The sequence below is a fragment of the Bradyrhizobium sp. genome, from assembly GCF_016213215.1.
Lineage (GTDB): Bacteria > Pseudomonadota > Alphaproteobacteria > Rhizobiales > Xanthobacteraceae > Bradyrhizobium.
In genome coordinates this window covers 1-56,119 of sequence record NZ_JACRAW010000135.1, presented here as the reverse complement: position 1 = coordinate 56,119, position 56,119 = coordinate 1, and the positions used below count along the sequence as shown (strand labels likewise).

54 protein-coding genes, 1 tRNA gene and 1 riboswitch (1 of these 56 cut by a window edge) are annotated in these 56,119 nt (G+C 64.2%); of the genes, 18 read left to right on the top strand and 37 right to left on the bottom strand.

What is annotated here, in order from left to right:
- Positions 1-930 carry the 5' portion of an ABC transporter substrate-binding protein gene (locus HY852_RS22410; protein WP_291607076.1) on the bottom strand. The gene continues 300 nt to the left of window position 1, outside the view, so the window shows 930 of its 1,230 coding nt (coding positions 1-930); the start codon lies at positions 928-930; its stop codon lies beyond the left edge, outside the window.
- A gap of 136 nt (positions 931-1,066) precedes the next feature.
- Positions 1,067-1,993 (bottom strand): methyltransferase domain-containing protein, encoded by a 927-nt coding sequence (locus HY852_RS22405; RefSeq protein WP_291607075.1) that lies wholly within the window; start codon positions 1,991-1,993, stop codon positions 1,067-1,069.
- 126 nt (positions 1,994-2,119) lie between these two features.
- On the opposite strand from HY852_RS22405, the gene HY852_RS22400 reads away from it, so the two are divergent.
- The 5 genes from HY852_RS22400 (at position 2,120) to HY852_RS22380 (ending at position 7,489) form a co-directional block, all read left to right on the top strand.
- A complete protein-coding gene (locus tag HY852_RS22400) occupies positions 2,120-3,160 on the top strand; it encodes a ligase-associated DNA damage response exonuclease (RefSeq protein ID WP_291607074.1) in 1,041 nt (346 codons plus the stop codon).
- Positions 3,157-5,007, top strand: coding sequence for a cisplatin damage response ATP-dependent DNA ligase (locus HY852_RS22395; RefSeq protein ID WP_291607073.1), 1,851 nt, complete (start codon positions 3,157-3,159; stop codon positions 5,005-5,007). The genes HY852_RS22400 and HY852_RS22395 overlap by 4 nt, the downstream gene beginning before the upstream one ends.
- Positions 5,008-5,082: 75 nt before the next feature.
- On the top strand, positions 5,083-5,385 hold the full coding sequence (locus HY852_RS22390) for a DUF6460 domain-containing protein (protein ID WP_291607072.1): 303 nt from the start codon (positions 5,083-5,085) through the stop codon (positions 5,383-5,385).
- A gap of 15 nt (positions 5,386-5,400) precedes the next feature.
- Positions 5,401-6,135: an MBL fold metallo-hydrolase gene (locus tag HY852_RS22385; RefSeq protein ID WP_291607071.1), complete on the top strand. Its 735-nt coding sequence runs from the start codon at positions 5,401-5,403 to the stop codon at positions 6,133-6,135.
- A gap of 85 nt (positions 6,136-6,220) precedes the next feature.
- On the top strand, positions 6,221-7,489 hold the full coding sequence (locus tag HY852_RS22380) for an MATE family efflux transporter (protein ID WP_291607100.1): 1,269 nt from the start codon (positions 6,221-6,223) through the stop codon (positions 7,487-7,489).
- A 67-nt stretch (positions 7,490-7,556) separates the two neighbouring features.
- Here HY852_RS22380 and HY852_RS22375 read toward each other — a convergent pair whose 3' ends face one another.
- Together HY852_RS22375 and HY852_RS22370 are read right to left on the bottom strand one after the other, a co-directional pair.
- Positions 7,557-8,651, bottom strand: coding sequence for a quinone-dependent dihydroorotate dehydrogenase (locus HY852_RS22375; protein ID WP_291607069.1), 1,095 nt, complete (start codon positions 8,649-8,651; stop codon positions 7,557-7,559).
- Entirely contained in the window at positions 8,648-8,992 is a 345-nt protein-coding gene (locus HY852_RS22370; protein WP_291607068.1) for a DUF952 domain-containing protein, read from the bottom strand. Before HY852_RS22370 ends, HY852_RS22375 begins: the two co-directional genes overlap by 4 nt.
- Positions 8,993-9,200: 208 nt before the next feature.
- Between HY852_RS22370 and HY852_RS22365 the strand changes: the two genes are divergently transcribed.
- Positions 9,201-9,830, top strand: coding sequence for a helix-turn-helix transcriptional regulator (locus tag HY852_RS22365; RefSeq protein WP_291607067.1), 630 nt, complete (start codon positions 9,201-9,203; stop codon positions 9,828-9,830).
- Between the two features lie 138 nt (positions 9,831-9,968).
- Here the strand turns inward: HY852_RS22365 and HY852_RS22360 are convergent, their stop codons facing one another.
- The 6 genes from HY852_RS22360 to HY852_RS22335 form a co-directional block, all read right to left on the bottom strand.
- Positions 9,969-10,754: a class II aldolase/adducin family protein gene (locus HY852_RS22360; RefSeq protein WP_291607066.1), complete on the bottom strand. Its 786-nt coding sequence runs from the start codon at positions 10,752-10,754 to the stop codon at positions 9,969-9,971.
- 369 nt (positions 10,755-11,123) lie between these two features.
- Positions 11,124-12,767: a lysine--tRNA ligase gene (locus HY852_RS22355; RefSeq protein WP_291607065.1), complete on the bottom strand. Its 1,644-nt coding sequence runs from the start codon at positions 12,765-12,767 to the stop codon at positions 11,124-11,126.
- Between the two features lie 162 nt (positions 12,768-12,929).
- The gene (locus tag HY852_RS22350) at positions 12,930-13,841 is read right to left on the bottom strand and encodes a transporter substrate-binding domain-containing protein (RefSeq protein ID WP_291607064.1); all 912 of its coding nucleotides are present in this window, start codon (positions 13,839-13,841) and stop codon (positions 12,930-12,932) included.
- An 86-nt stretch (positions 13,842-13,927) separates the two neighbouring features.
- Entirely contained in the window at positions 13,928-14,515 is a 588-nt protein-coding gene (locus tag HY852_RS22345; protein WP_291607063.1) for an SCO family protein, read from the bottom strand.
- A gap of 18 nt (positions 14,516-14,533) precedes the next feature.
- Positions 14,534-14,728 (bottom strand): hypothetical protein, encoded by a 195-nt coding sequence (locus HY852_RS22340; protein ID WP_291607102.1) that lies wholly within the window; start codon positions 14,726-14,728, stop codon positions 14,534-14,536.
- A gap of 150 nt (positions 14,729-14,878) precedes the next feature.
- The gene (locus tag HY852_RS22335) at positions 14,879-15,349 is read right to left on the bottom strand and encodes a hypothetical protein (protein ID WP_291607099.1); all 471 of its coding nucleotides are present in this window, start codon (positions 15,347-15,349) and stop codon (positions 14,879-14,881) included.
- 428 nt (positions 15,350-15,777) lie between these two features.
- Between HY852_RS22335 and HY852_RS22330 the strand changes: the two genes are divergently transcribed.
- Positions 15,778-16,305: a DUF1003 domain-containing protein gene (locus HY852_RS22330; protein ID WP_291607062.1), complete on the top strand. Its 528-nt coding sequence runs from the start codon at positions 15,778-15,780 to the stop codon at positions 16,303-16,305.
- 14 nt (positions 16,306-16,319) lie between these two features.
- On the opposite strand, the gene ipdC is transcribed toward HY852_RS22330, so the two are convergent.
- From ipdC to HY852_RS22315, 3 genes are all read right to left on the bottom strand, one after another.
- The gene (gene ipdC, locus HY852_RS22325) at positions 16,320-17,957 is read right to left on the bottom strand and encodes an indolepyruvate/phenylpyruvate decarboxylase (protein WP_291607061.1); all 1,638 of its coding nucleotides are present in this window, start codon (positions 17,955-17,957) and stop codon (positions 16,320-16,322) included.
- Positions 17,958-18,032: 75 nt separating this feature from the next.
- Positions 18,033-18,626: a hypothetical protein gene (locus HY852_RS22320; RefSeq protein ID WP_291607060.1), complete on the bottom strand. Its 594-nt coding sequence runs from the start codon at positions 18,624-18,626 to the stop codon at positions 18,033-18,035.
- Positions 18,627-18,654: 28 nt separating this feature from the next.
- Positions 18,655-18,728: transfer RNA gene (locus HY852_RS22315), tRNA-Gly, on the bottom strand.
- A gap of 150 nt (positions 18,729-18,878) precedes the next feature.
- On the opposite strand from HY852_RS22315, the gene HY852_RS22310 reads away from it, so the two are divergent.
- From HY852_RS22310 to HY852_RS22290, 5 genes are all read left to right on the top strand, one after another.
- Positions 18,879-19,460, top strand: a complete 582-nt coding sequence (locus tag HY852_RS22310) for a methylated-DNA--[protein]-cysteine S-methyltransferase (protein ID WP_291607059.1) — start codon at positions 18,879-18,881, stop codon at positions 19,458-19,460.
- A gap of 9 nt (positions 19,461-19,469) precedes the next feature.
- A complete protein-coding gene (locus HY852_RS22305) occupies positions 19,470-20,309 on the top strand; it encodes a helix-turn-helix transcriptional regulator (protein WP_291607058.1) in 840 nt (279 codons plus the stop codon).
- Between the two features lie 55 nt (positions 20,310-20,364).
- Positions 20,365-20,724, top strand: a complete 360-nt coding sequence (locus HY852_RS22300) for a VOC family protein (protein ID WP_291607057.1) — start codon at positions 20,365-20,367, stop codon at positions 20,722-20,724.
- 149 nt (positions 20,725-20,873) lie between these two features.
- Positions 20,874-21,284, top strand: coding sequence for an SRPBCC family protein (locus HY852_RS22295; RefSeq protein ID WP_291607056.1), 411 nt, complete (start codon positions 20,874-20,876; stop codon positions 21,282-21,284).
- Positions 21,285-21,389: 105 nt separating this feature from the next.
- A complete protein-coding gene (locus tag HY852_RS22290; protein WP_291607054.1) occupies positions 21,390-21,833 on the top strand; it encodes a hypothetical protein in 444 nt (147 codons plus the stop codon).
- Here HY852_RS22290 and HY852_RS22285 read toward each other — a convergent pair.
- From HY852_RS22285 to HY852_RS22275, 3 genes are all read right to left on the bottom strand, one after another.
- Positions 21,830-23,281, bottom strand: coding sequence for an MATE family efflux transporter (locus HY852_RS22285; RefSeq protein ID WP_291607053.1), 1,452 nt, complete (start codon positions 23,279-23,281; stop codon positions 21,830-21,832). The genes HY852_RS22290 and HY852_RS22285 overlap by 4 nt on opposite strands.
- A gap of 196 nt (positions 23,282-23,477) precedes the next feature.
- Positions 23,478-24,530, bottom strand: a complete 1,053-nt coding sequence (locus HY852_RS22280) for a hypothetical protein (protein WP_291607052.1) — start codon at positions 24,528-24,530, stop codon at positions 23,478-23,480.
- Between the two features lie 110 nt (positions 24,531-24,640).
- A complete protein-coding gene (locus tag HY852_RS22275; protein WP_291607051.1) occupies positions 24,641-25,747 on the bottom strand; it encodes a 2'-deoxycytidine 5'-triphosphate deaminase in 1,107 nt (368 codons plus the stop codon).
- 107 nt (positions 25,748-25,854) lie between these two features.
- Positions 25,855-25,934: riboswitch (SAM riboswitch) on the top strand.
- A 71-nt stretch (positions 25,935-26,005) separates the two neighbouring features.
- Between HY852_RS22275 and HY852_RS22270 the strand changes: the two genes are divergently transcribed.
- Positions 26,006-27,211, top strand: coding sequence for an O-succinylhomoserine sulfhydrylase (locus tag HY852_RS22270; RefSeq protein ID WP_291607050.1), 1,206 nt, complete (start codon positions 26,006-26,008; stop codon positions 27,209-27,211).
- A gap of 33 nt (positions 27,212-27,244) precedes the next feature.
- On the opposite strand, the gene HY852_RS22265 is transcribed toward HY852_RS22270, so the two are convergent.
- From HY852_RS22265 to HY852_RS22255, 3 genes are read right to left on the bottom strand one after another with little or no spacing between them, the layout of a single operon-like run.
- Positions 27,245-28,246 carry an SGNH/GDSL hydrolase family protein gene (locus tag HY852_RS22265; RefSeq protein ID WP_291607049.1) on the bottom strand — a complete coding sequence of 334 codons (1,002 nt, stop codon included), beginning with the start codon at positions 28,244-28,246 and terminating at the stop codon, positions 27,245-27,247.
- Positions 28,247-28,258: 12 nt separating this feature from the next.
- Positions 28,259-29,011, bottom strand: a complete 753-nt coding sequence (locus HY852_RS22260; protein WP_291607048.1) for an SGNH/GDSL hydrolase family protein — start codon at positions 29,009-29,011, stop codon at positions 28,259-28,261.
- On the bottom strand, positions 29,011-30,249 hold the full coding sequence (locus tag HY852_RS22255) for an OpgC domain-containing protein (RefSeq protein WP_291607047.1): 1,239 nt from the start codon (positions 30,247-30,249) through the stop codon (positions 29,011-29,013). The genes HY852_RS22260 and HY852_RS22255 overlap by 1 nt, the downstream gene beginning before the upstream one ends.
- A 176-nt stretch (positions 30,250-30,425) precedes the next feature.
- Here HY852_RS22255 and apaG point away from each other — a divergent pair, with 176 nt between their 5' ends.
- Positions 30,426-30,818, top strand: a complete 393-nt coding sequence (gene apaG / locus HY852_RS22250) for a Co2+/Mg2+ efflux protein ApaG (RefSeq protein WP_291607046.1) — start codon at positions 30,426-30,428, stop codon at positions 30,816-30,818.
- Positions 30,819-30,934: 116 nt separating this feature from the next.
- Here the strand turns inward: apaG and HY852_RS22245 are convergent, their stop codons facing one another.
- From HY852_RS22245 to HY852_RS22235, 3 genes are all read right to left on the bottom strand, one after another.
- Entirely contained in the window at positions 30,935-31,936 is a 1,002-nt protein-coding gene (locus HY852_RS22245) for an Hsp33 family molecular chaperone (RefSeq protein ID WP_291607044.1), read from the bottom strand.
- 157 nt (positions 31,937-32,093) lie between these two features.
- Positions 32,094-33,020, bottom strand: a complete 927-nt coding sequence (gene argF / locus HY852_RS22240) for an ornithine carbamoyltransferase (protein ID WP_291607043.1) — start codon at positions 33,018-33,020, stop codon at positions 32,094-32,096.
- Positions 33,020-34,228, bottom strand: a complete 1,209-nt coding sequence (locus tag HY852_RS22235) for an aspartate aminotransferase family protein (protein ID WP_291607042.1) — start codon at positions 34,226-34,228, stop codon at positions 33,020-33,022. The genes argF and HY852_RS22235 overlap by 1 nt, the downstream gene beginning before the upstream one ends.
- Positions 34,229-34,703: 475 nt before the next feature.
- Between HY852_RS22235 and HY852_RS22230 the strand changes: the two genes are divergently transcribed.
- Positions 34,704-35,216: a GcrA family cell cycle regulator gene (locus HY852_RS22230; RefSeq protein ID WP_291607041.1), complete on the top strand. Its 513-nt coding sequence runs from the start codon at positions 34,704-34,706 to the stop codon at positions 35,214-35,216.
- A 156-nt stretch (positions 35,217-35,372) separates the two neighbouring features.
- On the opposite strand, the gene phoB is transcribed toward HY852_RS22230, so the two are convergent.
- The 10 genes from phoB to HY852_RS22180 all read right to left on the bottom strand — a co-directional run bounded on the left by phoB (position 35,373) and on the right by HY852_RS22180 (position 45,155).
- Complete coding sequence (gene phoB, locus HY852_RS22225; protein ID WP_291607040.1) at positions 35,373-36,077, bottom strand: phosphate regulon transcriptional regulator PhoB; 705 nt, start codon at positions 36,075-36,077, stop codon at positions 35,373-35,375.
- Between the two features lie 13 nt (positions 36,078-36,090).
- Entirely contained in the window at positions 36,091-36,807 is a 717-nt protein-coding gene (phoU, locus tag HY852_RS22220; RefSeq protein WP_291607039.1) for a phosphate signaling complex protein PhoU, read from the bottom strand.
- A gap of 10 nt (positions 36,808-36,817) precedes the next feature.
- On the bottom strand, positions 36,818-37,585 hold the full coding sequence (gene pstB / locus HY852_RS22215) for a phosphate ABC transporter ATP-binding protein PstB (protein WP_291607098.1): 768 nt from the start codon (positions 37,583-37,585) through the stop codon (positions 36,818-36,820).
- 106 nt (positions 37,586-37,691) lie between these two features.
- Positions 37,692-38,651 carry a phosphate ABC transporter permease PstA gene (gene pstA / locus HY852_RS22210; RefSeq protein WP_291607038.1) on the bottom strand — a complete coding sequence of 320 codons (960 nt, stop codon included), beginning with the start codon at positions 38,649-38,651 and terminating at the stop codon, positions 37,692-37,694.
- Entirely contained in the window at positions 38,651-39,559 is a 909-nt protein-coding gene (gene pstC, locus HY852_RS22205; protein WP_291607037.1) for a phosphate ABC transporter permease subunit PstC, read from the bottom strand. Before pstC ends, pstA begins: the two co-directional genes overlap by 1 nt.
- Before the next feature lie 76 nt (positions 39,560-39,635).
- Positions 39,636-40,661 (bottom strand): PstS family phosphate ABC transporter substrate-binding protein, encoded by a 1,026-nt coding sequence (locus HY852_RS22200; protein WP_291607036.1) that lies wholly within the window; start codon positions 40,659-40,661, stop codon positions 39,636-39,638.
- Positions 40,662-40,802: 141 nt separating this feature from the next.
- The gene (locus HY852_RS22195) at positions 40,803-42,101 is read right to left on the bottom strand and encodes an ATP-binding protein (RefSeq protein ID WP_291607035.1); all 1,299 of its coding nucleotides are present in this window, start codon (positions 42,099-42,101) and stop codon (positions 40,803-40,805) included.
- Between the two features lie 29 nt (positions 42,102-42,130).
- Positions 42,131-43,186, bottom strand: a complete 1,056-nt coding sequence (locus tag HY852_RS22190) for a lysylphosphatidylglycerol synthase domain-containing protein (RefSeq protein ID WP_291607034.1) — start codon at positions 43,184-43,186, stop codon at positions 42,131-42,133.
- Between the two features lie 266 nt (positions 43,187-43,452).
- Positions 43,453-43,758 (bottom strand): hypothetical protein, encoded by a 306-nt coding sequence (locus HY852_RS22185; RefSeq protein WP_291607033.1) that lies wholly within the window; start codon positions 43,756-43,758, stop codon positions 43,453-43,455.
- Between the two features lie 5 nt (positions 43,759-43,763).
- Entirely contained in the window at positions 43,764-45,155 is a 1,392-nt protein-coding gene (locus tag HY852_RS22180; RefSeq protein ID WP_291607032.1) for an OmpA family protein, read from the bottom strand.
- Between the two features lie 164 nt (positions 45,156-45,319).
- On the opposite strand from HY852_RS22180, the gene HY852_RS22175 reads away from it, so the two are divergent.
- Entirely contained in the window at positions 45,320-46,378 is a 1,059-nt protein-coding gene (locus HY852_RS22175) for a polysaccharide deacetylase family protein (RefSeq protein ID WP_291607031.1), read from the top strand.
- Positions 46,379-46,466: 88 nt separating this feature from the next.
- Positions 46,467-47,276 (top strand): SDR family oxidoreductase, encoded by an 810-nt coding sequence (locus HY852_RS22170; RefSeq protein WP_291607030.1) that lies wholly within the window; start codon positions 46,467-46,469, stop codon positions 47,274-47,276.
- 67 nt (positions 47,277-47,343) lie between these two features.
- On the opposite strand, the gene boxA is transcribed toward HY852_RS22170, so the two are convergent.
- The 5 genes from boxA to HY852_RS22145 all read right to left on the bottom strand — a co-directional run bounded on the left by boxA (position 47,344) and on the right by HY852_RS22145 (position 54,553).
- Complete coding sequence (boxA, locus tag HY852_RS22165) at positions 47,344-48,543, bottom strand: benzoyl-CoA 2,3-epoxidase subunit BoxA (protein WP_291607029.1); 1,200 nt, start codon at positions 48,541-48,543, stop codon at positions 47,344-47,346.
- Between the two features lie 11 nt (positions 48,544-48,554).
- Positions 48,555-50,006, bottom strand: a complete 1,452-nt coding sequence (gene boxB, locus HY852_RS22160; protein ID WP_291607028.1) for a benzoyl-CoA 2,3-epoxidase subunit BoxB — start codon at positions 50,004-50,006, stop codon at positions 48,555-48,557.
- 36 nt (positions 50,007-50,042) lie between these two features.
- Positions 50,043-51,743, bottom strand: a complete 1,701-nt coding sequence (gene boxC / locus HY852_RS22155) for a 2,3-epoxybenzoyl-CoA dihydrolase (protein WP_291607027.1) — start codon at positions 51,741-51,743, stop codon at positions 50,043-50,045.
- A gap of 215 nt (positions 51,744-51,958) precedes the next feature.
- A complete protein-coding gene (locus HY852_RS22150) occupies positions 51,959-52,774 on the bottom strand; it encodes an alpha/beta hydrolase (protein WP_291607026.1) in 816 nt (271 codons plus the stop codon).
- Positions 52,775-53,005: 231 nt separating this feature from the next.
- The gene (locus HY852_RS22145; protein ID WP_291607025.1) at positions 53,006-54,553 is read right to left on the bottom strand and encodes a benzoate-CoA ligase family protein; all 1,548 of its coding nucleotides are present in this window, start codon (positions 54,551-54,553) and stop codon (positions 53,006-53,008) included.
- 18 nt (positions 54,554-54,571) lie between these two features.
- Here HY852_RS22145 and HY852_RS22140 point away from each other — a divergent pair, with 18 nt between their 5' ends.
- Positions 54,572-55,645 carry a helix-turn-helix transcriptional regulator gene (locus tag HY852_RS22140; protein ID WP_367116399.1) on the top strand — a complete coding sequence of 358 codons (1,074 nt, stop codon included), beginning with the start codon at positions 54,572-54,574 and terminating at the stop codon, positions 55,643-55,645.
- Positions 55,646-56,119 lie beyond the last annotated feature (474 nt).

The following is a 56,119-nucleotide window of genomic DNA, read 5'->3' as shown; positions in this document are numbered from 1 at the left end:
CATCACGTCGGCATCCTTCTCCCAGCGCGGGACGCCAACCTCCTTGGCGTAGCGGATGGCGACGATGCCGGCCGCATTCTCAAATCCCGCCGCATTGAGGATCGAGCGGCCGGTTGAGCCGGCCGACAACAGCTGCAGCGGCTTCCAGCCGAGTTCGGCCACCTTGCGGATCGACTGCGACGAGGCCTTGCCGGTCGAGATGTTATAGAACACGTCGGCGCCCGACTTGGAGAGATTGATCAGCTGGGAGTCGATGGTCGGATCGGTCAGATCATAGGTCTGCTCCATGATGACTTTCGCCGTGCCGCCGGCCTGCTCCAGCACCTTCTTGAAGGGCCCGAGGAAGTCACGACCGAAATCGTCGTTCTGGTAGAGGATACCGACCTTGGCGTTCGGCTTCACGGCGACGACGTGCTTGGCGAGGATCCGCGCTTCGGTGGGATAGAGCGGCAGGCCCGCCATGGTCCATTTGTTGTTCTTCGGATCGTTCCACTTGGAGGCGCCGGTGTTGAGCAGAAGCTGCGGCACGCCCTTTGAGTTGAGATATTTGTGCACGGCAGTCTGCGGCGCGGTCCCAAGCGAGCCGTACAGCGCCAGCACTTCTTCCTGCTCCACCAGGCGCCGCGTCGCTTCCACGCATTTCGGCGCGCTGTAGGCGTCATCCATGGTGAAGAACTTGACCTTGCGCCCGTTGATGCCGCCCTTTTCGTTCAGCATCTGGAAATAGGCTTCGCCCACCCGCCCCAGCACGCCATAGAGCGAGCCGGGACCGCTATGGGGCACGGTCTGCCCGATTCTGATTTCGGTGTCGCTCGCGCCCGGATCGTACTTCTTCTCGGCCGCCCAGACGTACGGCGCGGGGATGGTGGTAGCTGCGACGGTGGCAAGCGCGGTGGCGCAGAAGTCGCGCCTCGTCTGTTTCTTGTTCATTGTCTTGGTTTCTCCTTGGGTGGCGCAATGATCTACATTCCCAAGGGCTCGGCAATAGCGAACCGCGAGATGCGCGGCGCAATGCCGCTAATGAAGCGGCCACATTTCCGTGAGACGGAAATCGCAGCGTGTAAACTCAAGTCTTTGTCGCGACCGCGACCAGACCGGGCGCCGGGACGTTTTCCTCATTCCGCGCGGAGCGGTCCTCGAGCTGGGACAAGTTCAGTCCAGCCGCCTCAACCGACGCGCGCACATAGTCCGCGCTGTGCGCGTAGCGCAGCCCCTCGCCGATGATGACACCTTCCCCATCATGGGTTTCGGTCGTGAACGCGAGAACGCCGCCGGAGACCAGCACACGTTTGGCCTCCGCCAGCACAGGCATGAGATCCGCGACGTAGACCATCGCGTCGGCCGCGAGGATGAGTTCGGCGCTTGCATCTGGCTTGCTGCGCAGCCCCTTCAACATGTCGCCGACCTCGAGCTCGGCATACAGTCCCGTTGAGCGCGCCTTCTCGATCATGCGCGGCGACAGGTCGATGCCAAGGAACCGGTCGACATTCCTGGCGAAGGCTGCGGCAGCGAGCCCCGTGCCACATCCGAGATCGATGGCGCGCTTGAAGAGAGCGGGCTTCCTGGCAACGGCGCGAACCCACAGCACCGCCTTCAACAGAAGTGCCGGGCCTCGATAGCCGAGATCGCCGACCAGAGCGGACTCGAACCGCGGCGCGTATTGATCGAACAGCACCTGCACATAGGCCTCCGGCATGGCCGACACCTGTTCGGCGCCAAGCCGCATCAAATGCAGGCTGGCGCCATGACGATCCTCGGGGTCGTCGGCCCGCGCCGAACGAAAGGCTGCAATCGCCGCCTCGCGCTGGCCGAGCTTTTCGCGGATTTCGCCGAGCGTAAACCAGGCCGAAACGAAATTCGGCGCCAGCTCGATCGCCTGCTCCAGCAGCTCGGCTGCGGCGGCAAGATCGCCCTTGAGCTGCAAATCGCGCGCAAATTCAAAACGGCGGTCGGCAACCAGATCGCCGGAGGACAGGAACAGGCGGGGGGGCATCGCGGAACCAATACTCGTCATCGCCGGGCCTGACCCGGCAATCCAGATTTTCCTGGAAGATGCGCGCGTGGGTCAAGCCCGCGTATGAGAGGTAAACATCGGCGCAAGGGCACCTATATAGCGAGAATGCGTCCGCAAGACATCCTGCTGCCAACTGCCGCCGGCCTGTGCTGCAAGACGGGCGGCTTTCACATCGACCCGGTACGGCCGGTCGAGCGCGCGGTCATCACGCATGGCCACTCCGACCACGCCCGGGCCGGCCATGGCGCCGTGCTGGCCACCCAGGAAACACTCGATATCATGCGGCTGCGCTATGGGGATGATTTCGCGGGCTCTACGCAGGCGGTGCGCTATGGCGAAGAGATTCGCCTCGGCGACGTCACGATCAAGCTCCATCCCGCCGGCCACGTGCTGGGCTCGGCCCAGATCGCGGTCTCCTGCAAGGACATGTGCATCGTCGCGTCCGGCGACTACAAGGACGCGGTCGATCCGACCTGCACGCCGTTCGAACTCGTGCCCTGCAACGTCTTCATCACCGAGGCGACCTTCGGCCTGCCGGTGTTTTGCCACGGCCGCGCGGCCGACGAGGTGAGAAAGCTTCTCTCTTCGATCGCGCTGTTTCCGGAGCGCGCGCACCTGGTCGGCGCCTATTCGCTTGGCAAGGCGCAGCGCGTGATCGCGCTTCTGCGCGAGGCCGGTTACGACGCTCCGATCTACCTGCATGGCGCGATGGAGACGATCACCCGCTACTACGAGAGCCGCGGCGTCAAGCTCGGCGACGTCAGGCCCGTGCGCGGCATGAAGAAGGCCGAACTTGCCGGCACCATCACGCTGGCGCCGCCTTCCGCGACCGCGGATCTGTGGACGCGCCGCTTTCCCGATCCGGTCACGGCCTTTGCGTCGGGCTGGATGCGGGTGCGCGCCCGCGCCCGACAACGCGGCGTCGAACTGCCGCTGGTCATTTCCGACCATGCCGACTGGGACGGACTCACGGCGACCATCGCGGCCACCGGCGCCGGCGAGGTCTGGGTCACCCACGGCCAGGAAGATGCGCTGGTGCATTGGTGCAAGACCAAAGGCCTCAAGGCGCGGCCGCTCGATCTCGTCGGCTATGGCGATGAGGAGGAAAGCGAGACGCCACTGCCAGTTGGGGAGGCGGAGGCATGAACCGCTTTGCCGAGCTGCTCGATCGCCTCGCCTATGAGCCGGGACGCAACAACAAGCTCAGGCTGATCACCGGCTATTTCCGCGAGGTCGCGGATCCCGATCGCGGCTATGCGCTCGCTGCGCTTACCGGCGCGCTGTCGTTCAAGCACGCCAAGCCGTCGCTGATCCGCGAACTGATCGCGGCGCGCACCGATCCGGTGCTGTTCGGATTGTCGTACGACTATGTCGGCGACCTCTCCGAAACGGTGGCGCTGATGTGGCCGAGATCTTCTCCCTCCCCCGCTTACGGGGGAGGGTTGGGGTGGGGGCAAGCCGCAGGCGAGACCGCCGAGAGAAAGCCCCCACCCGGATCGCCCGTCAGCGCCAATGCGCTGCCGCGCGATCCGACCTCCCCCGCAAGCGGGAGAGGTGCAGCGGAGCATGCTGCTGCAGCGCAAATCGGTCGTGACGATCCGCCGCCGCCAACTCTTAGCGAGGTCGTCACCACGCTGCGTACGCTCGGAAAGACCGAACTGCCCAGACAGCTCGAGCGCTGGCTCGACGAACTCGACGAGACCGGCCGCTGGGCACTGCTCAAGCTCGTCACCGGCGCCATGCGCATCGGCGTTTCGGCCCGCCTTGCCAAGACGGCCGCCGCCGCCCTCGGAGACAAGGACCCGCACGAGATTGAACTGTTGTGGCCGGGGGTCGCGCCGCCGTATCTCGATCTGTTCGCCTGGCTGGAGGGTCGCGCCGACAAGCCGGTCAACCGAGATCCCGCGCCGTTCCGCCCGGTGATGCTGGCGCACGCCATTGAGCACACCGATTTCTCCGGCCTTGATCCTACCGACTACATCGCCGAATGGAAATGGGACGGCATCCGCGTGCAGGCGGTCGCCGGCCGCGATGCGCGCGGGCACCTCGTGGCGCGACTCTATTCGCGTAGCGGCGAGGACATCACGAGGAGCTTTCCGGATCTGTTGCCGTCGCTGCGGCTGCCGGGCGCCATCGACGGCGAACTGCTGGTTGTGCGCGGCGGCCGCGTCCAGAGCTTCAACGTGCTGCAGCAGCGGCTCAACCGCAAAGTTGTCTCGCCGAAATTGATCCATGACTATCCCATCCATCTGCGCGCCTATGACCTGCTCGGCGACGACGAAAACGATTTGCGCGAACTGCCCTTTGCCGAACGCCGCACGCATCTCGAGGCTTTCATCCGAAAGCTCGACGATCCCCGCATCGATATGTCGCCGACCATCCCGTTCGAGAGCTGGGAGGCGCTGCAGGCGGCTCGCGCGCACCCCGCGAGTGCCGGCGCGGGCGAGGATGCGGAGGCGGTCGAAGGCGTGATGCTCAAGCGGCGCGACGCGGCCTATCTGCCCGGCCGGCCGAAGGGCCAATGGTGGAAGTGGAAGCGCGACCCGCACGTCATCGATGCCGTCCTGATGTATGCGCAGCGCGGCCATGGCAAGCGCTCGTCCTACTATTCCGATTACACGTTCGGAGTGTGGACGTCAGGCGAAGGCGGCGAACAACTGGTGCCGGTCGGCAAGGCTTATTTCGGCTTCACCGACGAGGAGCTGTTGCAGATCGATCGTTTCGTTCGCCGCAACACGGTCGAGAAGTTCGGCCCGGTCCGCGAGGTCGTGCACGAAGCCGACCGGGGACTGGTACTGGAAGTCGCCTTTGAGGGATTGCAGCGTTCCTCGCGGCACAAATCCGGGGTGGCGATGCGCTTTCCCCGCATCAACCGGCTGCGCTGGGACAAGCCGCCGCGCGAGGCCGACCGGCTTGATACGCTGGAAAAAATGCTCAAGAACGAGACGACCCCGCCAACTATTGAGGTTGCCGCCGCGACCGGCAGCCATTGACGGGGCCTGCCGGGTTCCCCATGTGCCCTGCGCTGACTTATAATGGGCGGGACGATTCCCGCGAGGAGACGAGTTATGGCCAACGACGTCAGAGACTTGCCGGCAGGCCATGACGGCCTTTACCGCTTCCTCGGCGGCTCCCCGCTGTCGGTGGCGTTTCGGCTGATTCTGCTGTCGATACTGCTCGGCGTGGTGCTGGCGGCCATCGGCTTCGATCCGTGGAATATCCTCCGGAGCATCCAGCTCCTGTTCCAGCGGCTTTGGGATCTCGGTTTCGACGCCATCAACTGGCTGTGGCGCTATTTCCTGCTGGGCGCGGTGATCGTAATCCCGGTCTGGTTCCTGACGCGCCTGTTCAACACGCCGCGCGGCCGCTAACCGGAGCAGCAGCCGATGCAATTGCGATTTATCGGCTGCGGGGACGCGTTCGGCTCGGGCGGCAGGTGCAACACCTGCTTTCACGTCACGGGCGCGGCCGTCAACTTCCTGATCGACTGCGGCGCCTCGTCGCTGCCGGCGATGAAGCGGCTCGGCATCGATCGCCACGGGATCGATCTCGTCCTGATCACCCATTTTCACGGCGATCATTTCGCCGGCCTGCCTTTCCTCCTGCTCGATGCGCAATTCACCCGGCGCACCCGCCCGCTCGTCATCGCCGGCCCGCAAGGCATCGAGGCAAGGCTGACGCAGCTGATGGAAGCCTTGTTCGAGAATTCCTCCCAAACGAAGCAAAGCTTCGATATCTCCGTGGTTGCGCTCGAACCGCAACGGACGCGAAGCCTCAGTGGCGTCGACGTCACGCCCTACCCGGTCGTGCACGGCGAATCCGGAGGTCCCTTTCTGGGCTACCGCGTCGAGGCGGAAGAACGCGTGATCGCCTACACCGGCGATACGGAGTGGACGGAGACGCTGATCCCGCTGGCGCGCGATGCCGACCTGTTCGTCGCCGAGGCCTATACCTATGACAGGGCGGTGAAGAACCACCTCAGTCTTTCCGCGCTCGAAAAGCACCTCGGCGAGATCAAGCCCAAACGCCTGATCCTGACCCATATGGGCGAAGAGATGCTTTCCCGACTCGACACGCTGAACCACAGTGCCGCACAAGACGGCATGGTGGTCGAAGTCTGAGAGGGCGCCGGGGCACGTGGAATTGCGTCCGCTACATCTTGCGAAGATCACGAGCGCGCAGGTGTTCGCCATCGCCGGTCCCGCGATGGTCGCAAACCTGACCACGCCGCTGATCGGCGTCGTCTCGACCACCGCAATCGGCCGACTCGGCGACGCTGCACTGCTCGGCGGGGTGGCGATGGCCTCGCTGATCTTCGACTGCATGTTCTGGCTGTTCGCGTTCCTGCGCGGGAGCACGCTCGCCTTTACCGCGCAATCACTCGGGGCGGGAGAGACGCGGGAAATAGGCGCGAACCTGGTACGCGGCTTCATCCTTGCGGCCGTCATCGGCGCCGGGCTGATCGCGCTGCAGATGCCGCTTGCCGCGGCCATCCTCGGCGCGATGGGCGGCAGCGAGGACGTCACACAGGCCGCCCGGACCTATTTTGTCATCAGGATCTGGTCGGCCCCCGTGGTGCTGGCGAATTATGTCGTGCTCGGCTGGCTGATCGGGCAGGCGCGCGCAACCTCGGCGCTGATCCTGCAGATCGCCGTCAACCTGATCAACATCGCGGGCACCATGCTGCTGGTGCTGGTGTTCGAGGCCGGAATCGCCGGCACGGCGATTGCGGCCGTGGTTGCCGAAGCGGCCGGTTTCGCGCTCGGCGTTGCCATCGCGCGCCGTCTGTCGCCGGACGGGCTCGCGGTTCCCCGCGCCGTCCTGTTCGACCGCGCCAAGCTCACGCGCATGTTCGCGGTCAACCGCGACATCATGATCCGCACCGCGGCGATGATCACCGTGTTCATGATCTTCACGGCGCAAGGCGCCCGCGCCGGCGACGTGACGTTAGCTGCCAACGCCGTGCTCAACAACTTCCTTCTGGTCAGCGCCTTCATCCTCGACGGTTTTGCCAACGCCGCCCAACAACTCTGCGGTCGAACTTTCGGCGCGCGCGACCGGCGTGGCTTTGCCGACGCGGTGCGGCTGATCGTGCTCTGGGGCATCGCCTTTGCGATTGCGGTCGCCCTCGTCTTCGCCCTGTCCGGCTCGGCGCTGATCGACGTCATGACGACGAGCGAAGCCGTCCGCCTCAGCGCCCGCGACTATCTCCTGTTCGTCATCCTGGCGCCGCTGCCCGGCGTGTTCGCCTTCGGCTTCGACGGCATCTATATCGGCGCGACCTGGGCGCGCGACATGCGCAACCTGATGCTGCTCTCGCTGCTGATATTCCTTGCCGTGTGGCTCGCGCTGCGCACGCTCGACAATGCCGGACTGTGGGCGGCGATGCTCGCCTTCTATGTCGCCCGCGGCGGCCTGCAGGGACTGCGCTATCCGGCGCTGTTCGAGGCTTCCTTCGCCCCCAAAGCGCGATGATTTTTGGTCAAATCAGTCTATTGGCGAAATTCGTTCACCTCGCCCCGCAAGCGGGGCGAGGGAGAACCTAAACCGGCCAGTCCTCGGCCGTGATCGTCGCGGCGTCGGCGCCGACGATTTCGGACAGCGAGTCGCGCCCTGTGCGCAGCAGCGTGGACGTGAGGTCGCGCTTGATATCGTCGACCAGACCGAGCCCCTTGTAGACCAGCGAGGAATAGAGCTGGATCAGGCTGGCGCCGGCGCGGATCTTGGTCAGCGCCGCGCCGCCGGTATCGATGCCGCCGACCCCGATCAGCGGAAATGCGCCTTCGACGCGGACATAGGTCTCGGCGACCATGCGCGTGGACAGTCGGAACAGCGGCCGGCCCGACAGACCGCCCTGCTCTTTCGCCTTTGCCTGCTCGCGCAGGCTGGAAGGCCGCGCCAGCGTCGTATTGGCCACGATCATGCCGTCCACCCGGCGCGAGCGGGCGACGTGCACGACCTCGTCGAGCTCGGCGAGGCTGAGGTCGGGCGCGATCTTCAGCAATACCGGCGAGTCGCCGGCCTTGGCGCGCACGCGCTCGCGCGCGTCGATCACCTTGGCGAGCAGATCGTCGAGCAGCTCCGCCTGCTGCAGATTGCGCAGGCCGGGCGTGTTCGGCGAGGAGATGTTCACGGTGAAATAGCTCGCGACCGGCGCGAAGGTTTCGATCAGCTTCACGTAGTCGGCGACGCGGTCGGGCGAATCCTTGTTGGCTCCGACATTGACGCCGACGATGCCGCCGTGATGGGCCCGTGCGGCAAGCCGCTTCAGCACGACGTCCGCGCCGTCATTGTTGAAGCCCATGCGGTTGATGATGCCTTGATCGCGCTCGAGGCGAAACAATCGCGGCCGCGGATTGCCGCCTTGCGGCCGCGGCGTCACCGAGCCGATCTCGACGTAGCCGAAGCCGAGCCGCAACAGCGCGTCTGGAACCTCTCCATTCTTGTCGAACCCGGCGGCCATGCCGATCGGATTGGGGAAGTTCAGCCCGAACGCCCGGACCGCGAGCTTCGGATCATCGGGCCGCAGTCGCAGCGGCGGCAGCAGACGCAGACCCTGAACAGCGAGGCGGTGCGCATCTTCCGGATCGAGCCAGCGCAGAACAGGCAGCGAGAGAACGTCGAAGGCGCGGATCACGGAGCAAGCTCCGGTATGTCGTGGCAGCTATCCGAGCGCATATTGAGGCTCTGGACCGAGATGACGGCGCCGAGATCGAGCTCGCCATAGAGATGCGGAAACAACTGCTCGTTGCGCGAACGCTCCCAGCGCAGCGCATCTCCCAGCGCGTCGCCGTCGATTTCGATCAGGAACAGGGCGCGCTGGGCAAAAAAGTGCTTCCGCGCCGTTTCGGCGACCTGGGAGGCGGCCGAGAGGTGGATGAAGCCGTCGCGGGCGTCCTCGGCGCTGCCGCGGTATACGCCCTCCCGCTCGGCCTCCCGCCAGGCCGGGGCCGGACAGATTTTGTAGACTTTCACCACCTGTTCCGGGGTCCTGATTGCCGCTTGAGTCTGCTGGTATTCTTGCCGAAGGGCCGGCTGCCCGGGCGACCGTATCGGCCACATCCGCCGAACTCAAGACTTGCCTGACGGCTCTTGCACCGGATTGGGAAAAACGATTGATTGAGGCGGATATTCCGAAGCTGCGATAGGCCGGATCGCGATGATCAGGCATGCCAGGGCGCCGGGAATGCTCACCAACGACCAGGTCTGGGGTGCGCTGGATCGGCTTGCCGCGCGCGCCGGATTGTCGCCCTCCGGCCTCGCCCGGCGCGCCGGGCTGGATCCCACCACCTTCAACAAGTCCAAGCGCATCACGCCGGACGGCCGCGCGCGCTGGCCCTCCACGGAGTCGATCGCCAAGGCGCTCACCGCTACCGGCAGCTCGCTCGACCTGTTCGTGGAGCTGATCGGCGACGGCGCAACACAAGGTGAGGCTTCGGTACCGCTGATCGGCTTCGGGCTGGCGGCCAACGGCGGCTATTTCGACGAGCTCGGATTTCCCTCAGGCAAGGGCTGGAATGAAGTCGTCCTGCCGTGGGCCGAGGACGGACGTGTGTACGCACTCGAGATTTCCGGCGATTCGATGCATCCGGCCTATCGCGACGGCGACATCATTGTCGTCTCGCCCGGCACGGCGATCCGGCGCGGCGACCGCGTCGTGGTCAAGACCAGGACGGGCGAAGTGATGGTCAAGCAATTCAAGCGCCGCACGGCGAGGACGATCGAGCTGCAGCCGCTCAATCCGGTGCGTGCCGAACGGACGCTCGCTGCCGCCGAGGTTGCCTGGATCGCGCGGATCATCTGGGCGAGCCAGTGACGCCCTGCCGATTGAAGTCAGCACCAGCCGTCCGGCCGCATGCGCAAAACCTCATTCGGTGAATGCACGGCCGGTGCAGAAAGGCAATCGCCGCTACGTGCTGCGTTCGAGCTGACGCGAAAGACCTCCTCATGCCGGCTATGTCGCGTAGTCCGGCTCGTCGCGATCGAGAATACGCTTCAAGGCATCGAAGTGGCGCTGTGCCGGGCTGGGGCCCTTGTAGAGATGATCGTCCATGTAGTCGCGCCGGGTCTTCTCCACGACCGGCGCCGGCAGCTGCTTCAGCTTCTGCCCGGTCCACATGGCATAGATCTGCACCTGCGCGGCGCGCTCGACGTAATAGAGCTTGTCATAGGCCTCGGCCACGGTCGCGCCGACGGTGGAGATGCCGTGATTGGCCATGAACAGCACGGTCTTGTCGCCGATCACGCGCGCCAGCCGCGCGCCTTCGGCGGGATCGACCGCCGGACCGGTGTACTCGTCGTCATACGCGATGGCGCCGGAAAGACCGACCTCAGTCTGGCCGATCTCCTTGATGCGGGGATCTTCTAGTCGCGTCAGTGCGCTCGCAAAGGGCATGTGGGTGTGGAACACGGCCTTGGCCTGCGGCAGCGCCTTGTGGATCGGCGCATGGATGCAATAGCACGAGCGCTCGACGTCGCCCTCGCCGCTCTTGACCTCACCGTCATCGATGCCGACCTCCATGAAGGACGACGCCGTCACCTCCGACCAGTGCATGCCGAATGGAATTTGGTAGTACCGGTCGCTGCGGCCCGGCACCACCAAGGTCAAATGATTGAAAATGCCCTCGCTGAAGCCGTGCAGGTAAGCCAAACGATGGGCGGCGGCGAGATCGACACGGGCCTGCCATTGCCCGGCGCTCAAGCTGTCGCGGAGGGTCTTCGGCGAAACGCTGAACTGCATGGCATCCTCCCTGTTGTTCCGGCTCGGCTGACGCCTTCTCGGCGAAAGGTCCGCCTTTTTGTCCAGGCAGTTTAGCGCACTTTCCGTCGCGCTGGTTGTAGTTGCCGCAGATCTCCCATTTCCATTTGCGTGTCGACCGGCGGTTCCGGAACAAGAACCCGGGGGCACGGTGAGGGTTTGCCGGTCCACCGAATCATTCCGACAACTTCGGTGTCCTCCCCGCGAACGGGCCTTCGTGGCTGGAGAAGGATGGCGGCTCCAGCGCTTCAACCACAGTCTCCTGTGGCCATGGTTCCCGGGTCGCGCTCGAGCTGGACAACGCTTCGCGTTGCCAGGAGCTCGCTTGCCCGGGACGACAGCTTGGATGAGCTACGCCGAGCGCGCCAGCGCGCCGTCGATCATGTTCAACGCGTTGGCAAGGCCGTAGACCGCGACGAAGGAGCCGAAGCGCGGGCCCTTCTCCTGGCCGAGGAGCACCTGGTAGAGCATGTTGAACCAGTCGAGCGTAACGCCGGGCCGGCCGTCCTTGCCCTTCTTCACCGGATCCAGGAACGGCTCGCGCCGGCCGATCTCGTAGACCACGTTCTGGATCTCTTCGGCCGAGGCTTCCTGCGGCAATTGCGACAGCGCATCGCGCAGGTCCTGCAGCGCCGCGCGCTCGCTCTCGGTCGGCTCGCGGAATTTCTTCGTCGGCGCCACGAAGTCGCGATAGTAGTTGATGGCATAGCCGACCATTGCGTCGAGCTTCGGATGCGTCTTCGGCGACACGCCGGGCCGATAGCGGGCGATGAAGCCCCACAGCGTCTCGGCATTCTCCGCATTCGAGGACGACACCAGCGTCAGGAGCAACTGGAAGGTGACCGGCATGTCGGCCTTGGGCGGGCGGCCGCCGTGAATATGCCAGACCGGGTTGCCGAGCTGCTGCTTGCCGTCCTGCCTCGGAAACGCTTCCAGGAACTGCTGGTACTCGTCGACATGGCGCGGGATGACGTCGAAATAGAGCCGCTTGGCCGCCTTGGGCTCGCGATACATGAACAGCGACAGCGACTCCGGCGGAGCGTAGCGCAGCCATTCGTCGATGGTGAGACCGTTGCCTTTCGACTTCGAGATCTTCTGGCCCTTCTCGTCCAGGAAGAGCTCGTAGTTGAAGCCTTCCGGCGGCGTGCCGCCGAGCGCGGCGCAGATCTTGCCCGACAGCTTGACCGAGTCGATGAGGTCCTTGCCGGCCATCTCGTAATCGACGCCGAGCGCAACCCAGCGCATCGCCCAGTCCGGCTTCCACTGCAGCTTGCAATGCCCGCCGGTCACGGGAACGGTGACGCGCTCCCCGGTCTCGGGATCGTCATAGGAGACCGTGCCGGCCTTGACGTCATGGCTGGCGATCGTCACCTGCAGCACCACGCCGGTGCGCGGGCAGATCGGCAGGAACGGCGAATAGGTCGCCGCCCGCTCCTCGCGCAGGCTCGGCAGCATGATCGCCATTACCGCCTCTAAGCGCTCCAGCACGCGCAGCAGCGCGGCGTCAAACCTTCCCGAGGTGTAGTAGTCGGTCGAGCTGGCGAATTCGTAGTCGAAGCCGAACGTGTCGAGGAACGCCCGCAGCCGCGCATTGTTGTGCGCGCCGAACGACGGAAACTCGTTCGAGAACGGATCCGGAATGCGGCTCAGCGGCTTGCCGAGATGCGACGCCAACATCTCCTTGTTGGGCACGTTGTCCGGCACCTTGCGGAGGCCATCCATGTCGTCGGAGAAGGCCAGCAGCCGCGTCTTGATCTTGTCTTCGGTCAGGACACGGAAGGCGTGGCGCACCATGGTGGTGCGCGCGACCTCGCCGAACGTGCCGATATGCGGCAGGCCGGACGGGCCGTAGCCGGTCTCGAACAGCACCTCGTCCTTCGGTTTCTTCTTCAGCCGCGCGACAATCTGTTTCGCCTGCTCGAACGGCCAGGCGTTGGATTGTTCGGCGAGCGCGCGCATTTCGCTCGGGCTAGCGGCAAGATCGATCGTGGACATCAGGGCCTCCGGGGCGCGGAAATTAGCCATTTCCGGCCAAAATGCAAAAAATGAGTTCCTCGTCATTCCGGGGCGATGCGAACGCATCGAGCCCGGAATCTCGCGCCATAATCTCGAGATTCCGGGTCCGCGCTGCGCGCGGCCCGGAATGACGCTTACTGGTTAGAACGGGCTCACCGAGAAGTAGCGCAGCCACAGGTCGGTATAGGCGCCCTTTTCCCAGACTCGGAATAGGGCCCAGTTCAACGCCTGCCGCAACAGGTCATTGCCCTTGCGCACGGCAATGCCGATACCCTCGCCGAAATAGCGGCTCTCCACGAACGGGCCGCCCGAGAAGGCACAGCAATCGGCGGAATCGGTGCCGTTGATCCAGAACGCCAGCGAGATGGCATCGCCGAAAATGAGATCGACCTCGCCCCGCCGCAGCGCCAGGCGCGAGGCATCGTCATTGGGATAGGAATGCAGTTCGGCGTCGGTGAACATCGCCTTCAGGTAGGCCTCATGCGCGGTGCCCGCGATGACGCCGATCTTCTTGCCCTCGAGATACTCGGGGCGGATCTCTGTCATGACCGCATCGCGCCGCGAGACGAACCGCGCCGGCGCGCGGTAATAGGGATCGCTGAAATCGACGCGGGAGCGAAGCGGAGGCGTCACCGCCATCGAGGCGATGATGGCGTCGCCGCGATTGGAAGAAAGCGCATCGAGCAGCGTTTCGAACCGGCGCATCTGGATCGTGCAGGTCACCTTGATCTCCTCGCACAGCGCGCGCGCGAGATCGATGTTGAAGCCGGCCGGATTGCCATCGGGTCCGGTGAAATTGAAGGGCGGGTAGTCGGTCTCGGTCAGAAAGCGGATCACCGCGATGCGCGACAGATCGGGCCGATCGGGCCGCCGCCGCGGATCCCAGAAACCGGGGACCGCCTGGGGCGCGGCAAGTACAGGCTTGCTGCCCTGTTTGGCGGAAGTCTGCGCCGTGGCGCCGGACGCAGCCGTCACAAGCCAGGCACCGGCCGCCAACGCCGCGAGGAAGCGGCGCTTGTACGAGACCGGTCTTCTCTGTTGCGACAGGGTCATGTGCGGGGGAGGCTGAGTTTCGTCAGATCGGACTGCGTTATAGACCATCCGGTCGACAAGGCGAGTGCCGTCTGGCCGCCGAGGCGTCAGAGATACCGTTTCAGATCGGCCGCTGCTTCCTCCGCCGAGCGTTTCAGGCTGAAGGGCGCGACGAACCTGCCGTCGCGGTCCATCAGATAGATCAGCGCGGTGTGGTCCATGGTGTAGTCGCCGTCCTTCCCCGGCACCTTCCTGGCATAGACCCGGTAGCTGCTGAGTACCTTTGCCACCGCCGCCTGATCGCCGCTCAGTCCTTTCAGATGCGGGTCGAAGCTCGACAGATAGTCCTTCATCACCGCCGGCGTGTCGCGGTCGGGGTCGACGGACACGAAATAGGCGTTGACGCGGTCGGCATCGCCGCCCATGGCCCGCATCACTTCGGAGATCTCGAATAACGCGGTCGGGCAGACGTCCGGGCAATGAGTGTAGCCGAAGAAAATCAGGGTCGGCCTGCCCTTCAGGTTCTTTTCGGTGACGACCTGGCCGTTCTGGTCGGTGAGCTGGAACGGCCCACCGATCGCGACTGGTGGGGCGACGTTCTGCATGCCCATGGCCCACAGCATCAACAGCAATCCCGCGACCAGGCTTGCGCCGAAGGACGCGGCAATCACCAGGAAGCGGGTGTTACGATTCATCTTTGAGGAAATCCCGGCTTAGAAGCAGGCGGAAATGCCGGCAGCGATAGTTTCGAAGAACACCGTTGCCCCGTAGTGAAACCACAGCAACAGCGCCCCGAGCAGCGCCAGGGCAGCAACAGCGCCGGCGACCAGGGCTGCCAGCGGGAAGGACTTGCGCCCCCGTTCCGTTCTGGCGGGCATCTGATGCGGTGTCGACAGCGGTTGGGCCATGGCGGTAATCGGGATGCGATGAGCGGGCGGAGTGCAGAAGCCGTGCTCCGGCCGCAACTGGTTCCGTGCCCCTCAAATAGGCCTTAGCCGGCCGGCCGGCAAGCGCCGCAGGCAGGCTAACGATCACGTCGTGCTGACGAATTTCGCCCCTTAGCGCCCGGCCGGCCTGTTGGCCGAGGCTTGCGCGTCAAGGTAGCAGGGCCTGTACAGGGCCTGCAGTGCCTTGCCGCGCAAGAAGATCATTTGGTGGGTGAGCCCGCCGCGTTGGGAGATCCAGCGCCGCACCGGTTTCGGATACATCAGGTACAGCATCTGCGTCGCTTCGGGATTGGTGACCGCCCGGCCGTTGGCGCCAAAATCCCAGGCGGCATGGAAGCCCAGCATGGCATGCGAGGTCACGCAAATCCTGTCATGCGGGATGGCGCCGAGGACGATGGTACAGGCCGAGGCGCACAGGCCGTCGATGATGACCGTTTCACCGGAATTGCGCAGATCCTGATACTTGTCGACGTAGGTTCCGATGCGGCCGCCGCGGTCGTCCGCGATACGGACGACCGCCTGGCTGGCCCCCACCCCCGCAAGCAATAGAACGGCCGCGAGGAACCCCGTCAGTAATTTCATGTCCCAGCCCCAGTCCAAACCGAATCTGATTGTCTCAAGGTGATGCAAGGCACGGGGCTAGGGTCTGTCGAGTTCAAGGTTTTGTCTAGGCGGCGTGCGCCGTTCAAAACAAATTCAAATCAACTGTTGCAAGCACGCTGCACCCAGGCACCCGGGTCCCGAAGTGGAACAAGTTAACGCCCTGTAAACAGGCAGCGGCGCCCTTGGCCGCGGAGCTGTACGTACCGACGGCTCGAACCCTGCGCGCTGGATGCCCGATTGCGGCGATCAGCCGATGAGCGGCGATGGACACGCGGCATCGGAGCGCGGATCGCCGGACGTGCAGGAGCGCCTTCCCGATTTCACGCTTCAGGCTGATCGGTGAGCCAAACGGCTACGCCCGTGACCCTTACGCTGGAACCAGCAGAGAGATTGACCGTTGCCGATGCATGCCGAAGAGCCTGACCTATGAGTCCCGCGAAGGGTTAAGCCCGATCCTCGAACGCAACATCCGCGCATTGGTTGAGCGGCGGCGGCGCGAGGAACTCGCCGCAACCGCGCAGCAGAAGCTCGCCGACGCCATCACCACGTTTGCCGGCAGCATGCCGTTTGTCTACCTGCACCTCGCGCTCTTCGGCTTCTGGATCCTCGCCAATCTCCACTGGGTGCCCGGTGTACCGGCGTGGGACGAGAGCTTCGTCGTACTCGCCATGGTGGCTTCGGTGGAGGCGATCTTCCTCTCCACCTTCGTCTTGATCTCGCAGAACCGCATGGTCGCTGAAGCCGACAAGCGTGCCGATCTCGACCTGCAGATCAGCCTGCTCACCGAGCACGAGCTCACCAAGGTCGCCGCCGTCCTCGACCAGATCGCTGCCAGGCTCGGTATCGAGCCGGAATCCGAAACAGAGCTGCGTGAAGCAGCGCGCGATATCGCCCCCGAGCGCGTACTGGACGAGATCGAGGCCACGGAGCGCTAGTAGCGGTTGAAAAGCTAGACCGTCGCAGCGCGCTCGCGCGCGGATTTGAAGCCGGACACGAACCGGGCCAGCGTGTCGGAGGTGCTGCCGCGCGGCAGCATCACCTCGATCAGCGAGAACTGGCCGCGACGCGCCACCGCGCGGTCGAGTGCGGCTGCGAGCTCGCGCCGGGTGGTCACGCGCTCGCCGACGCCGCCGATCGATTTGGCGATATCGGCAAAGTGCCAGTCATCGAGATTGTTGAAGCGCGATTCCGGCTGGAACACGCGCAGCATCTCCCAGCTGCAATTGTTGAACAGGACGACGATCGGATCGAGGCCGTAGCGGCGGCAATTGCCGATCTCCCAGCCCGTCATCTGGAAGGCGCCGTCGCCGACCAGGATCAACGGCCGCAGGCCCGTCGCCGCAACCCCGACGCCGGCGGGAACGCCGAAGCCCATGCCGGCGTAATAGCCGGGCGCCGCCAGCGCGGTGTTGTCGATCTCCATCGCCGTGAACAGGCAGTCGCCGATATCGGCCGTCATCGGCATCTTGCCATGACGGTCGAACATATCGTTGATCGCGCTCGCAACATCGGACGGCGCAATCGGGCGATCGTCGGCCAGCATGCCGCGCGGATAGTTAGGCCTGTGCCTCGCCTGGGCCTGCCGAGAGGCATGAGGGCTTGCCCTCTTCTCCAGCGCACCGATCAGGTCGGCCAGTGGCATGTCGCGATAGACGTGATGGCCGATCTGCACTTCGCGGCTCGACGCCATGATGGTGCGCCGATGATCCGGCGCGCGGTTGGACAGGGCGAAGTTGGTGTCGGACAGGATTACCCCGAACATCAGCACGAGATCGGATTCCTCGACCAGGTGCGTGATCCCGGGGTCGCCGGCGGCGCCCAGATACGTGCCGGCGACGACGTCGCCAGCACTCTCCAACAGACCTCGTCCCATGAAGGTGGTCACGACCGGAAGGTTCAGCTTGCGCGCCAGCGCCGCAATCTGCGCCTCGACGCCGTAGCGGCGGATTTCCACGTCGACAACCAGGACGGGCGAGGCGGACGCCGCAAGGCGCGCCAGGATCTCCCCCGCGCATTCGGCGAGCGCGTCGGGATCCGCCTCGCGGCGAGGCAGCGGCACCACTTCCTCGACCTGCGCGGCCACCATGTCGCGTGGAAACTCGATATAGACCGGCAGCGACATCTCCTTCGCACTGCGCAGCACGCGCGCGATCTGCGCGGGCGCCGTGGCGGGGTCGCTCAGCACGGCCTGATCGCAGGTGATCTCCTTGAAGACGGCAAGCTGCGTATCGACGGTGCGCGCCTGGTGATGCAGCAGAAAGCCGCTCGTGCGCTCACGCGCCCCAGGCGCGCCCGCGATGACCACCACGGGCGAGCGCTCGGCATAGGCCCCGGCGATCGCGTTCACGACGTTGAACGCGCCGGCGCCATAGGTGACGACGGCAACGCCGAGACCGCCGTGATACCGGGCGGCGGCATCGGCCGCAAAGCCGACGGCAGGCTCGTGGCTCAAGGTGAAGTTCGGCAGGATGTTGCTTTCCTCGATGACCTTGAAGAAGGGCAGCACGAAATCGCCGGGAATGCCGAAGATCTCGCGCGCGCCGTGATCTTTGAGGGCCTCGAGCAGGGCTGTCGCAAGCGTGGGCATTTGCAATCCTAGAGATCTGGTCCGCCGGCCGTTCAAAGCGCCTTCATAGCACCGTTTGTTGGACGCCTCGTTGGACTAGGCTGCGTCGATGGCCGATTTTGACGCCCCGGGACGGCTAAGCAGCGCCCCGACCAGTGCGACGGCAACGCCCGCCTGCCAGACTGGAAACAGAATCGAGGTCTTATCGAGGTTGAGCGCGTTGTCGACCGCGAACAACGCGCCGGCAATGGTGCCGGTGATCACCATCGGAACCCACGCCGACGGGTCGCGCGGACCGGCCGACAGCAGGCGAAAGCCCAGGGCCATGACGGTCGTGCCCGCAAAGCCGCCGGCGAGCCCCGACAGAACGTTACGCACGAATTTGGGGACGCTGCCGGCCAGTCCGTCCACCCAGACCGCGGCATTCACTGCGCAGACGAACGCGAACATGGTGATAAGGCCTGCGGCGAGCGCCACCCAGAGCCGGTTTGCACCGAACCGTCGCACCAGAAAGAACACGAAGATCGCGAAAGGCACCGCCAGCAGCGCGAGCCTGATATCGCGGGGAAAGCCGTTGATGCTGTCGATCAGCGGCACCATCAGCGGCGTCGCAATGCCGCTCACCAGCCCGCCCGCCGTGACCTTCAGCAGGCGGTTGCGAGTTTCGGCGGAAGCGATCGACTCAGCCAAGGTTCGCTTCTCCTGCCGGCGCGGGTTTTGGAGCGGGCGAAGGGAATCGAACCCTCGTATGCAGCTTGGGAAGCTGCCGTTCTGCCATTGAACTACGCCCGCAAGAGCGATTTCGCCTTTATTGATTAGCCGAGACCGCGCCTGCCGCCAAGCGGCTTTGCACAGGTCCCGCACCTCTTTAACCGAACGCAAAGAATCCAGGTGCGGCCGATTGTGACAATGTTATGATACCGGCCGGGCGGGGTCGGCGTCATGGGTGGGCGTGGGTACACGGTATTCGATACGGCAGTCGGCCGTTGCGGCATCGTCTGGAGCGACGCCGGCATCGTCGGCGTGCAACTGCCGGAGGCGCGCGAGATCGATACCAGGCGCCGCATCTTCCAGCTTCACCCCGAGGCGCGCGAACAGCGGCCGACGCTGAATGCGGAAATGGCCATCGACGGCATCGTGGCGCTGCTCCAGGGCGGCAACAGCGACCTTTGCGGCGTCGTGCTCGATGTGGACGGCATCCCACGTTTCAGCCAGCGGGTCTATGAAGTCGCACGAGCAATCCCGCGCGGCGAAACCCGTAGCTATGACGAGCTCGCCGCGCAGATGCGTCCCACCGGGGCCATGCATTCGGTGGCACAGGCGATCGCCAAGAATCCCTTCATGATCGTCGTGCCCTGCCACCGCGTGCTCGATACCGGTAAATATGCCGACGGGATCTCGCCCTATGGCGGCGTCATCTCAAAGCGCCGCCTGCTGTCGATCGAGGGCGCCCATCCCAGTGCGAGCAGCAGGACCCTGTTCGACGCCCTGTTGCCCGTTGCCCCGCCGCGCCCGCATAACTAGATTTGCTGGATGCAGTCAAAGACCCTGTTGCAGAACAAACACGTCGCCGTCGCCGAGTTCCGCTGCAGCGCGGGTCCCGGCGATACGCCGTTCGTGGAGCAGCACCAAAGCCACTCGATGTCCTATGTGCGCAAGGGCAGCTTCGGATGCCATTGCCGCGGCCGTTTCTTCGAGCTGGTCACGGGATCGGTTCTAATCGGCCATCCCGGCGACGACTATGTCTGCACCCACGAGCACGTCTGCGGCGACGAGTGCCTGTCGTTCTCACTCAGCCCCGAGCTGGTGGAGCAGATCGGCGATGAGGCTGCAATCTGGCGGGTGGGCGCCACGCCGCCACTGCCGGAACTGATGGTGCTGGGTGAACTCGGTCAGGCGGCAGCAGATGGCAACAGCGACATCGGCCTCGACGAAATCGGCCAGATCTTCGCCAGCCGCTTGGTCGAGGTGGTCTCCGGCAACTCGCGCAAGACGGTTGCCGCCAGCGCGAGGGACCGCCGCCGGGCGGTGGAAACCGCGCTGTGGATCGATGCCAATTCCCACGACGATATCGATCTTGAAGCCGCCGCGATGCAGGCCGGCCTGAGCCCGTTCCATTTCCTGCGGCTGTTTTCGACCGTGCTCGGGGTCACGCCGCACCAATATGTGGTGCGCTCGCGACTGCGACACGCCGCGCGGCTGCTTGCCGACGACCACATTGCAGTGACCGAAATTGCCTATGAGGTCGGTTTCGGCGACCTGTCCAATTTCGTCCGTACCTTCCATCGCGCCGCCGGCGTATCGCCCAACAAATTCCGCCAGGCTTCGCGCGGCATGCGCAAGATTTTCCAAGAACGGCTGGCCCTCAACTGACTAGCTTCGCCTCCGGACGGCGCCTCGAACAAGCGCGCCTTCACGGGAGACGAACATGTACGACCACGTCGGAATCCGGGTTTCTGATCTTGACGCCAGCGTGCGTTTCTATTCCGCGGCACTGGCCCCGCTCGGTTATGGACTGTGCTCGCGCGATGGGGGCGGCGCCGGCTTCGGACCCAAGGGCGAGCCCGCGCTGTGGCTGCACCTGCACAAGGGCGTGAAGGGCGACGGCGCCCACATCGCCTTCCGCGCCCCCGATCACGCCGCCATCGGGAAATTCCACAGCGAAGGCCTGAAAGCCGGCGGGCGCGACAACGGCGGGCCCGGCCCGCGCAAGGACTACAGCCCGACCTATTACGCCGCCTTCCTCATCGATCCCGACGGCAACAACGTCGAGGCGGTGTGCACCTGATACTGTCATTGCGAGGCGCGAAGCGACGAAGCAATCCAGTCTGTTTCCGTGGATGCATTCCTGGATTGCTTCGCGGAGCCTGTCAACGGGCGGCGCTGCGCGCCGACCCGTTGGCTCGCAATGACCGTCTTGAAAAAGGACTCGGAGCCATGGCGTCCATCCATAAAGAAATCCCCCTCAGCGCCCCCGCGAGCGAGGTATGGGACGCGGTGCGAGATTTCGGCGCCGTACACCGGCGCCTCGTGCCGGGTTTTGTGCTCGACTGCAGGCTGGAGGGCGAGGCACGCATCGTCACTTTCGCCAACGGTACGGTCGCGCGCGAACTGCTCGTGGCGTGCGACGAGGCGCGCAGGCGCCTGGTCTATGCCGTCGTCAGCGAGCGGCTGAAGCAGCACAGCGCCTCCGTTGAGGTCGTTCCCGACGGCGATGACAACAGCCGCCTGCTGTGGACCGTCGACGTGCTGCCGAACGAGATCGCGCCCTATATGGAAGGCCAGATGGAGCTGGCAGCGGTTGCGATGCGCAGAGTCTTCGCGACCGTCCCCTCTCAGGCAGGTTGAATGTGATCTTTCTCACGGAGCCCTTTGCCACGCGGGCGTAGCTCTGATCCCGTGCGTCCGGTCTGCCCCGCACCCCGCGGAGCTGCGCACGCGAGGAGCGATGCCATGAGAGGTGCAGATAAGGTGATCTGCCAGGCCGCGGCCGTGCTGCTGCTGTTGGCGCTGTCCAGCGCACCGGCCAGGGCTCAATTCGCCGGCTTCGGCGCCGGAGGCGGCGGCGAGGACATGATGACCCAGATGGCGCCGATGCTGGAGATGATGAAGGCGAAGATGGGCAAGCGCCGCTTCGCCAGGCTGATGCAGACCATGGGACCGATGATGAGCCGCATGATGGAGAACGGCGGCGGCCTCAACGGCATGATGGGCGGCGGCTTTGGCGGCGGTTACATGCCGACCGGCATGGACATGGCAGGCTATGGCGGCGGCGACATCATGGGCATGATGGGCGGTTCCGGCGGCGCCGACCTTATGGCGATGATTCCGCAGCTCATGAGTGTTGCCGAGATCGGAGGCGGCAACGTCCACCACCGCCGCCGCAAGCATCGCTAATCCCCGACCCCGGACAGCACGGGCCTGACCTTCGCCCCGCGCTCGCGCGGTCCCCATCGGGTCAGCACGACGCTCGAACAGGACAGGACGCCGAGCACAACCATCGAGGCTGCGGCGAGCAGGAAGAAATTCTCGGCCGTGGCGGCATGCGTCGACAGCCACCAGCCGCCGACGGCGATGAACAACAGCCGCGCGGTTTGCGCCAGCACCGGGCCGAGCACCTTGGCGGCGCCCTGCGAGGAAAAATACATCGAGATCGCCAGGCCGATGAAGGCGTACATCGGCGCGACGGTTGCCAGATATTGCCGGCTCGCGGCGCGCACGCTTGCATCGTCGGTGAAGATGTTCACCCACAGATCGGGGAAGATCGCGATGAAGGTCGCGATCGCGCCGACCAGGACGAATGAGACAATGCCCGCTGTCCAGGCAATGCGCCTTGCCCGGGCGATCCGTTCCGCGCCCACCGCCATGCCGACCATCGGGACCGAAGCCATGCCGACTGCAAATGCGATCGAGGTCAGCATGAATTCAAGCCGCGCGCCGATTCCGTAGCCGGCAAGGATCGCGGTGCCGAAATATGCGAGCATGTGGGTAAAGATGCTGATGGTCAGCACCGATTGCAGCGGCGAGAAGCAGGCGATCGCGCCCACCTTCAGGATGTCGAGGAACAACGCCCATCGGATGCGGAGGCCGCGGATCTTGGGCACGACGCGTCCGCGCCCGGAGAACAGGTACCAGCCCATCACGATGATGCTGATTGAATAGGCGATCAACGAGCCGGCCGCGACGCCGCGCATGCCGAATTGCGGAACGGGTCCCAGGCCCAGCCCAAGCGTCCCGCCCAGGATGATCTGCCAGACGGCGGAGCTGAGGATCATCAGCGACGGCAGTTTCATGTTGCCGGTGCCGCGCAGCACGCCGGCCATGGTGTTCATCAGCCATGGCAGCACGGCGCCGCTGAAGAACACCTCCGTGTAGGCAATCGCCTGTGTCAGCACGTTGCCGCGGCCGCCGAGCAGTCGCAGAACGTCGGGCCCGAAGATCAGCATGCCCAGCATGAAGACGAGGCCGAAGGTGATGCCGATCAGCAGCGCGTGCGTGGCCAGCGTCGAAGCACGATCACGGTCGCCCGCGCCGAGCGCCCGGGCAATGGCCGAGGCGACGCCGCCGCCCATCGCGCCGCTTGACATGGTCATGGTCAGGATCACGCAGGGAAACACCAGCGCCATTGCCGCCAGCGCCTCCACCCCGAGTCGGCCGATATAGGAGGTCTCCGCGATTACGACGCAGGTGCCGGCGGTAAGCGCGACCACGTTGGGCAAGGCGAGCCAGCTCAGCGTGCGCAGGATCGGTCCATCGAGCAGGGCGTTCTTGGCCGGTGGCGCGGGCGGCGGTAACGGGCGCTCCTTGTCATCGACGGGGATCTCGGCGACGCCGATATCGGACATTTCCTCTCCTGGACGCCTGTGACCGCGAGTCGGCCAGACCGAAAAATTCGTGAGCCGACGGGCTCGTCTGTGGCCGCGCGCAGGCACGCGGAAGCGCGCTTGTTAGCACGGCAGCGGCCGATTCCACCTGCGCCGGGCGCAAGGGGGCCCTGCGCGAATGCGGCCGGGCCCGGGACAGGCCCCTTCAGCGCGTGAGTTATCCGACCGTCCAGACGAAGAGCGGCTTGCCGCCGGCACCCGGCCTCATGCCGATGCCGATATGCCGACCGCAGCCAGCGGCGAGGCCCTCGACCATTCCGGTCAGCACCGCAGAGCAGGCCGGGTGATCGTCGCCAACGCCGGCCATCAGCCTCCAGCTCAGCTGCCGGATTTCACAAGCGCCGCCGGATTCTCTCGCCTCCGCAACGTCATCCTGGGCCGACAGCAGCTCGCGCAGGAAAACCGAGAACTCCTTCGCGCCGCCGCGGCCCAATGAGAACGCCTGCGCCACCTCGTCGAAATACTGCATGCCGATCAGCTTGCCGGTGAGATGCAGGAGATAAGCGGCATCCTCCGGCCCGAACAGCTGCACCATCACCGGGGCGGCGGTGCGCACATATTCCATGGCATAGTTCCGATACGCCTTCTCGAGGCGAGGCCTGGGCCAGGTGTCGACCGGCAAGGCCGGCGCCGCCTGGGGTTCGAAGCGTGGCGCCTCCAGATGTCGCGCGAAGACCAGGCGCTGATCGACTTCGAGCGGATGGTCGTATTCGCAGTAGTAGCCTTCAAGGCCGTCCTGGCCGTCGACGCTCAGCTTGGTGCACACGAACCCGAGCTTGAGATTGTTGAGCGCTACGCCGTTGTTGGCGTGCCAGCCGCGCAACATCGCGCGCGAGACTTCGCCGGGCACCCCGCAGATCGCCGTTCCTCTCCAGATCCAGCGCGGCGGCGGATAGCGGATCCAGGCCTTGCGATCGTTCTCATACATGTATTCGACGTGCACGCCGCCGATCCAGTTGGAGAGATAGTGGTACTGCGCCGCCGCGACGGCAGGAGGCAGATGGCTCAAGCCGAGCTTCTCGAGGCCAGGCAGAAAGCGTTCCTGCTGCTGCCGGCGGAACACGCGAAAGACGAACTCCGCCGCATCCTCCCTGCCGCGCCGCGTGACCACGGTGAGAACGAGCCCGGTGAAATAGGCATGATAGAGATCGGCCACGCCGCGCCAGCGCCGCCATTGCGCCGCCTGGACGGGGTCTGTTGCTGCGCTCACACTCGCCTCCCGATCAATCTTGTCGGTTTGAGTTTGTCATTGCGAGCGAAGCGAGGCAATCCAGAGCGGCACGCGAAGGCTGGATGCCCCGCAGTGACGCGCGCGGGCAGCTACACCTTAAAATGCTTGCTAAGCTTGAGGCCCTGCGCCTGGTAGTTCGAGCCGATGCGGTGGCCATACATCGCATCCGGCCGCGACAGCATCTTTTCATAGACCAGCCGTCCCACGATCTGGCCGTGCTCGAGGATGAAGGGCACCTCGCGCGAGCGCACTTCCAGCACCGCACGCGCGCCGGCGCCGCCCGCCCCCGCGTAGCCGAAGCCGGGATCGAAGAAGCCGGCATAGTGCACGCGGAATTCGCCGACCAGGGGATCGAACGGCACCATCTCGGCGGCAAAATCGGGCGGCACCTGCACCGCTTCCTTCGATGCGAGAATGTAGAACTCGCCGGGATCGAGGATCAGACTCCCGTCGGAGCGCGCCGGCATCGGCTCCCAGAAGTCGAGGGCCGCATAGCCGGCCCTGCGGTCGACATCGACAACGCCGGTGTGCCGCTTGGCGCGGTAGCCGACAAAGCCGCCGCCCTTCTCGCCGGAGAGATCGACCGACAGCGCGACGCCGCCGGAAAGATCGGCGCTTTCGGCATCGACCAGCCGCTCCTTCAAATGCAGCGCGTCGAGCGCGTGGTCGCTGAGGACCGCATCGCCGATGCGGAAGCGCACCTGCGACAGCCGCGAACCTTCGCGCACCAGCACCGGAAAGGTCTTCGGGCTGATCTCGGCATAGAGCGGGCCGTGATAGCCGGCGCCGATCATGTCGAAGCGGCGGGTTCCGTCCGCGATCACCCGGGTGAAGACATCGAGCCGGCCGGTCGAGCTTTTCGGATTGGCGGCAGCGACGATCTCGGGCGGCAGCGCCAGGCTTTCGAGCAGCGGCACGATATAGACGCAGTTGGTCTCGAGCACCGCGCCGTCGGCAAGGCTGAACTCGTGCAGCTTCAGTTCATCGATGCGCTCGGCGACCGTCGCCTCCGGGCCGGGCAGGAAGCTGGCGCGCACGCGATAGGCGATATCGCCAAGGCGCAGGTCCAGGCTCGCCGGCTGAATCTGGCTCTCGACGAAGGGGTAGGCCGGCAGGATGAGGCCGGCATCCGCCATCGTCGCGATCATGCGATCGGGCAAGATACCCTCGGCGCCGGCAGGAACCGTGAACGACAATCGGTGGTCCTCAAAAAGGGGCAATCGCCGCCCCTGATGCAGAAATCTGCCCCTTCCGGTTATCCGATGGATGCCTTGACGGAAAGGGCGCGGCGGAATAAGAGCATGACTTATCCCGTGGTGATTTGAGCCGGCCGGCTTGCAGCCACGTTAAATAAATCGCTAAACAGGCCGGGGACACGTGTGATCCCGGCCAGTGGAAATTTCCAGGCCGGTTTTTTTGTGACCATTTTCCGGAGTGGTCACCATGGAGGTCACATGTCTCAGTCCGCGGCGCCCACCTCGCCAACAGCCCGCTACCGTCCCGAAACCCGGCTGGTCCATTCCGGCACGATCCGCTCGCAGTTTGCCGAGACCTCGGAGTCGCTGTTCCTGACCCAGGGCTTCGTCTACGAGACCGCCGAGCAATGCGAAGCGCGCTTCAAGGGCGACGATCCCGGTTTCATCTATTCGCGCTTTTCCAATCCGACGGTGGCGATGTTCGAGCGCCGCATGATCGAGCTCGAAGGCGCGGAAGCGGCGCGCGCGGCCGCAACCGGCATGGCCGCGGTGACGACCGCCATCCTGGCGCCGCTGAAAGCCGGCGACCACGTCGTGGCCTCGAAGGCGATGTTCGGCTCATGCCGCTACGTCGTGGAGGATCTGTTGCCGCGCTACGGAATCGCCTCGACGCTGGTCGACGGGCTGAACCTCGAACAGTGGAAACGCGCGATGCGACCGAACACGCGGACGTGCTTTCTCGAAAGCCCGACCAACCCGACGCTCGACGTGCTGGATATTCCGGCCATTGCCGAGATCGCGCACCAGGGCGGCGCGCGCCTGATCGTCGACAATGTGTTCGCCACGCCGATCTGGCAGAGCCCGCTTTCGCTCGGCGCCGACGTGGTGGTCTATTCGGCCACCAAGCATATCGACGGCCAGGGCCGTTGCCTTGGCGGCATCATCCTGTCATCGGAAGCCTTCATCGCCGAGTACATCCATAACTTCATGCGCCAGACCGGGCCGTCGATGTCGCCGTTCAACGCCTGGGTCCTTTTGAAGGGGCTGGAGACCCTGGCGGTGCGCGTGCGCGCGCAAACCGATACGGCAAGCCGGATCGCGGAAGCGCTGGCGAACCATCCGAAGATCTCGCGGCTGATCTATCCTGGGCGACCCGACCATCCGCAGGCGGCGCTGGTGAAGAAGCAGATGCGCGCCGGCTCGACGCTCGTCGGCTTCGAGGTCAAGGGCGGCAAGGCCGGTGCATTCCGCTTCCTCAACGGACTCAAGCTGGCGAAAATCTCCAACAACCTCGGCGACGCCAAGTCACTGGTCACCCATCCCGCGACGACGACGCACCAGCGGCTGACGCCGGAGGCCCGCTCCGAGCTCGGCATCAGTGAAGGCTTCATCCGCTTCTCGGCCGGCCTCGAACACGCCGATGACCTGATCGAGGATCTCTGTGGGGCGCTGGAAAAGGCGTGATGATCTCACCCTCTCCCGGAGGGCGAGGGTCGACTACATCGGCCGGTACGTATGCACGTTGGCCGGCACATTGACGCCGAGCTTGATCTGACCGACCGACGTGATGATGTGGTCGCCTAGCAACTGGGCGAAGCAGGCATAGCCCCAATCGTTCATGTGCAGCCCGTCGGCGATGACGAAATTATCCATCGGAATCGCCTGCCGCTCGTGCCAGTCGCGCATGACCTCGAAACGCGGGAAGATGCCGACATGGCGAAGCTCGGCCACCCGGTTGAGCAGCTTCATCATCTTGCCCGCACTTTCGGCCCGCTCGTTGACGCGCGGCGAATATTGCGGGTCGACCAGCACGATATCGGCGCCCGCGGCCTGGATCCGAGACACGCCCTGTTCGACCAGGCTGGCGGTTTCCGCCGGGTCGAGATTGCGCAGCACCGCGTTGGTGCCGACCTGCCAGATCACCAGATCCGGATGCATGTCGATGACCGACGTCTGCAGACGCTTCATCATTTCGGGCGCATCTTCGCCCCCGCGTCCTGCGTTGATGACGGTGATCTCGGCCGTCGGATATTGCCGGCGCAGGCGCCCCGCGAGGCGGTTGGGGTAGGTGTATTCGGGAGAGCTCGAGCCGTAGCCGGAGGTCGAGGAGGATCCAAAGGCAACGATGACGACCGGTTCGCCGTTTGCGAGCTTAGTCGCGACGTGGGGCAGCGAACCCACCGACTTGTTATCGCCCTTCGGCGGCAGGCAGGGCACGCGGCTGAAGATGTCGGTGGCGGATTTCGCGACCTGCTTGACCTTGTCGATCGTCTTGGCGGCGAGACTCTTCTGTTCGGAGGAGGTGGTCTGGCTGCTGGCGGGACTGCCGGCGCCGCCAGTCTGCGTCGCGGACGTGTTGGCCTCAGTCTTGGCCGGCGCGGCTGCCTCGGCCGCCTGCGCGGCTCCAGGATGGAGGTGAACCGACGACAGCAGCAGCAGCCCGGCCAGCGCGGGCATCGACAGCGCTGGCATTCGGCAAAAAGGGCGAAGAGAACTCATTTACGCTAGACCTCAATTTTGCTGGGCCGGGTCGAGATGCGCGGCATCGACGAGGAATTTCGCCAGCGCGCGAGCGAGGCAATCATGAACGCGCTTCGCGAGGCCGGTGCCGTGCGTTGGGCTGAACAGGTCGAAATCGCCCTGGTCCTGCCATTGGCGCATGATCCCGAAACGGTCGAACAGCGGAATTTCATGCTCCTGCGCCACCACCCTCATATTATCCAGATAAGGTGGGACCGAAATCATGGTCTCGGTGCGTGGGCTGTACTGCGGATTCATCAAGATCACATCGGCCCCGCCATTTTGCAGCGCAGCAACCCCCTCCGTGACGGCACTGCGAAATTCGTCGGGATCTATGGCTCGCATAGCATCGACCGTACCTGTCTGCCAGATCACCAGAACAGGCTTTTTTGTTTCCATAAGCTTAATGAAGCTGGCAGAAGCCTCTTCTGCCGACCTTTTGTTCTGTAGTTCTACGGAAACGTGCACGGGCGTCGACGGGAAGCGCTCCTTCAGCATCGCCTGCAACCGCGCCGGATAGGCGCTGTCTTCTGACGCAGCAATGGTCGACGAACGGCTGCCGATCACCAGGATCTCCAGAGCACGACGCTCGCTGATCGCGTCGGCGACCTTGGGGAGCTGGCTCTCGGTGGTCAGCAGATAGGCAGGAACATCGCAGGTGGCCGGGGCATCCTCCGCGCGCACGCCCGCGCCGGCCAAAAAGCCGGCCCGCAGCACCAGGCTCGGAAGAACCATCGCCTTCATCAACCCCCTCCCGCCAGATCAGCATTGACCATGGCGCCTTTTTTCGAGCCGCTCTTGTCGGCCTCCCGCTTGTACCACGAGATGATCCAGGCCATGGCGCACATGATCAGAATCCCGCAGAGACTTATCATCGCATGCATTGCCGCGCCGCCGGAGATTTCGGCCAAAACGAAATGGCCGGCAAAGGCCAGGAACACGCCAAGGCAAAAGATTTCGAGCGAATGTTGCCCGCAGAGGATAAGCGGTTTGAGCCAGGGCGACTTCAGACCAGACCAGTCCATGGGCAGGAAGCGAACGGTAATGAGCGCCAGCGCCAGAAAATGCGTGAAGCGCAACACGTCGAGATCGGTCTTGTTAATCGGATACATCCACTGCTCGATCAGGCGCGGCATGTAATGGCCGAGCTGCGGAACGTACCAGCTTAGCGTGACGTAGAAGGCCGCCAGCAGATAGGCGACGGCGATCCATAGCGTGACCTGAGAGGATATGATCCGCGACATTCGCCGCGCGCCCCCGAGCGCGCACCATGCGCCGAACACGAACAGCAACTGCCACGCGAAAGGATTGAACGCCCAGAACCCGTTCGGGTAGGCCGAGAGATACAGATCGTACTCCCAGGTGACGGCGTAGAGCAGGACCGAAAGCGCCAGCGTCAGGTCCGGCTTCCATTTCATCAGCCACAGGATCAAGGGGAGGAACAGCATCAGCACGATGTAGAGCGGCAGCACGTCCATGTTGACGGGGCGGAATCGCAGCAGCAGCGCCTGGACGATGGTGACGTCCGGCTGCTTGAGGAAATCCATGATCCCCATTTCTTCCGAGTAGAGGGGGTTCTCGAACCTTGTCGCGACATAGGAGATTTCCGCAAGGAAGATCGTGAACAGGAAGACGTGGGCGACATAGATCTGCCAAACCCGGCGCAGGATGCGGGCGGTCGCGACCACGACACCTGCCTCCAGCATGGCGCGGCCATAGACGAAGGCCGCGGTGTAGCCGGAGATGAAGATGAAGATCTCCGTGGCGTCGCTGAATCCGTAGTTGCGGATCGTGAACCAGGTCAGAAGGTTGGGCGGCAGGTGATCGATGAAGATCAGCCAGAGCGCCAGCCCGCGAAACAGATCGAGCCTCAGTTCACGGCCCCGAAGCGAGATGGCAGCGGCGGCGACGGCAGGACGCGCACTCGCTTCGGCCGTTCCGGCGATCGGTCGTCCGGCAACCTGGTCGGCGATGGAGGTCATCTCGCTCCGATCTTGGCCTTTGTCGCAAGGACCGGCATTGTACCGGCCCGCAACTTGCCAGCAAAGCTGTTGGTTGATGATCGAGCCTTAAACTGGCGTTGAAATTCCGGCGGCACGATGTCGCCACGATCCGATCGGCAATTGGTTCCTGCCGTGCTTTTGGATATGATGGAGCCATGTATCGCGCCGTAACACGCCAGATCGAGGTCACCGTCGAGCCGAACTTTGTCCCGGAGCAGTCGTCGGCCGACCGATCCCGCTATTTCTGGGCCTATACCGTCGTCATCACCAATACCGGCGATGAAACCGTGCAGCTTCGCACGCGGCACTGGATCATCACGGACGCGACGGGACGCCAGCAGGAGGTTCGCGGCGAAGGCGTCGTCGGCGAGCAGCCCATCCTCGCACCGGGCGAGCGCTTCGAATACACCAGCGGCGTGCCGCTCTCGACCGCATCGGGCTTCATGACCGGCCGCTACCAGATGGTCAACGAAAGCGGCGAGCGATTCGAGATCGAGGTGCCGACCTTCTCGCTCGACAGCCCCGACAGCAAGCGCGTGCTGAACTGACAGCGCGGAGCGCTCGCCATCGCGGGGCTCGACCCGGTAATCATCTATTCCGAATGAATCCCTATTGCGATGGATGGCGGGTCCGGCACGGCCATGTCGCGTCGGGGATCTCGCTCCTATTCCACCCCCGCCTCGTGCGGGGTGAACTGATAGACCGAAGAGCAGAACTCGCAGGTCACCACCACCTTGTCGTCCTGCACCATGTCGGCGCGGTCCTTCGGCGCGAAGCTCTTCAGCATCGCGGACACCGCCCCGCGCGAGCAGGAACATTGCGCCTGAAGCGGCTGCGGCGAGAACACCCGTACGCCGCGCTCGTGAAACAGGCGATACAAGAGACGCTCGCCGGACAGGTCCGGGTCGATCAGTTCGATGTCCTCGACCGTTGAAATCAGCGAACGGCCTTCCACCCAGGCGTCATCCTCCTCGATCGTGTGGTGAAGCGTGCCCTCAGGGGCGTCGCCCGGATGAAGGTCCGCCTGCCGCGCCCGCTCGGGCGCCTTGGGCAGGAATTGCATCAGCATGCCGCCGGCGCGCCAGCGGTGCTTTCCGCCGTCGCTGCTGCGCCATTCCTCGCCGACCGCAAGCCGCACCCGGGTCGGGATCTGCTCGGAACGGAGAAAGTACTCGTGAGCGGCGTCTTCCAGGCTGCCGCCGTCGAGCGCCACCAGTCCCTGGTAGCGGCTCATGTCCGGACCCTGGTCGATGGTCATGGCAAGATGGCCCTTGCCGAGCAGCGTGCCGGAATCCTGGCCGTCGACGAGGCGCGCCGCGTCATAGCGCGCATAGGCACGCAGCCGGTCGGGCGCCTTGAAATCCACGATCAGGAACGAGACGGGGCCATCGGTCTGGGTCTGCAGAATGAAGCGGCCTTCGAATTTCAGCGATGAGCCGAGCAGGGTCGTCAGCACGATCGCCTCGCCCAGGAGCTTGCCGACGGCAGGTGGATAGTCGTGCTTGGTGAGGATGTCATCGAGCGCGGGGCCAAGCCGGGTCAGCCGGCCGCGTAGGTCGAGCGCAGCGACCTCGAAAGGCAGCACCGCGTCATCGACCGGAACCGCCGACGGCGCGCGGACCAGACCTTCGGGCGAGATTCTTGTTTGAGAGGATTGGGAGACCATGGCCCTCTATCTGGGGTCGGAAGATGCGAATGGAAAGGGGTGTAGATGCGCCGGCCGCCGCCCAGCCGCAGGCTGAAGCTCAGCGACGAACCTCCATCAGCAGCGCACGGGAAAGTCTCCGGGGCGTACGTTCAGCTCGCCGGGGCGACAATCAGCGTCAGCTCACCGCGTCAAAACACCAGGCCAGAATCCCTTTTTGGGCATGCAGGCGGTTCTCCGCCTCGTCGAACACCACCGATTGCGGACCGTCGATCACTTCGTCGGTGACCTCCTCGCCGCGATGGGCTGGCAGGCAATGCATGAACAGCGCATCGGGCTTGGCCAGCGACATCAGCTGGGCGTTGACCTGGTAGGGCCGGAGCAGGTTGTGGCGGTGCTCGCCGTCCTTGTCGCCCATCGACACCCAAGTGTCGGTGACGACGCAGTCGGCGCCGCGCACCGCTTCCTCCGGATCGGTACCGATCACGATCGATGTCCCCGTCGCCTTGATCCAGTCCCGCATCGCCTTCTTCGGCGCAAGCTCGAGCGGAGTGGCAATGCGCAGATTGAAGCGAAAGCGCTCGGCGGCATGCGCCCATGAGGCCAGGACGTTGTTGTCGTCGCCGGTCCAGGCCACGGTGCGGCCTTCGATCGACCCACGATGCTCCTCGAACGTCAACAGGTCCGCCATCACCTGGCATGGATGCGAACGCCGCGTCAGCCCGTTGATGACGGGCACCGTGGCGTGCGCCGCAAGCTCCAGCAGCGCATCGTGATTGAGAATGCGGATCATGATTGCGTCGACGTAGCGCGACAGCACCCGCGCGGTATCGGCAATGGTCTCGCCGCGACCGAGCTGCATCTCGGCGCCGGTCAGCATGATCGATTCACCGCCAAGCTGGCGCATGCCGACGTCGAACGACACCCTCGTGCGCGTGGAGGGCCGCTCGAAGATCATCGCCAGCGTCTTGCCCTCGAGCGGCTTCTGACCCCTGTCATGCGCCTTGAACTTTGCTTTCATGGCCGAAGAGGCGGCCAGCATGTTGCGCAGCTCCGCAAGCGGGAGCTGGTTGATGTCAAGGAAATGCTTTGGCGCCTTGCTCATCAGCTTGCCGCCTGTTTCGTCTGGTTGGCTGACAGCTTGACGCAGGCGCGCTCAAGCCGCGCCACCGCCTCCTCGATCTCGGCCTCGTTCACGATCAGCGGCGGCAGCAGACGGACCACGTTTTCGCCGGCGCCGACGGTGAGCAGCTTCTGCTCGCGCAGCGCGGTCACGAGATCGGTCGAGGGCACGACCGCCTTGACGCCGATCAGCAGGCCCTCGCCGCGTACCTCGCTGACGACCTGCGGATGGCGATCGATCACGGAGGCGAGCTTCTGCTTGAGCAGCAGCGACATCCTCTGCACGTGCTCGAAAAACCCCGGCTTCAGCATGACGTCGAGCACGGCGTTCGCCGCGGCCACCGCGAGCGGGTTGCCGCCGAAGGTCGAGCCGTGCGAGCCCGGCGTCATGCCGGCAGCCGCGTTTGCGGTGGCAAGGCAGGCGCCGATCGGAAAGCCCCCGCCCAGCGCTTTCGCGAGCGACATCACGTCCGGCGTGACACCCAAGCGCCGATGCGCGAACAGTTCGCCGGTGCGGCCGATGCCGGTCTGCACCTCATCGAATACCAGCAGCAGGCCGCGCTCGTCGCAGAGCTGGCGCAGCGCCTTGAAAAATGCCTGAGGTGCCGCGCGCACGCCGCCCTCGCCCTGCAGCGGCTCGATCAGGATGCCGGCGGTCTGCGGGCCTATCACCTTCTTGACCGCATCGAGGTCGCCGAGCGGCACCTGGTCGAAGCCGTCCATCGGCGGCCCGAAACCCTCAAGGTATTTTGCCGAGCCGGTGGCGGCCAACGTGGCAAGCGTGCGGCCGTGGAAGGCGCCTTCGAAAGTGACGATGCGATAGCGTTCGGGATGGCCCTTGGCGGCATGGTGCCTGCGCGTGACCTTGATGGCGCACTCCATCGCCTCGGCGCCGGAATTGGCGAAGAACACGAAATCGGCGAAGCTCAGCTCGCAAAGCCGCGCGGCAAGCCGCTCGCCGTCAGGGCTCTGGAACAGGTTGGACATGTGCCAGAGCTTCGTCGCCTGCGCCTGCAGGGCGGCGACGAGATGCGGATGGCAGTGGCCCAGTGCATTCACCGCGACGCCGGAGGTGAAATCGAGGTAGCGCTCGCCGTTGGTCGCGACCAGCCAGCAGCCCTCGCCGCGGTCGAAGCTGAGATCGATCCTCGCGAAGACGGGAAGCAGATGCGGCGCGGCGCTCGTGGTCATGGCGATCACTTGATGTGTTAAGGCCCGGCCAGGATGCGCGCATTGGCGCGGTCGCATCGACGACCGTTCCGGAAAACAAAACGTGCCGCCTTTTAAGGGCGGCACGTGGCAGGCATTGTATGCGTGTCGCGAAACGTGTCAATGGCTGCAATAAAGCCCGAAAAACACCATTAAAGCCGGCCCTTCCGTATTCTCCCGGAGCTGATTTTCCAATCGTTAGGCACCGGAACATGTGGACGCAATAACGCGGACTCTTGCACGGGAGTCACGCCATATTGTAGCGTTTGGATCGTCGGGTACGACATCTCGTGCGGCAGTTTTGATCCTCTAAGTATCGTTACCATTTGCGTAAACGTTCGGGCGTGCCAACCGCGTCCGGCGAGGGTTAAGGGATTCTGCCGACATGGGTTTTTGACCCTTTGGCATCGCGGCGCCGCCGCTCCGATCGGCCGCGCCAGGCGAAGGAATGAGTGCGATGACGGTATTAACCTGGTCCGACGATCGCGTCGAGCAGCTGAAAAAACTCTGGGAAGCCGGGCTTTCGGCAAGCCAGATTGCCGCGGAACTTGGCAACGTGACCCGCAACGCAGTGATCGGCAAAGTGCACCGGCTGGGCCTTTCCGGTCGAGCCAAGAGCCCCTCCTCGGCGGCGCCGCGGGCGCGCAAGGCACGTCCGGCCCAGCACATGGTGCGGGTCACCCGCCCGATGGCGCGGGGCAACACTGCGCTGGCGCAGGCCTTCGAGGTCGAGATCGAGCCGGACCCGATCGCCTACGACAACGTGGTCCCGATGAGCCAGCGCCTGTCGCTGCTCGAGCTGAACGAGGCCACCTGCCACTGGCCGGTCGGCGATCCCTCGAGCCCTGACTTCTTCTTCTGCGGCGGCAAGGCGCTTACCGGCCTGCCCTATTGCGCGCACCACTCGCGCGTCGCCTACCAGCCCGCCGCGGATCGGCGCCGCGCGCCTACCAAGCCGGGCACAAGGTAAGGCCAGGCTCAGCCGTTGTCGTCCCCGCCTCCGCGCCGCGAAAGCGGGGACCATGATCTCCGGCTTCGATGGTCCGGGCCCGCCCGAGCTTAGTACACTTCCGGTCAGCGATTGAGGGTTCGTGCGCCTTCCGTCAGGCGCGACGCCGCGGAGTCCTCACGACTCCACCTTGGCGAAGCGGTCATCGAGCGCATAGCCGGCACCGCGAACGGTGCGGATCGGATCCTGCTCGCGGCCGATATTGAGCAGCTTGCGCAGGCGGCCGATATGCACGTCGACCGTGCGCTCGTCGATATAGATATCGCGGCCCCAGACGCTGTCGAGCAGCTGCTCGCGGCTGAACACCCGGCCCGGATGCTCCAGGAAGAATTCCAGCAGCCGGTATTCCGTCGGCCCGAGATCGATCGGGCGGCCCGAGCGCGCGACGCGCCGCTTCTCGCGGTCGAGCTCGATATCCCCGTAGGCGAGCACGGTGGCAAGGCGCTCGGGGCTGGCGCGCCGCAGCAGGCCCTTCACCCTCGCCAGCAGTTCCGGCACCGAGAACGGCTTGACGATGTAGTCGTCGGCTCCGGTCGCAAGGCCCCTTACCCGCTCGCTTTCCTCGCCGCGCGCCGTCAGCATGATGATCGGCAGCTGCTTGGTCTCGGGGCGCGCACGCAGGCGGCGACACAGTTCGATGCCGGACAGGCCCGGCAGCATCCAGTCGAGTACGATGAGATCGGGAATATGCTCCTTCAGACGGGTGTCGGCCTCATCGCCGCGCGCCACCGTTTCGACTTCATAGCCCTCGGCCTCGAGATTGTAGCGCAACAGCGTGGTCAGCGCCTCCTCGTCTTCCACCACCATAATGCGCGCGCCCATGGTGTCGTCTCTCCTACTTGGTGGGCACTGTCGTGGCGAACGCGGTCGTGTCGCCCTTCGGACGCTTGTCCGTGATCTGCTGCCCCTCGATCATGTAGAATACGGTCTCGGCGATGTTGGTCGCATGGTCGCCGATCCTCTCGATGTTCTTGGCGCAGAACATCAAGTGAATGCAGAACGAGATGTTGCGCGGATCTTCCATCATGTAGGTGAGCAGCTCGCGGAACAGCGAGGTGCAGATGGCGTCGACTTCCTCATCGCCCTTCCAGACCGACATCGCCGCCGGCAGGTCGTGCGCCCCATAGGCGTCGAGCACGGACTTGACCTGCGACTGCACCAGGTCGGTCATGTGCTCGAGACCGCGGAACAGTTTGAGGGGATGGAAGTCGGCATCCAGCGCCGCGACGCGCTTGCCCATGTTCTTGGCAAGGTCGCCGATGCGTTCCAGGTCGGTCGCGACGCGCATGGCGCCGACGATCTCGCGCAGGTCGACCGCCATCGGCTGGCGCCGCGCGATCGTAAGCACGGCGCGCTCCTCTATCTTCTTCTGCAAGGCGTCGATCTCGGAGTCGCTCTCCACCACGCGTTGTCCCAGGGCCACGTCGCGACGGATCAGCGCATCGACGGAATCGACGATCATACGCTCGACGAGGCCACCCATCTCGGCGACCAGACGAGTCAGTTCCTGAAGATCGCTGTCGAACGCCTTGGCGGTATGTTCAGAAGCCATATTTGTTTCCTCAACCGAACCGGCCGGTGATGTAATCCTGGGTGCGCCTGTCGCGCGGATTGGTAAAGATCATTTGCGTCACTCCTTCTTCCACCAATACGCCGAGATGGAAGAAAGCCGTGCGCTGCGAGACCCGTGCGGCCTGCTGCATCGAGTGGGTGACAATGATGATTGTAAAGTTCTCTTTCAGATGGTCGATCAATTCTTCGATGCGAGCGGTCGCGATCGGATCGAGCGCGGAGCACGGCTCATCCATGAGAATGACCTCCGGTCCGACAGCGATAGCGCGGGCGATGCATAGGCGCTGCTGTTGACCACCCGACAAGCCGGTTCCGGATTCGTGGAGCCGATCCTTGACCTCCTCGAAAAGTCCTGCCTTCTTGAGACTGCTTTCGACAATCTGGTCCAAATCCGTCTTGCTACGCGCGAGGCCATGAATTCGAGGCCCGTAGGCGATATTGTCGTAGATCGACTTGGGAAATGGATTTGGCTTCTGGAACACCATACCTACACGGGCCCGAAGCTGAACGACGTCGAGGCCGCGCTCATAGATATCCGCGTTGTCGATCTCAATGTCGCCCGTAACGCGGCATGTCGGGATCGTATCGTTCATTCGATTGAAACAACGCAAGAACGTCGATTTACCGCAGCCGGAAGGACCGATGAATGAGGTGACCGACTTCTCCGGAATATTGACCGACACGTCAAAGAGCGCCTGTTTCTCTCCGTAGTAGACGTTGACATTCTTTGCGGTAATTTTCGGCCGGCCGGCGAGCATTTCGCCGGCTGCGCCAATTGTCGCTGACGACATTGTTGGCGCGGTGTGGGTGTTCATTGAAAACTCCGTAGCACTGGGTTTGTCGTACGCGCGCGCAGATCAGGCTTTACCATTGCAGCTTCTTTCGAAGCCGATAGCGGAAGTAAATGGCGACCCCGTTCAGAACAAGCGTAATAGCCATCAAAACGAGACCCGCAGCAGCGGCATTTGACTGGAAATCATCGCCCGGGCGAGAGACCCAGTTGAACGCTTGAATCGGCAGAACCGTGAACCCTTCGAACAGCCATGCAAACGAGATGAAAGGAAAATCGGCGCTGACGGGCGACGGAGGCAGAAACGCGATGAACGACAGCGCGCCGATAGTGACAAGCGGGGCGGTTTCGCCGAGTGCGCGCGAAATTCCGATAATGACGCCTGTCAGCACTCCAGGAACCGCCGCAGGCAGAACGTGGTCCTGCGTGACCTGCCACTTGGTCGCGCCCACTCCGTACGCGGCCTCACGCAGGCTCCAAGGCACAGCACGAATTGCTTCACGTGTGGCAACGATGATGATGGGAAGGATTAGCAGAGCGAGCGTAAGGCCAGCCGTAAATATACTCCGTCCCGTTCCGAAGCCGTAGACAAAAAGCCCGAGTGCCAGAAGGCCAAAGACAATCGAGGGAACGCCAGCAAGATTGCTGACGTTGATTTCGATGATATTCGTCCAGATATTCTTCGGCGCATACTCCTCGAGATAGATTCCCGCCGCTACGCCGAGAGGGACTCCAATAAACGCCGTGACCGATATGACGAGAAGCGAGCCGACCCAGGCGGAGAGGATACCCGCCTGGCCCGCGCGCCGGGACGGGAAATTCGTGAAGAAGTCGGCCGTCAGCCGAGGATAACCTGAAGCGGCCAGATCGATCATCAGCGCGGCCAGCGCAATTAGTCCGATGGATGTCGCAGCCAGGCCAAGGCAAATGAAAACTGTTTCATTGGTCCGGCGACGCTTCAGGCGGCGGACAAATTCACTGTCAGCCGCACGGCCTGCCACTCTGCCGTCAGTCAGCGTTGATGTAATGGACATCAGTAGACCTCACGGAACTTGTGACGCAGCCAGAAACCGGCAATGTTGAAGACGAGCGTGAGCAGGAGAAGCACCAGTCCGGCAGCGAAAATCGTCTGGTAGGCGAGGCTGCCATGCGGCAGATCGCCAAGGGCAACCTGAACGATGTAAGCGGTGATCGTCGCGGCGGGCTCACGTGGATCGAGGGTGAGATTGGGTTGTTGGCCGGCAGCAATCGCGACGATCATCGTTTCGCCTACGGCGCGCGAAATCCCAAGAATGAAGGCGGCCGCCACGCCGGAGATCGCGGCAGGGAGAACGACTCTCACCGCCGTCTCAAGCCGGGTCGCGCCCATCGCCAACGAACCGTCGCGAAGGTTGTTGGGAACGGCGCGCATGGCATCTTCCGACAACGAGGCCACGTACGGAATGATCATGATCCCGATGACGATGCCTGCGCTGAGAATGTTGAAGCCGGGCAGGTTGGGGATGAACGTCTGCAAAAGCGGCGTCATGAACAACAGGGCAAAGAAGCCATACACAACCGTCGGCACGCCGCTCAGCAGTTCCAGGATCGGTTTGATGATTTCGCGGACCCTGGGGGAGGCGAACTCGCTGAGGTAAACCGCGGTCACAAGACCGATCGGCGCGACAAACAGCAGCGCAACAAAGGTGCTCAGAAGCGTGCCGCCAAGAAGAGGAAGTATGCCGTATTGCGGGTTTGAGAACAGGGGAGTCCATACCGTTCCGAACAGGAAGTCCGTAATCGGCACAGAGCTGAAAAATCCCAGCGATTCATAGATGAGAACGGCAACGATAGCGAGCGTCACAAAGACCGAGGATGCGGCCGCGACAAGAAGAACGAATTCAATCGCACGCTCGCGTAGCCGTTGCCTGCGGCGCTCCCAGACAGTCAGTGCAGACGCCATAGCTGGTGCTCATAAGTAGCGGTGAGAGTTGCCGGAGAAGCTAGTGGCTTCTCCGGCTGATACTCTCCGTTATCGATCAGATCTTCGCATCGCGCTTCATCAGGTCTTCGACCGACACGCCAACCTCAGGAACGCCGCCGAACACCGTGCCAAGCCGGCCGTCCTTGAAGTGCTTGTACGAAGTTGCATAGGCAGCGGGGGGAAGCGGCAGATATTTCACTTCCTTTACAAGGGCCGGGCCTTTGGTCATGAGGAATTCGACGTAATCCTTCACCTCGGGCTTCTCGGCGGCCTTGGTGCTGACATAGAGGAACAGCGGACGTGCGAGCGGGTTGTAGGTGCCCGCGGTAACCGCTTCGAGCGATGGCTTCACGCAGCCCTTGCCCTTGCCTTCATCGATGGCTAGCGCCTTCAGCTTCGCCTTGTGCGGCTCGTAGTACGCGAACGGGATGTAGCCGAGCGCATTCTCGTCACGCTCGATGCCGGTTACGAGCACGTTATCATCTTCACTGGCAGTGAAGTCAGTGCGGGTAGCCTTGGCTTTACCATTCACGGCCTCGGTAAAATAATCGAAAGTGCCTGAATCAGCGCCCGCTCCAAACAGCGTTATCTTCTTGTTCGGCCACGCCGGATTGACGTCACTGTAGTTAATGACCTTGCCCTGGGCGGCGGGCTCCCAGATCTTCTTCAGATCAGCAACGCTGATGCATTCAAGAAAGTTGTTCTTCGGGCTGACCGCGACGGTGAGGGCGTCGAAGGCGATCGGCATCTCGATGAATTTGATGCCATTCTTGGCGCACTCATCCATTTCCTGGCGAAGGATGGGTCGCGAGCCGTTCGAAATGTCAGTTTCGCCACGGCAGAATTTCTTGAATCCACCGCCAGTGCCCGAAATACCGACGGTCACGCGAACCTCGCCCTTCTTCTGCTTCTGGAATTCTTCGGCGACCGCTTCAGAAATCGGGAAAACGGTGCTGGAACCGTCAATGGTGATGGTTTTGGTCTGCGCGGATGCCGAGCTTGGCAGACTGAGCGCGCCAGCAAGAACTACCAGCGATGTTGCGACCGGTCCGGCGGCACCGTGTGTCTTGAAGAGTCTCATGGGTGGTCTCCATAAAAGTGAGCTAAGCACCGGATGCGCCCGATAGCGCTCACGCCGCCCGTTTAGGAGCGGTCGACGCTGCTTTTACGAAGGTTTAGTGACACTTGGATGACAGCAACAAGCGCCTGAAATAGCTCGATTTTAGACGGCCGCCGGCGGCTTCACCTGGGGAAAGCAGGCGGTGAACGTGGCGCCCTGGTTGGGCATGCTTTCGATCAGCAGACGGCCGCGGTGGCGGTTAAGAATATGTTTCACCAGAGATAATCCGAGGCCGGTCCCGCCCTGGGAGCGGCTGTCGCCCACGTCGACCCGGTAGAACCGCTCCGTCAGCCGCGGCAGGTGTTCAGGGGCGATGCCGGGGCCGAAATCGCGGACCAAGACCCGGATCTCCGGCGCGCCTTCGCCGGCGGGGACCGCGACCAGCGACACGATCACCTTGCCGCCCGACGCACCATATTTCAGCGCGTTTTCGATCAAGTTCTCGAACAGGCGCAACAGCTCCTCACGATCGCCAGCGACCATGACCGGCGGATCGGGCAGGTTGATCTCCACCACGACCTGCCGCTCCCGCGCCAGCGCCTCGAGCCCGTCGGCGACCTGGCGGATAATCGGCACGAGATCGACCAGGGTATCCGGGCGGACATGCGCCGACAGTTCGACGCGCGACAGCGACAACAGGTCGTCGATGAGACGCGCCATACGCGTCGCCTGCGCATGCATGATGCCGAGGAAGCGCTCGCGGGCTTTCGGGTCGTCCTTGGCCTGGCCCTGCAGCGTGTCGATGAAGCCGGAAAGAGCCGCCAGCGGCGTCCGCAGCTCGTGGCTGGCATTGGCGACGAAGTCGGCCCGCATTTCCTCGACCCGGCGCAGCGGCGTCTGGTCGTGGAAGGTCATCAGCATGCATTTGTCGGTACCGCCGAACAGCGTCGGCACCGGCACCGGGGTGATGATCAATTCCATCCAGCGGTCGATCGGCACATGGTCGAGATAGTCCGCCCGCCGCGGCTCCGTGGTGGCGATCGCCTCGCGCAGCGCGGTGATGATTTCCGGCGAGCGCAGCGCAAACTGCGCGAGTTCGTTCTGGCGCAGCGCCGGCGCCAGCTCGGCGGCGGCGGCGTTGAGGTGGATGACGCGGCCGGCGCGGTCGAGCAGCACCGCGGGATCTGGCATGCCGGCGACGATGGCGGCAACCGCGGTGCTTTCAACGGGGTTGATACGACGGACATCGTCGCGCGAGGTCGCAACATCGTGCAGCCGCCACGGCACCAGGGCCGCGGCCGCGATGCAGATGAAGACCGCAATGGCGCGAACGGCCGACAATTCCCCGAGCACGACCACGGCGGCGAGCGCAAGAGCGGCGACAAGCAGGATGATGGCCGAATGCCGCAGCCGGTCCGACCAGGGGAGGACGGTGGGAGAAGAGGATGCGTCTACGGCCATGAGCCGGCTTCTCCGTGGGTGTTCGCCGATCAGCCGCCGGTGTCGCTGCGTTCTCTCACATAGGCGGCCCCCGGTGGCGGACCCGGGTCGAGCTTGAGCGCCGCCTGGCGCAGCCGCTTCGACCGCGCCCCGAGAATAACCTCGCGAAGCGTCAGCAAGATTACAGAAATGACGAACGGTGCGATATAATAGAGGAGGCGGAACAGCAGCATACCAGCCAGCAGTTCTTCCCGGTCCATCTGCCACAACCCGACCAGCATGGCGGCATCGAACACGCCGAGCCCTCCGGGGGAATGGCTGGCAAAGCCCAACAGCGTGGACGTGACGAAGATCACGGCAACCACGATGAAGCCGAGGTTGGGCTCGTCGGGCACCAGCACATACATCGCCAGCGCGCAGAAGCCGAGATCGACGATGCCGATCGCGATTTGCAGCAGGGTCAACGGGCCGCCCGGCAGCACCACCGCCCAGGGTCCGCGGCCGACGGCGCGCGGCTGGGTCCACACCCAGACCACATAGCCGACCAGCGCCACGATGATCATCATCGCCAGCAGGCGGTTCAGCCAGGGCGGAAGGTGATCGATCGATGCCGCGGCCTCGGGATGGTAGCTGATGCCGAGGCCCAGCACGGCGGCATTGCCGAGCCAGAAGGTGAGGCCCGCCAGGAAGCAGATCTTCGCGACATCGATCGCGTTCAAGCTCCAGGCGGAATAGATGCGGTAGCGCACCGCCCCGCCGGTGAAGACGCTGGCGCCGACATTATGGCCGATGGAATAGCTCGTGAAGGCGGCGAGGGCGTTCACGCGGTAGGGAACGTGGGCGTGGCCGATCGCACGCACGGCGAACAGGTCATAGAAGGTCAGGGTGAAATAGCCTGCCATCACGAACAGGGCGGCCATCGCAACCTGTCGCGGCTCGGTGCTCTTGATCGCCTCGACGACCTCGTTGACGTCGATGCCGCGCAGCTTGTGATACAGCACGTAGCAGGCGATGCCGATCACCGTGACGCTGATCACCACTCCCAGCTTGTGCAGGATTTGCTTCTGGCGCAGCAACGAGATCGCCCTGCGTATTGCTTCCAGCATCTAGACCTCGAAATGACGCTCCTGCGTCCGTGGCTGCCCGACAAACCTGCCAGCCCCGGCGTTGCGCATCCCCCCGCCCCTCTGGTAGCGCGTTTTGAGCCGGAGTGGAATTCGCCTGCGCTAACAAAATCACGCGCTTCAACATATTAGGGGATCAGTAGCACCGCCGGCACAATTTGTGCTCAATTCGCCGCAGCGAATTGACAACCCTTGAGACCGCATCCTCGGTGCCGGGGTGAAGATTTCATGATGAGCCCGTGACCGCGTCAGGATGCCTCCGGCGCCGGCGCGGTGCGCGAAACTACCCGGTCGCGCAGCCAGGATCCCACCGCACAACCGGCAAGATAACAGGCAAACATAATTAGCCAGAGGTCAAGCCAGTAGCCAGCCCGCCCCGGAATCACGCGGGCGAGGGCTGCGGCCACCAGCGCCACGGCCAGCACCGACAGCCAGATCGCTACGACTTTTGAGGTGGCGCGCCCGCGGTGCACAACCGCGATCCACCCCATCGCCAGGCCGAGCAGCAGCGCGCCCACGAGCCAGCCCCAATGGAATGACAGGAGATAGGACATGGTCGTCACCTCACCAGGAACTCGATGCGGCGGTTCTGCGCCTTGCCTTCGTCGGTCTCGTTGCCGGCGACCGGCTGCGTACTGCCGTAACCCACCGCGGTGAACCGGCCGGCCGGCAATCCCGCCTTGACGAGATAGTCCATGACGGTCTGGGCGCGCTTTTCCGACAAAGCCTGGTTGAAGGCGTCCTCGCCGTCCGCGTCGGTATGTCCTACGATCTCGATATTGGCGTTCGGACATCTCAACGCGGTTTCGATCAGATAGTCGAGCAGCCCGGCGGAATCCGCATCGAGGGCGGCGCGCTTGGGCTCAAACCGAATCTTTCCCTTGGTCAAAAGCTCCGAGAACAGCTGCTGGCAAACGGTGCCGTCGACGGGGCCGGCGGCGGGCTTCACCGTGATTTCGGGCTTGTATTGCCAGTTCTTGAAATCCTTGCCGAGGGAGGCGCGGATCTCGGCCGCCGCCCCCTCATAGAGCGCGTCCCCCGAAAGCTTCACCTCGCGATCGGAGACGACGAGTGTGCCGGTCGACAGCCGCGACAGCGCGCCAAGAGCCGCCACCACCGCGGGACCGAATCCCGATGGCGCGCCGACGCTCGCCTTGAGGTTGTCGGTGACCTTTTCGTTGAAGAACTTGCGCGCCGCGGCCGTGGCGATCGTCGCATGAACATTGTTGTCGGGGACATAGCCGGTCAACGTCAGGGTCGTGGCGACCGGATCCTTGTTGGCCTGGAAAACGTAAGGCGGCGCCTTGATGTCGTTGGCCGCTATGGAAAAGCCCTCGGGAAGGTTCTTGAGCGCGGCGGCGATCGCTTCCCGACCGCCGAGCTCGCGCGCCATACCGGAAAGGCTGACGTTGGTATCGGAGATCGTCATCTTGCCGTCTTTCAACCTGGCGATCTGCGCGAGCAGGAGGTGCGCCGCGTTCTCGAAGCGCGGCGGCGCTCCGCGCGCCAGGGTCATACGATCGGCAACCTCTACGCCGCCGAGGTCGCGGCGGGCCGCCTCCACGAGCCTTGCCTTGGCGGCCGGAAGCGGCGCGCTGCCGCCAAGAGTGACCCGGACCACATCGCGCTCGGCGGTCCAGACGAAGGGTTTGGCCTCGGCGACGAGCCGGCTTTGGTCGTTGACGAGGCGCACGCCCGGAACCACCTCGACCGCGATCACGGCGCTGCGGCGGCCTTCCTCGGAAAAGGCGTCGGCGGCCAAGGTGACGTCGCGGCCGTCCACCGCGATCCGTGTCCGGTCGAGAACGGTATCTTTGACGGCCGCGGTGCTGCGAGAGGCGAGATCGGCTTCCAGCGGCGCGGTGTTGATCCAGGCCGCAAAGCCCCACATGATGACCAGGGGCACGATCCCCGGCCACCATTTGCCCGCCCACCTGAAAAGCTTGTGCATTCTGCGTCTCGAACTCTGGAACCAGAGAGAAAACAAACCCTTGCGGAGCTGTCAAACTGGAAATGCCAAGGCACATGTGGGACGGGGCGAAGGGCTGAATAACTATTTGTTCAAGGATTCCCTTCTAGGTTGACCTCGGCATTCCCCCCGGTCACCAAACGTTAATGAAACAGCTTCGGAACAACGTCATTCGCGCCGGATTGGGGGCATTATATTTCACGGGAGCGCATCATCTGCTCCGCCCGATCCTCTCGGGCGTCGGCGTCATTTTCACGCTGCACCATGTGCGGCCGCCGCGCGAGACCGAGTTCCAGCCCAACCATCACCTGGCCGTCGCCCCCGAATTCCTCCGGGCCATGCTGGCCCATCTTCGCTCGCGCGATATCGACATCGTGACCATGGACGAGGTCCATCAGCGGCTGAGCGAACGCCGTTTCTCGCGGCGGTTCGCCTCCTTCACGCTCGATGACGGCTATCGCGACAACAGGGACTTCGCGCTTCCCGTACTGCGCGAATTCGATGCGCCATTGACAATTTACGTCACGAGCGATTTCGCCGAGGGCACCGGATGTTTGTGGTGGGTCGCGCTGGAGGCCGTGATCGCCAAAGCGAGCGCGGTCGAGGTCAAGATCGGCGACGCGCCGACGCGCTTGGAGACCGCGACGGCGAACGCCAAGCAGGCGGCATTTGACCGGATCCACGACTGGCTGCGCAATTTGCCCGGCGAGCATGACATCCAGCGCGAGATCGATGCGCTGTGCGCCCGCCATGACGTCGATGCGGGCCGACTCTGTCGCGAGTTCTGCATGTCCTGGGACGAACTGAAATCGCTCGCCGAGGATCCGCTGGTCACCATCGGCGCCCACAGCGTCACCCACTGTAATCTTGCCAAGCAGCGCGAGGAGGTCGCCGCCCGGGAAATGAGCGAAAGCCGCGCGCGCATCGAGAAGGCGCTGCAGCGTCCGGCACAGCATCTTGCCTATCCGTACGGCAACCGCTGCGCCGCCGGGGTGCGCGAATTTGCCCTCGCTCGCGCGGCCGGCTTCAAGACCGCGGTGACGACGCGGCCAGGGATGATCTTCCCTGAAAACGCCGAACACCTGACCGCGCTGCCCCGCGTCTCGCTCAACGGCAATTACCAGGACACCCGCATCCTGCCGGTTCTGACCTCGGGTGCGGCGACCGCAATGTGGAACGGCTTTCGCCGTATCGACGCGGCGTAAGCCGCCTCTCCCGAGCACCATCGACGGCTGCTTTCTTGACTCGCTTGCGCCGGGCGCTCAGAACCTGCCCGACAGCAAGGGAGGATCAATGTTCAAGGATCTGTTTTCGCTGAAGGGCCGCGTCGCGCTGGTGACCGGCGGATCGCGCGGCATCGGCCGAATGATCGCGGCCGGCTTTCTCGCGCAAGGCGCGGCGAGGGTCTACATTACCGCGCGCAAGGCGCCCGCCTGCGAGGCGACCGCGAAAGAGCTTTCGGCCGAACATGGCGGCGAATGCATTGCGCTGCCGATCGACATTTCGAGCCTCGCGGGCGTCGAGATGCTGGCCGGCGAGATCATGAAGCGTGAACCGAAGCTCGACATCCTGGTCAACAATGCGGGTGCGGCGTGGGGCGCCGACTTCGACGAATTCCCGGAGAGCGGCTGGGACAAGGTGATGAACCTCAACGTGAAGTCCCCGTTCTTCCTGACCAAGGCGCTTGCCGGACTGCTGCGCGCCGCCGCGAGCGCCGAACGGCCGGCCAAGGTCATCAACATCGCCTCGATCGACGGCATCTTCGTCAATCCGCTGGAGACCTATTCCTATGCGGCGAGCAAGGCGGGCCTGATCCATCTGACGCGGCGGATGGCGGTGAAGCTGATTCCCGACCATGTCGTGGTCACCGCGATCGCACCCGGCCCGTTCGCCTCCGACATGAACCGCGCCGCGCGCGATCACGCCGATGGCGTCGCCGCAAAGGTGCCCGCGGGGCGCGTCGGGAACGACGAGGACATGGCGGGCGCCGCGATCTACCTCGCCTCGCGAGCCGGCGACTATGTGGTCGGCGCCACCCTCACAGTCGACGGCGGCATGGTCTATGCCAATCCCGGCTTCAAGGGCAGCAGCTGGGACAACTGACGGGGCATCGCCTTCTCTTGAGCATGATCTTTTCGGAAAACCGGCCTCCACTTTTCCGGATCATGCTCTAATACGTCTCGACGTGATAGCGGCCGCTCTCGCGCATGGTTGTTCTCAGAGCGGCCCAGTCGAGCGAACCGCCCCGGCACACGTCGGCAAAGGCTTCGTTGACCCCCGTCTCCATGCCCTTGAGGCCGCAGATGTAGACGTGGGTGTTTGGATCCTTCAGCAGGGCGGCCACCCTCGCCGCCTCCGAGCGGATGCGATCCTGGACGTAGACGCGCGGTTCGCCGGGTACGCGCGAATAGCACAGATATTTGCCCAGCAGCTTGTCCGGGACCTTCTGCAGCGGACCGAAATATGGCAGCGCCTGGGGACTGCGCGCGCCGAAAAACAGCAGCAGTCGGCCCGGGGCATCCGGCATCGACCGGCGCCGATGTTCGGTGAAAGCGCGGAACGGCGCCGACCCGGTCCCGGTGCAGATCATGATGATGTTCGCGGCGGGATCGTCCGGATGCAGGAAGGTCGCGCCGAAGGGCCCTGTGACCTCCACCTTCGCTCCGCGCGGAAGGTCGCACAGATAATTCGAGCAGACCCCGCCCGGCTCGCGCTTGACCGTGAGCGCGAGGTTGTTGGTGTTCGGCTTCTCCCCGTCGCGGGAGCTCGCGATGGAATAGAGCCGCACATTGTGCGGCTTGCCGCCAGCATCCGTTCCCGCCGGCACGATGCCGATACTCTGCCCCTCCAGCACCGGAAAGCGCTGATCGCCGAAATCGAGAATGATGTGACGCACGTCGGAATCGGCATCCGCGTGCGTGAGGCGGAAATTGCCGGTGACGGTCGCGACCGCCGGTTTGTTGCGGTTGTGGAGGTTGACCGTCGGCCGGCTCGCCGAATGCGGCGCGACGGGCTTGCCGCCGAGGCCGCTGCGCGCCTCCTCGAGCAGGCTTTCGATCTCCTGCTCGAGCGCTTCGATGGTGCCGGCCTCCTCGGGTCCCATTTCCGCCTGGGGCGGCAACTCGCTCCAGGAGAACTGTTCCTCCAGCGTATAGGCCTTTGACACCACGCGCCAGTTGTCGATCGACCCGGTCGGGCACGGCGAAATGCAATCCATGCAGTGATTGCAGATCGCCGCGTCGACGACATAGTTGTTGCCGTCATGCGTGATCGCATCGACCGGGCAGGTCTCTTCGCATGTATTGCAGCGAATACAGATCTCCGGGTCGATGAGATGCTGCTTGAGCAACTCCTTTGTCGGCGCGTTCATGCGATCAGGCCCTAGGCGGCTTCCGCGATCTTGACGTACTCGAAATCGCCCGGCTTGTTGTCGATACCGACCCGCGGCGCCGCGATCCAGCTCGCGTATTTGCCGGGTTCGAGTTCGGGCTTCATCAGGGTGTTGATGAACGCGGCGTCCGAATCGGACGGCAGGTAGTCGCCGCGCTTCTTCGCCCATTCGGCATCGGAGATGATGACGCCAGACGGCGTCGCGTGGACGTCCTTGAACTCGCCGATCTGGCGGTGAAAGGCAGTGTGCGGCAGCTGAAGACGGAAATTGACGCCGACCTTCTCGATGACCTTGTTCCAGCGCTCGACACCCTTGGCGCAATCCTCCGAGTAATCGTCCCGCAGGCGCATGTTGAGCGCGGTCAACGCCGGCTCGTCGACCTTGGCGATCTTGCCGTCGACCAGCTTCAGCACCGGATAGGTGGCGTTGGTGAGCTGGTGATCGTCGTCGATCTTGGTCTCCTGGAAACGGCCCTTCAAGCCGGCATTGTAGAAGTTGGCCGCGTTGGTCGAGATTTCCGAACCGAACAGGTCCAGCGTCAGCGAATAATGCAGGTTGAGCTTCTTCTGGATGGTCGGCAGGTCGATCACACCGAGCGTGCGGATCTTGTCGATGTCGTAGGGATCGTCGATCCCCGCCGCCTTCATCGCCTCGCAGGTCCGCTGCAGAACGCGGCCGACGCCGGTCTCGCCGACGAACATGTGGTGCGCCTCTTCGGTCAGCATGAAGCGGCAGGTGCGCGACAGGGGATCGAAGCCCGACTGGGCAAGGCTCTCGAGCTGCATCTTGCCGTCGCGGTCGGTGAAGTAGGTGAACATGAAGAACGACAGCCAGTCCGGCGTCTTCTCGTTGAAGGCGCCAAGCATGCGCGGCGAGTCGGCGTCACCCGAGCGGCGGCGCAACAACTCGTCGGCCTCCTCGCGGCCGTCGCGGCCGAAGTATTTGTGCAGCAGATAGACCATCGCCCAGAGATGGCGGCCTTCCTCGACGTTGACCTGGAACAGGTTGCGCATGTCGTAGAGAGAGGGCGCGGTCCTGCCGAGATGACGCTGCTGCTCGACGGACGCGGGCTCGGTGTCGCCCTGGATCACGATCAGGCGGCGCAGCATGGCGCGGTATTCGCCGGGCCCTTCCTGCCAGGCCTTCTCGCCCTTGTGCTTGCCGAAATTGACCAGCCGTCCCTCCTCCTGCGGCGCCAGCAGCACGCCCCAGCGATATTCGGGCATGCGCACGTAGTCGAACTTGGCCCAGCCCTTCGGATCGACGCTGACCGCGGTGCGCAGATAGACGAGCGATTCCTGGAACCCTTCCGGCCCCATGTCCTGCCACCAGTCGATGTAGCCCGGATGCCAGCCCTCGAGCGCCTTCAGCACCTGGCGGTCATCGGCGAGATTGACGTTGTTCGGGATCTTGGTCGAGTAGTCGACGTTCATGATGTCCATGGGCTATTCCTCGCACTCTGGAGTGATTGTTGTTCTCTAGACTCTCGTCATGTCGAAGCGCGGCCGCTCGCCGGTGCCGTAGCGGCGCAGCGCGCCCTCCTCGCCGACGGCATTGGGCCGCTGGAAGATCCAGTTCTGCCAGGCGGTGAGGCGCGCAAAGATCTTCGATTCCATGGTCTCGGGGCCGGCGAAGCGCAGGTTGGCTTCCATGCCGGTCAGGCCGTCCGGCGAGAAGCTTGCGCGTTCCTCCAGGAACACGCGGATCTCGTCGTCCCAGTCGATGTCGTCGAGCGCGAAGGTGACGAGGCCGAACTCCTCGGCCTCTTGCGCCTCGAGCGCTTCGCCGATCTTCTCCCTGGCGCGATCCTCATCGGACGGATCGGCCTGGAATCGCGACTGCAATCGCGTCAGGCCATGGCTCATCGGATAGGGCCCGAAATTCATCGCCGAGAGCATCAAGCTCGGCGGCGGACGATTGTCGCCCTCTCGGGTGCCGATCAGCATGTAGGAGCGATCGGCGGCGAGGACGAGTTCGGCGAGCGTGCCGGCAAAGCAGGAGCCGGGCTCGACGAGGGTGACCAGCGTGCGCGAAGTCACGTCGATGCGCTTGAGCACCCGCTTCCAGTAATGCCTAATCTCGTTGACCAGCCAATGCGCCTTGTTCGACTCGAGAAACGCATCGTAGGCCAGCACCTGAGCGCCCTCGCCCTGCGACTTGAACACGAGCACGGCGATGTCGAGCTCGTTGAGGCGCAGATGCAGGATTGCGTCGTCAAGCTCGCGCGCCGCCTGCAGCGGCCAGAACGAGGCGCCTTGCGCGATCATGCCGTCGATGTCGGCGGGCGGGGATGCATCCGGCGACTTGATCGATATGGTGGCGACCCGCGCGGCGCGGTCGATGTCGACACTGACGAAGTCATAGCGAACGCTGTTGCCGTCGATTGTCCGCTTCAGCGGTGTCAGCGCAATGCCCTTGCCGTCGCCATTGCGCCTCGAGGCGGCGGCGAATTCCTTGGCGCGTTCGACGATCTTCGCCTCGAGCTTGCTGTTCGGCGCGATCTCGTCGACGAGCCGCCATTGCACGGCGCGCTTGCCCTTGATGCCTTCCTCGATGGTGCAGAAGAAGTCGGCGTGGTCGCGGCGCACCTTGCGCTTGTCGACGACGCGGGTGAGGCCGCCGGTGCCCGGCAGCACCGCGAGCAGGGGCACCTCGGGCAGCGCCACGGAGGCCGAGCCGTCATCGGCCAGGATGATGTGGTCGGAGGCAAGCGCCAGCTCGTAGCCGCCGCCGGCGGCGGTGCCGTTCACCACGGTGATGAAACGCTGGCCGGAATTCTCGGATGAATCCTCCATGCCGTTGCGCGTCTCGTTGGTAAACTTGCAGAAGTTGACCTTGTGGGCGTGGGTCGCGCCGGCGAGCATGCGGATGTTGGCGCCGGCGCAGAACACCCGGTTCTTGCCCGAACGCAGCACGACCACCTTGACGCCCGGGTGCTCGAAGCGCAGCCGCTGAAGCGCATCGGCCAGTTCAATGTCGACGCCGAGATCGTAGGAATTCAGCTTGAGCTGGTAGCCTTCGAACAGGCCGGCATTCTCGTCGACGTCCATGGTCAGCGTTGCGACCTCGCCGTCGACGGCCAGCTTCCAGTGCCGGTAGCGCGACGGGTCGGTCTGAAAGTCGACGTATTTCGCTCCCCCCGCCAGCACGCGAGCTTCGCCGGGCCTTTCGCCAGCCATGGTGCCATCCCTGCTCTATAGTTACATTTTCATGCACAATAGTGCATGTTATCGGCCGCGTCCAGCCTGCATCTGCAAATTAAATGCATTTTGTTTCATCTTGCAACCGCGTCGGATGCGATCCCCTCAGCCTTCGAAAGCTGGGGCGGAATTAGGTTGGCGGACAGCGGCAACGGCAATCGGCCGCCGGCGTCATGGGAGCAACTCCCGACCGTTCATCCCGCGCAGCCCTGCAAGCCCATCTCGTCGCGCAGTGCCGCGCGCGCGAATTGCGTGATTGCATCAAGCGTCACGTCTGGCGCTTCACGGTGCGGCGAATGTCCCGCGCCCGGGATTTCCGTCACGTCCACCGGACAGTAGCATTCCTCCCGCGCGATCTCGACCTGGCGCATCGTGCCATACTGGTCGTTCCCGCCCTGAAGGACGGCAACCGGTACGCGGATATAAGCGAGGTAGTCGGAAATATCCCAGTCGCGGAACTTCGGATCGAGCCAGGCGCCGTTCCAGCCGTAGAAGGCATTGTCGACATCCTTGTGCCAGCGCGCCAGTTTCGACTTGAGCTCGGTGGTCTCATAGGCGGTCTTGATCTCGGCGATCGACTTCACCGAGACGTTCTCGACGATGAAATGCGGCGCGATCATCACGACGCCCCGCAGGCGATGATCCTCAATACCGCCGGCATAGATCGCGGCAATCGAGGCGCCGTCGGAATGGCCGAGCAGGATGCCACGACGGAAGCCGATCAGATCGAGCAACTTCGGCAGCACATCGAGCGCCTCGCGCTGCATGTAGTCGAGTGGTCGCGGCAGCGCGACCGGAGTTGAGTTGCCATAGCCCGCGCGCGAATAGACGAACACGCCGGCGCCGATCGCGGCCTGAAGCCTGTCCGGGAAATCGCCCCACAGACCGAGGCTGCCGAGCCCTTCGTGCAGCATCACGATCATCGGCGCGTTGGCAGGGCCGGGACCAATCATGCGGTATTCGAGCTCGGAACTGCCGATGGAAAGGAAGCCGGTGGGGGCGAGGGTCATTTCGTCTCTTGCCACACGATTATGCTATTTGATTGAGCAGTTGGGCCGCGACCTCACATCACCTCTCCCGCTTGCGGGGGAGGTCGGTGCGCGCAAGCGCGCCGGGTGGGGGGAAACTCTGTCCACTCGAGCAGTGTGAATCGCGGAGACACCCCCACCCCAGCCCTCCCCCGCAAGCGGGAGAGGGAGCGCCGCGATCGCGGATCCAGTTCAACCTCATCTCATCGGACGCTAGTGCGCGCCTTCCCGCAGTTTGAAGCGCTGGATCTTGCCGGTGGCGGTCTTGGGCAGGGAATCGACGACGTCGACCCAGCGTGGATATTTCCAGACGCCGATCTTGTGCTTGACGTGCTCCTTCAGCGCCTCCTGCAGATCGCCCGCTTTCGCACCCGGGCGCAGCACGACGAAGGCCTTCGGCTTCAACAGGCCTTCGGGGTCGGCCTCCGGGACGACGGCAGCCTCCAGCACCGCGGGGTGCGTGATCAGTGCGCTCTCGACCTCGAACGGCGACACCCAGATGCCGGAGACCTTGAACATGTCGTCGCTGCGGCCGCAGAAGGTGTAACGGCCCTCCGCGTCGCGGGTGTACTTGTCGCCGGTGCGCGTCCATGAACCTTCGAAAGTGCGGCGGCTCTTGCCGCGCTGATTCCAGTAGCCCTCGCCGGCCGAGGGCGCATCGACCAGCAGCTCGCCGACCTCGCCGTCGGCGACCTCCTGGCCCGCCTCGTTGACCAGCCGCACCTTGTAGCCCGGCACCGGCTTGCCCGACGAGCCGTATTTGATGTCGCCCGGCGCGTTCGACAGGAAGATGTGCAACAGCTCCGTCGAGCCGACGCCGTCGAGAATGTCGACGCCGAAGCGCGCCTTCCAGGCATTGCCGACCGACTCCGGCAGCGCCTCGCCGGCGGATGTGCAGATGCGCAAGGCTTTTCCCGCGCGCTCGCCCCTGCTCGCCTCGTCGTTCAGCATGGCCGCGAACAAAGTCGGCACGCCGTAGAAGATCGACGGGTTGTACTTGTTGAGCAGCGCGAACATGGTCGCGGGCGTCGGCCGCTCGGTGTTGAGGATGGTCGTGGCACCGACCGACATCGGGAAGGTCAGCGCGTTGCCGAGGCCATAGGCGAAGAACAGTTTTGCTGCCGACAGCACCACGTCGCTCTCGCGGATGCCGAGCACCTGCCTGGCGTAAGTGTCCGCCGTCGCCTGCAGGTTGGAATGCAGATGCCGCACGCCTTTGGGCATGCCGGTCGAGCCGGACGAATAGAGCCAGAACGCCGGCTCGTCGGCATGTGTCGAGGCGGTCGTGAACGTGTCGCTTTCGCGCCCAAGCTCTTCGGCGAGCTTCTTGTGGCCGTTGGCATTGTTGCCGGAGACGACGACATGTTCGAGATCCGGCAGCCGGCCGAGAATGTCCTTCACGGTCGGATAGAGCGCTTCGGAGACGAACAAGACGCGCGCGCGGCAGTCGGCCAGCACATAGGCGTACTGCTCCGGCGTAAGCAGCGTGTTGAGCGGCACCGGCACGATCCCGGCGCGGATCGCGCCCAGGAAAACGATCGGGAAATCGACCGTGTCCAGCATGATCATCGCCACGCGCTCCTCGCGTCGCACGGAAAGTCGGCGCAACAGATTGGCGAGACGGCGGGTCTGGCTCTGCAGTTCGCCGTAGGTCAGTTGTGAGACAGTGTCGTCGAAGGCGAGCTTGTTGCCCCTGCCCGCCTCCACATTGCGGTCGAGCAGCCAGGTCGCCGCGTTGTACGAACCGGAAACCTCGCTCATGCCGCACTCCAGTGTGCCATGATGTCCCTCCCAGACCTTTTGCATTATAGTTCACAGAAAGCCACCACCGGCGCTTGCTGTCAATGCTTGCCGGCATTATGTTTCCGAAATGAGATTCCGGCGCGCTCGCAAAGCCAGGACCATCCGGACATAGGGCCAAAGCAAGCCAAGCTTCAAAGAAGGGATATGACCGAAAGTCCCGACGCCGAATCCCACTTTCTCGAGCAGCTCGGCCAGCGCGTTCGCACCATGCGATCGCTGCGCGGCATGTCGCGCAAGGTGCTCGCCAAGGTCTCCGGGATTTCCGAGCGCTACATCGCCCAGCTCGAAGGCGGCAAGGGCAATGTCTCGATCGTGCTGCTGCGCCGCGTCTCGGACGCCATGGGCGCACATGTCGAAGACCTCATCCCGTCCACCGAGCCGGCGCCCGACTGGCAGATGTTTCGCGAGCTGCTCCGCAAGGCGAGCCCCGGCCAGATCACGCGAGCCAAGGAAGCGCTGACCGGCGGCGCCGCCACCGCCCATCATGCGCCGTTCTGCGGCATCGCGCTGATCGGCCTGCGCGGCGCCGGCAAGTCCACGCTCGGCAGGATTCTTGCCAAGAAGATCGGCTGGAGCTTTGTCGAGCTCAACAAGGAAATCGAACAGCAGAACGGACTCTCCGTCGCCGAGATCATCGCGCTCTACGGTCTGGAGGGCTTTCGCCGCATGGAGCAGGTTGCGCTCCAGCAGCTGCTGGCGCGCAAGGAATGGATGGTGCTCGCGACCGGCGGCGGCATCGTCTCCGAGCCGTTGACGTTCGACCAGATCCTGGGCTCGTTCTACACCATCTGGCTGAAGGCCGAGCCCGAAGAGCACATGGCACGGGTGCGGCGCCAGGGTGATCTGCGGCCAATGGCGGATGATCGCTCGGCGATGGCCGAATTGCGCAACATCCTGGTCAGCCGCGAGCCGCTCTATGCCCGCGCCAACGCCGTGGTGGACACCGCCGGCCTGTCGGTCGACGCCGCCGCCGCGCGCCTGATCGAGGCGGTGCGGCCGGTGCTGCAGGACGACGCGCGTTCGTTCGGCCTGCACAGCGTGGCGCTGTAGGGGCAGGCCCTCCCCTGCAGCAACACGGATCGGCCGTCGTCCCCGCCTAGTGCGCAATTGCGCCCGGGGGGCGGGACCCAAACCCCGAGGGCGCAGTTGTGGCGCTCGATATCGACCCGATCTCGCAGAACCGACCCAAGCCTGGGGTTATGGATTTCTCTGATGTGCAATTGCACATCACAGCTCGCGCGGAGCCTGTCATCGGGCCGCGCCTTGCGCGGACCCGTTGGCGCGCCCCGGAATAACGAGTTTGTGGCGCACGTCTTCTCAACGCCGTCATTGCGAGCGGAGCGAAGCAATCCAGAATGCACCCGTGGAGGCATTGTGGATTGTTTCGTCGCTCACGCTCCTCGCAATCATGCTGCCAACCTCATCCTGAGAGGGTATGAATCTTTTGAGGTTGCGACGTTCCAACCCTCATGGTGAGGAGCGCCGAAGGCGCGTCTCGAACCATGAGGCCCGGACCCGGGCCTT

What these genes read in the sequence shown, in the direction of transcription:
- HY852_RS22405 (WP_291607075.1), bottom strand. Translation starts at nt 1,993, where the DNA reads ATGCCCCCCCGCCTGTTCCTGTCCTCCGGCGATCTGGTTGCCGACCGC.
- HY852_RS22400 (WP_291607074.1), top strand. Translation starts at nt 2,120, where the DNA reads ATGCGTCCGCAAGACATCCTGCTGCCAACTGCCGCCGGCCTGTGCTGC.
- HY852_RS22395 (WP_291607073.1), top strand. Translation starts at nt 3,157, where the DNA reads ATGAACCGCTTTGCCGAGCTGCTCGATCGCCTCGCCTATGAGCCGGGA.
- HY852_RS22390 (WP_291607072.1), top strand. Translation starts at nt 5,083, where the DNA reads ATGGCCAACGACGTCAGAGACTTGCCGGCAGGCCATGACGGCCTTTAC.
- HY852_RS22385 (WP_291607071.1), top strand. Translation starts at nt 5,401, where the DNA reads ATGCAATTGCGATTTATCGGCTGCGGGGACGCGTTCGGCTCGGGCGGC.
- HY852_RS22380 (WP_291607100.1), top strand. Translation starts at nt 6,221, where the DNA reads ATGGTCGCAAACCTGACCACGCCGCTGATCGGCGTCGTCTCGACCACC.
- HY852_RS22365 (WP_291607067.1), top strand. Translation starts at nt 9,201, where the DNA reads ATGCTCACCAACGACCAGGTCTGGGGTGCGCTGGATCGGCTTGCCGCG.
- HY852_RS22360 (WP_291607066.1), bottom strand. Translation starts at nt 10,754, where the DNA reads ATGCAGTTCAGCGTTTCGCCGAAGACCCTCCGCGACAGCTTGAGCGCC.
- HY852_RS22355 (WP_291607065.1), bottom strand. Translation starts at nt 12,767, where the DNA reads ATGTCCACGATCGATCTTGCCGCTAGCCCGAGCGAAATGCGCGCGCTC.
- HY852_RS22350 (WP_291607064.1), bottom strand. Translation starts at nt 13,841, where the DNA reads ATGACCCTGTCGCAACAGAGAAGACCGGTCTCGTACAAGCGCCGCTTC.
- HY852_RS22345 (WP_291607063.1), bottom strand. Translation starts at nt 14,515, where the DNA reads ATGAATCGTAACACCCGCTTCCTGGTGATTGCCGCGTCCTTCGGCGCA.
- HY852_RS22340 (WP_291607102.1), bottom strand. Translation starts at nt 14,728, where the DNA reads ATGGCCCAACCGCTGTCGACACCGCATCAGATGCCCGCCAGAACGGAA.
- HY852_RS22335 (WP_291607099.1), bottom strand. Translation starts at nt 15,349, where the DNA reads ATGAAATTACTGACGGGGTTCCTCGCGGCCGTTCTATTGCTTGCGGGG.
- HY852_RS22330 (WP_291607062.1), top strand. Translation starts at nt 15,778, where the DNA reads ATGCCGAAGAGCCTGACCTATGAGTCCCGCGAAGGGTTAAGCCCGATC.
- ipdC (WP_291607061.1), bottom strand. Translation starts at nt 17,957, where the DNA reads ATGCCCACGCTTGCGACAGCCCTGCTCGAGGCCCTCAAAGATCACGGC.
- HY852_RS22310 (WP_291607059.1), top strand. Translation starts at nt 18,879, where the DNA reads ATGGGTGGGCGTGGGTACACGGTATTCGATACGGCAGTCGGCCGTTGC.
- HY852_RS22305 (WP_291607058.1), top strand. Translation starts at nt 19,470, where the DNA reads ATGCAGTCAAAGACCCTGTTGCAGAACAAACACGTCGCCGTCGCCGAG.
- HY852_RS22300 (WP_291607057.1), top strand. Translation starts at nt 20,365, where the DNA reads ATGTACGACCACGTCGGAATCCGGGTTTCTGATCTTGACGCCAGCGTG.
- HY852_RS22295 (WP_291607056.1), top strand. Translation starts at nt 20,874, where the DNA reads ATGGCGTCCATCCATAAAGAAATCCCCCTCAGCGCCCCCGCGAGCGAG.
- HY852_RS22290 (WP_291607054.1), top strand. Translation starts at nt 21,390, where the DNA reads ATGAGAGGTGCAGATAAGGTGATCTGCCAGGCCGCGGCCGTGCTGCTG.
- HY852_RS22285 (WP_291607053.1), bottom strand. Translation starts at nt 23,281, where the DNA reads ATGTCCGATATCGGCGTCGCCGAGATCCCCGTCGATGACAAGGAGCGC.
- HY852_RS22270 (WP_291607050.1), top strand. Translation starts at nt 26,006, where the DNA reads ATGTCTCAGTCCGCGGCGCCCACCTCGCCAACAGCCCGCTACCGTCCC.
- HY852_RS22265 (WP_291607049.1), bottom strand. Translation starts at nt 28,246, where the DNA reads ATGAGTTCTCTTCGCCCTTTTTGCCGAATGCCAGCGCTGTCGATGCCC.
- HY852_RS22260 (WP_291607048.1), bottom strand. Translation starts at nt 29,011, where the DNA reads ATGAAGGCGATGGTTCTTCCGAGCCTGGTGCTGCGGGCCGGCTTTTTG.
- HY852_RS22255 (WP_291607047.1), bottom strand. Translation starts at nt 30,249, where the DNA reads ATGACCTCCATCGCCGACCAGGTTGCCGGACGACCGATCGCCGGAACG.
- apaG (WP_291607046.1), top strand. Translation starts at nt 30,426, where the DNA reads ATGTATCGCGCCGTAACACGCCAGATCGAGGTCACCGTCGAGCCGAAC.
- HY852_RS22245 (WP_291607044.1), bottom strand. Translation starts at nt 31,936, where the DNA reads ATGGTCTCCCAATCCTCTCAAACAAGAATCTCGCCCGAAGGTCTGGTC.
- argF (WP_291607043.1), bottom strand. Translation starts at nt 33,020, where the DNA reads ATGAGCAAGGCGCCAAAGCATTTCCTTGACATCAACCAGCTCCCGCTT.
- HY852_RS22235 (WP_291607042.1), bottom strand. Translation starts at nt 34,228, where the DNA reads ATGACCACGAGCGCCGCGCCGCATCTGCTTCCCGTCTTCGCGAGGATC.
- HY852_RS22230 (WP_291607041.1), top strand. Translation starts at nt 34,704, where the DNA reads ATGACGGTATTAACCTGGTCCGACGATCGCGTCGAGCAGCTGAAAAAA.
- phoB (WP_291607040.1), bottom strand. Translation starts at nt 36,077, where the DNA reads ATGGGCGCGCGCATTATGGTGGTGGAAGACGAGGAGGCGCTGACCACG.
- phoU (WP_291607039.1), bottom strand. Translation starts at nt 36,807, where the DNA reads ATGGCTTCTGAACATACCGCCAAGGCGTTCGACAGCGATCTTCAGGAA.
- pstB (WP_291607098.1), bottom strand. Translation starts at nt 37,585, where the DNA reads ATGCTCGCCGGCCGGCCGAAAATTACCGCAAAGAATGTCAACGTCTAC.
- pstA (WP_291607038.1), bottom strand. Translation starts at nt 38,651, where the DNA reads ATGTCCATTACATCAACGCTGACTGACGGCAGAGTGGCAGGCCGTGCG.
- pstC (WP_291607037.1), bottom strand. Translation starts at nt 39,559, where the DNA reads ATGGCGTCTGCACTGACTGTCTGGGAGCGCCGCAGGCAACGGCTACGC.
- HY852_RS22200 (WP_291607036.1), bottom strand. Translation starts at nt 40,661, where the DNA reads ATGAGACTCTTCAAGACACACGGTGCCGCCGGACCGGTCGCAACATCG.
- HY852_RS22195 (WP_291607035.1), bottom strand. Translation starts at nt 42,101, where the DNA reads ATGGCCGTAGACGCATCCTCTTCTCCCACCGTCCTCCCCTGGTCGGAC.
- HY852_RS22190 (WP_291607034.1), bottom strand. Translation starts at nt 43,186, where the DNA reads ATGCTGGAAGCAATACGCAGGGCGATCTCGTTGCTGCGCCAGAAGCAA.
- HY852_RS22185 (WP_291607033.1), bottom strand. Translation starts at nt 43,758, where the DNA reads ATGTCCTATCTCCTGTCATTCCATTGGGGCTGGCTCGTGGGCGCGCTG.
- HY852_RS22180 (WP_291607032.1), bottom strand. Translation starts at nt 45,155, where the DNA reads ATGCACAAGCTTTTCAGGTGGGCGGGCAAATGGTGGCCGGGGATCGTG.
- HY852_RS22175 (WP_291607031.1), top strand. Translation starts at nt 45,320, where the DNA reads ATGAAACAGCTTCGGAACAACGTCATTCGCGCCGGATTGGGGGCATTA.
- HY852_RS22170 (WP_291607030.1), top strand. Translation starts at nt 46,467, where the DNA reads ATGTTCAAGGATCTGTTTTCGCTGAAGGGCCGCGTCGCGCTGGTGACC.
- boxA (WP_291607029.1), bottom strand. Translation starts at nt 48,543, where the DNA reads ATGAACGCGCCGACAAAGGAGTTGCTCAAGCAGCATCTCATCGACCCG.
- boxB (WP_291607028.1), bottom strand. Translation starts at nt 50,006, where the DNA reads ATGGACATCATGAACGTCGACTACTCGACCAAGATCCCGAACAACGTC.
- boxC (WP_291607027.1), bottom strand. Translation starts at nt 51,743, where the DNA reads ATGGCTGGCGAAAGGCCCGGCGAAGCTCGCGTGCTGGCGGGGGGAGCG.
- HY852_RS22150 (WP_291607026.1), bottom strand. Translation starts at nt 52,774, where the DNA reads ATGACCCTCGCCCCCACCGGCTTCCTTTCCATCGGCAGTTCCGAGCTC.
- HY852_RS22145 (WP_291607025.1), bottom strand. Translation starts at nt 54,553, where the DNA reads ATGAGCGAGGTTTCCGGTTCGTACAACGCGGCGACCTGGCTGCTCGAC.
- HY852_RS22140 (WP_367116399.1), top strand. Translation starts at nt 54,572, where the DNA reads ATGATGTCCCTCCCAGACCTTTTGCATTATAGTTCACAGAAAGCCACC.